Genomic DNA, 57,671 nt, shown 5'->3' on the forward strand with positions numbered 1-57,671 from the left:
CCGATTATTTCTTATCAGGCAAAGAAGACCAGTTTACGGAAGGTAAAAACAGACGCTATCGATGCGTACCAGTTGTGTGTGCTGTATTACAAAGAAGATTTTGAACCTCATAAAATTAGAGGAATTCAGCTATTAGACCTTCGGAATTTGTCAAGACAACAGGAAATCGTTACGAATATGTATGTGGAAGCTAAACTTCAGTTTCACACCATTTTAGATCAAGTGTTTCCTGAATACCGGAAGGTTTTTGGGGATCTATATTCGAAGGTTTCTTTATTGATGTTAAAGGAATATCCCACTTCAGAGGCGGTATTAACAGCCGGAGAAAGTAGACTAGCAGAGAGTGTTATAGAGTTCTGTTCTAGCCGATCAGGTGAATGGGCATGGGGAAAAGCCAAAAAAATAATGGATTCCGCATCTCGAAATCCATTTCAAAAAAACGTGTATGAAAGTCACGTAATCAATCTTCGTATGTATATTGAGTTGCTTTTTCATTACCAGGGACACCTTTCTGATTTGGAAGATCGTATAGTGGCCCTGGCAAATGAAATGGAAGAATATAAGATCATCCAATCGATACCCGGTATAGGAGAAAAAATCGCAGCCACGATTATCTCTGAAATTGGTGAAATCGAACGGTTTAATCATCCGAAAAAACTGGTTGCCTTCGCTGGAGTAGATCCAAGTGTTCACTCTTCGGGTAAGTTTACGGCAACCATTAATCATATTACTAAAAGAGGTTCGAGCATAGTACGTCATTCTCTGTATCTTGCCGTACTATGCGGCATAAGAAGTTCAAGGAACAAAAAGCTTAAAGAATTCTATGATAAGAAAAAATCAGAAGGAAAACCTGCCAAAGTGTCAATCGTTGCCTGTATAAATAAGTTGCTTCACTGGATTTACGCTTTATTAAAGAGAAAAGAAACGTTCCTAGATTTAGCCTAATTAACGGTTTTATGAAACAGAGAAAAATCCTTCCAAAGGGTTTTGGAGGGTAATTTGGCATGGCCAAAAATAGTATATCATAAGGGAAATGAAAATTTTAGAGAAAGATATTGACATCCTATTAGCTGGTTTAGCTTAAGATAGGAACTGTCTTAAAGGCAGTTTTTTCTTTATGCAACTAAAGGGGCAGGATAGTTGAATAAGGGGTATTTTCAAATAGTTAAAAATATTACTTTATAGATAATTAAGTTGTTTAGTTTTGTTTTAGAAATGCAGTATCCTCTTGTGATGGGAGGTTATTAAAGTTGTCTACTTTAAACAATATTTTAGGAATAATAAAGCTAATTATTTTAGGAATAATAAAGCTAATTATTTTAGGAAAAAGAATCATATATCTTAGTCCCATTTCATTTAATTCATCTAAGTGTATGTGTATACATCTAATATCACTCATACGTAGTATAAGTATAGGGAGGACAATAGATGAAAAAAGAAAATGTATTAACCTCCTACCTTATCAATTTAGGAGAGGAAGTATTCAAGCTATTACTAGCGAGAGGAGCCAAAAAAGAAGATGCAGAAGATATAATTCAAAACACCTACTACAAAATTTACACGCTATTGGATAAATTAACAGATAGCAATATACGTCCTTGGTTTTTTAGAGTATCACTTAATCAATATATTGATTTGAAAAGGAAAAAGGAGCAGCAGAAGCATCGAAGCACTTAAATTGTAAGCATTTGGATACAGGGATAGCTGTTTTTTTTCCTTTATCAAGAACGTTTGTTCGTATATAATAAATATAAAGGAGCGATCTTTCTAATGGGCAAAATTCGTGATAGAGGAATCATTAAATGGCAAACAGCATTGATATTACCAGAACATAAAGCATTAAATAAAAAGGAGAATATGAACGATTATTTCTTAAATAAAAAACCTGTCCTAGATGAATACCAGGTTGAAGAATTTGAAAACAACATTCATTACGCGATGGAATATCATTTACCAATAAGTTTTAGATTGCATAACGAGGGGAATCCAATTGAAGTGTATGGATACTGTGTGTATATTGATCCTGTCACGAAGGAGTTAAGTATTCAGAGGAAAGATAGTACATTTAAGAAAATTAAATTTAATGAAATTATTAATGTAATCGTTGAGGATTAAAAAAGCCCTTCTTAAAATTCAAGAGGGCTTTATACTGTTTGAAGAATTAACAAAAAGGCACAGATATATAGGAGTATACAAATGGAGATTCAGATTGAGGTTCAATTGTTTGCGAACGATGCTAAGTTCTTACAGTCCGGTAGTTGTTCAGTAATAGCAACTGACTTTAGAAAAGAACCGGAATGGACTGCTGCTGTATCAGCTTATGAGTGGATAGAAAAGATAAAAAGCTCTGTTCGCTATCCAGACGACTTTCAAATTATCAGTGTTGTTTACAACGGAGAAAATGACATAACAGATTTAGTAAGAAAGGTACGCCCTAAAATAAAAGATGATTTACCTTTTTAATATTAATCAACTAAAAATATAATTTAGGGATCTCTTTAGAGGTTCTTTTTTTGTATCTTATCTAAAGACAGTTACTATTTCTAATAACCTAGGTTGTAAATTATAGTTTTACAAGGTGGGGCAACAACCAATAAAATAAGCCCTGAGGAATAAAAATATGAAACAATTGGAGACTCTATACTTTTTCTGTGGGAAAATGGGAGCAGGAAAAATCAACTAAATCAAAACAATTGGCTATGGAAAAACATGCGGTACTGTTATCTGAGGATGAATGGCTTTCATCTCTTTATCCCAATCAGATCACATTATTTGAGGACTATCTTAAATTTTCAGCGCAGCTCAAGCCGATGGTGAAAAAGCATGTACAAAACATATTAAGTGTTGGTACAGATGTAGTGATGGATTTTCCAGGTAACACTCAAAAACAGCGAAAGTGGTTTTTGGATATAGCGTCACAGGTCAATGCAAACCATCAACTAATTTTCCTTAATTTAAATAACAAGCAATGCTTACGTCAAATTGCACAAAGGCGTAACGAACAACCCGAAAGAGCAGCTTTTGACACGGAAGCGACGTTTATTCATGTTACTCAATTTTTTGAAGCACCAGAAGCATCCGAGGGTTTAAATATTTTAGAGTTTAGTGGAAAAGAATAACAAGGAGTTCAACACAGCGTTATAGTACCAGAAAAATAATTAGATGAACTAAACCGCCCATAGAAACCCCTTTGGAATTCCACAAATCAGCTAATAGAAAACCGTTATTTAGTAATCGGGCGCAATTATTGAATAAGAAAAATGGCATTACATATAAGTCATATAAAATATTTAATGCTATTTTAATTTATCTATTTTTTTTAAAATTAGGTCTTGATAAGTATGTTTTCCACATGCTTTTTTTGATTTATAAATTATTTCGGAGCTGATTTAAAAATTTATTTGCTGCTCTTGAGAATGGTTGATGTTTTTTCCATATGATATTTAGTCCGGCCTCTAGCTTAGGTGATAACGGCCGAAAACAAAGTTCACTATCTTTTGAAGTGTCAATAAGTTTATCAATACACATAGCGAATCCGATATTTTCCTTTACCATAAGAGAAGCATTGTAAAGTAAGTTATAGGTACCAACAATAGGAAGGTCTTCAATATCTTTACCAAACCATCCCGCTATTTCATTACTACCCGCTGTTTGGCGTGAAATAATAAGCGGTTTATCGATTAGATCTTTTGGCTCAAGAATAGGCTTATCTGCCAAAGGACTATCCTTTCGCATAAGTACACCCCATGTGTCTATTGCTGGCAATTGTATAAAATTATATTTTTGCTTGTCTGCTGGTTCGATGACGATACCAAAATCTAATAAACCACTATCTAATTTGGCAGTAATGTCATCTGCATTGCCACTATAAGTGTGAAATTTAATTTCTGGACAAACAGTAAGCACTTCTTTAAGTGTTTTAGCGATTATGGTCATCGCTTCCGTTTCACCGCCACCAATATATATTTCTCCGCTTATAATTTCTTCGGGTTGGTTAAAATTTGATGCTGTTTTATCTACTAAATCAACAATTTCTTTTGCCTTTTCTAACAAGTACATACCTTCTTCTGTTAAGCTAATTCTCCGGTTTCCTCTTATAAATAAGGTAGTCCCCAGCTCTTTTTCAAGATCGCTTATTTGTCTTGATAAAGTTGGTTGAGACAAATGTAAGTAGTCTGCTGCCCCCGAAATACTTTCTTGATTTGCCACTGCAATAAAATAGCGTAGTACGCGTATATCCATAATATCCCTCACTCTTATGCTTTTTATGTATATTAAAATATTTGATATAGGTATTTGTTATCAAAAACATATCATCTTATACTCTTATTAACAAACATAAATATGAAAGTTGCCAAGGAGGGAGAAGATAATATTGGAATTGAACTGTATTATGAAGAAAAGCGGTAAATCTAAATTCCTATTGATCTTAATATTATTATTAACTGCTTGTAGTAGTGAAAGTATTGTAGAAGATAGAAACAACGAAGGAAATTTAGCAAACCTTCAAAGCAATAATGCAGTTGACAGCAAAAACAAAATTAATGAACCAGAAAGTAAAGAGCCAACCATTGAAAGTGAAATGGAAAAAAAGAATGGTAAGGAGAATAAGATGAGTGATCTAAAAGTGAAATTAAAATTTGCAAATGAAGAAGTAACTGTTCGTATGGATAATACCCAAACTAGTCAAGATTTTTTATCATTACTGCCACTTACATTAACATTTGAGGATTATGCAGGGACAGAAAAAATTAGTTACCTACCTAGAAAATTAGTTACGGAAGGAGCTCCTGATGGGGTTGAAGCTTCTAGTGGTGATTTGACTTATTACGCTCCATGGGGGAACTTAGCTATATTTTATCAAGATTTTAGATATTCAAATGGGCTGATTAAATTAGGAAAGATTGAATCTGGTATAGAAAAACTAGCAAATCTTAGCGGCGATTTTGAAATAGTGATTGAAAAAATGGATTAAGGTAGTGTAGCTATTTCAATTATAGAGTAATCGATCAGCCAGAAGATACCATGTAAATGAATTTACTATTGGGGCAACAAATTAACCTTGGTAATACAGGGGGAATTTTGGATTGATTTCAATGAAAGGAAGGAGAAATGCAAAATGGATACGCTTCAATTAAATAATAACGTAACAATGCCACTCCTGGGATTTGGTGTATTTCAAATATCAGATTTAAATTTATGTGAGCAAAGCGTTTTACATGCTTTAAATACAGGTTATCGAATGATTGATACAGCTGCTAGTTATGGAAATGAAAATGCTGTTGGAAATGCAATTAAGAAAAGTGGAATTGCAAGAGAAGAGATTTTTATTACTTCAAAAGTTTGGATTCAAGATGCAGGTTATTCAAAAACGATGAAATCTTTTGAAAAAACACTGCAAAATTTGAATACAGACTATCTGGATCTTTATTTAATTCACATGCCGTATGGTGATTACCATGGCAGTTGGAAAGCGATGGAAGAATTATATCGTTCCGGAAAGATTAAAGCGATTGGCGTGTGTAATTTTCTTGAAGATCGTTTAGTCGATCTAATATTGAGCCATGAAATTGTTCCAGCTATCAATCAAATTGAAATGCATCCGTTTTGTCAGCAAAAGAAACTTCGAACTGTTATGCAACATTATGATATTAAAACAATGGCGTGGGCACCTTTTGCAGAAGGGAATAACGGTATTTTTACGAATTCAACTTTATCCGAAATCGGTGCAAAGTATGGTAAGAGTCCAGCCCAAGTAATTTTGAGATGGTTAAGACAAAATGCGATTATTACTATTCCCAAATCAGTTCACCTCGAGCGAATTCAAGAGAACTTTATGGTAGAGAATTTTGAGTTAAGTGAAGCAGATATTTCTCAAATTGAAAGTATGAATTTAGCAGAGAGCTTGATATTAGAAATTCAAAGTTTAGATGAAGTTTATCGTCTCCATGAAATTAAATTTGAACAATAGTTTTATTCAATATGACTTGGTGAAGTGTGTTAGTACTGGAATTTATTCAGTCGTATGAAATTTACGTCCGGATAGAGTGAATTTTACAGCAAATCATCTGTGTTGAACAATTAAGGGAAGTGGAAAGTTTTTTATGAAGGATTCTAAAGGATTATTAATATTTATATTAGCGGTAGGTGTTTTCGGAATTCTTAATACCGAAATGGGGGTTATTGGTATACTCCCTGTTTTGGCAGATCACTTTAATGTGAGTGTTTCTACAGCTGGTTTATTGGTAAGCCTTTTCGCATTAGCCATTGCCGTTGCTGGGCCGACACTTCCGTTAGTTTTTTCAGGTATCAATCGAAAAAAAGTCATGTTACTCGTCTTAGTTATCTTTATTATTGGAAATATTATTTCTGTTTTTACAACAAACTTTACAGTTGCTTTAATAGCTAGGGTGATTCCGGCTTTCTTTCATCCAGTTTATGTGTCAATGGCTCTTTCAGTGGCAGCAGCTTCTGTCAGTCCGAATGAAGCACCAAAAGCAGTTTCTAAGGTATTTATAGGGGTTTCGGCGGGAATGGTATTAGGCGTGCCGGTAGCAAGTTTTTTAGCAAATGCGGTTTCACTTGAAGTGGCGATGTCCTTCTTTGCTATTGTTAATATCTTTACTTTAATTGCGACTATTCTGTATGTCCCTTCCATGCCAGTGAAGGAAAGACTTTCTTATGGATCACAGCTCAAAATTTTAACAAAAGGGATTACTTGGCTTTCCATACTTGCCGTAATTTTTTTGAACGGTTCAGTGTTTGGAATCTATAGTTACTTAGCTGAGTATTTAGGTGTGGTAACGCATATGTCACCCAATTTAATTAGTATCATGTTATTTGTTTATGGAGGAGCGAATATCATTGGGAATATTATTGCAGGTAACTTACTGACACAATCTCCTATTCGTACCGTTTTATTTTATCCAGTTGTACTAACTGCACTTTACCTAGTCTTCTTCTTTGTAGCTGAACTTACGATCCCTACAGTAATTATTATTTTGATTTGGGGAATTTTTGGGGGGATTGGAGGGAATGTAAATCAATATTGGATTATGACTTCAGCACCAAAAGCCCCAGATTTCGCTAATGGATTATTTTTAACTGCTACTAATTTAGGTACCACCATTGGAACAGCAATAGCAGGAATTATTATTGCACAAATTGGAACAAAATATATTTTATTCGTAGGAGTAATTGCATTAGTGTTAGGTTTTATATGCGTGTTACTAAGAAAATCTCTGTATAAATCTACTGAGTCCTAAAAGTGATAAAAGGGGGTATGAAAAATGAAATATACAGTTATCACTGGTGCTAGTTCAGGAATTGGATATGCAGCTGCTTTGGCTTTTGCAGAACGTGGAAAAAGTCTTATATTGGCGGCTCGCAGAGAAGAAAAATTAGAAGAATTAAAGGATAAGATTAAAAAGATAGATACAAAAATAGATGTTATTGTAAAGCCTGTTGATTTATCAGTAGCGAAAAACGTTCATGTCTTTTATGAATCTTTAAAAACATATGAGTTAGAAACATGGATTAACTGTGCAGGGTTTGGGAATTTTGCTCCTGTAAAAGAACAAAAATTAGATAAAGTTGAATCCATGCTACATGTAAATATTGAAGCAGTGACCATTCTTTCTTCCCTGTTTGTGAGTGATTATGAAAGTGTGGAAGGTACACAACTGATCAATGTCTCCTCAGCAGGTGGCTACATTATGATTTCTGATTTTGTAACTTATTCCGCAACAAAATTCTACGTAAGTGCGTTCACAGAAGGTCTAGCTCAGGAGTTAAAAAGTAAAGGTTCAAAAATGCAGGCGAAGGTTCTAGCCCCTGCTGTTACAGAATCAGAATTTGAACTGAGTTCTTTGGATGTAGATGAGTTTCAATATGAAGGACGATTTTCTAAGTATCATACATCCAAAGAAATGGCTGGTTTTATGTTAGATCTTTATGATAGCAACAAGACAGTAGGTATTGTTGACGAATCAACTTATGAGTTTCATCTGAAAGATCCAATTTTTCCTTTTAGGGTGTTTGACAACAAGAAGTAAAGAAGCGTTAATCATACACAAATTCGGATTTTCCCCAACATAGATGATGACGTATCTAATTTACGCGTATTTTTATATTCAACAATCGGGCGAGATTCTTTAATAAGAAACGCTTTTCTTAATGAACAAGATACATTCGTATATAAGGTTGACCAGTAAAAATTACTGGTTGACTTTTTTAAATAGAATCTATTATATCAGTAGCCAGGATAGGACGTACGGGTGCGTGGGACTTGATCGCTACGGGAATCGGGGCAGGTCCTCGAGATGGTTTCATGCTTTCCGTTTCGGAAAAAACTGGGTTATCGGTCAGCCGGGTAAGAATCGTTGTCGAGAGCCTCATCTTGATATTCGGGTTCATCCTTGGGGGTCCAGTTTTTATTAAGACGTTTGCCTATACCTTTATTCAAAGCCCAATCTTTCAGTTTTCCATGAAGCTAATGCGTTCCTATATCGCTAGTTTGGAGCGGAAGCAAAAGGGACAATTTGAGCTTCCATTATAAATTGGAAGGTGGATTCAAAATGATACAGATATTGATGTACGAATATTTGCTGAGATGATTATCGAAATACTCAACTATTCATATGAAGATTTTAAAAGGGATTTGGGTTTTGAAAAAAGAGTGACTAAATGATGAAAAAAGAAAAAAAATAAAGGCAAAGAAGTTTTTTTCAAAGGGCATAGTGAATGAAATTTGTGATTCAATCTTATCTGAGCTAATTTTTAACATCTTAGCTCTTACCTCAAGAATAATAGTTCGTTTGGCAAAGAGTTTATTTTAACTGATTGAATAAGAAGTACTTCTTATAGAACTAACAGGTGCGTTCGTATTATAAGGTTAGCCAGTTTTTACTGGTGGACCTTTTTTAATTGAATGTATTATACCGGTAGCCCAGGATAGGTAGTACGGATGCGTGGGCGTTGATCCCGTGAAATTACGGGGCTGACAAAAATGTAAGCCCGTATCTGTCAATCCACTACAGAGTACTTAGCTTTTACTTTCTTTATCGTTATCTAGTTCTTTTACACCGGCTCTGACTTTGTTGATCATACGACTTCACCCCAATCATTCGAATGGCTTGTATACTAGCGTTTCAACTTGTTCAGCTATAAAAACTATGTTATTATCACAGTATAATTTATGATCGCGATCATATAAAAATTTAATAACTTAAAAACTAAAGATACATGACCCGTGTTATGTTAAATATGTAAATATAATTTGGATTTATCTTTTACTATTGGACACACAGTCCATTAATGATTATATGGTGCGAAAAGGGAGGGGAACTTAATGGCCAGAAGTGATATACAAATTGAGCGAATGTTAAATTATTTTATTGATGCAACAGCCAAACTAATAAAAGAAGAAGGAATCAAAAATATCAGTATAAGAAAAATTGCAAAGGAAGCAGGATACACAAGTTCTACTATCTATAATTATTTTTCGGAGGTTTCTCACCTCATATTTTTTGCTGGAATGCGCTTCCTAGATAACTATAATGAGGATTTACCAAAATATACTGCAAGAGGTAAAGATCCATTAGAAAAATATTTATTAGGATGGGAATGTTTTTGTGATCATTCTTTTAGGGAACCTGAATTATATCATGCAATATTTATTGCCGATCTAGGAGAACATCCGGAGGAACTCTTAAAATATTACTCATCCATATATAAGTCAGATACGATTCAACTTCCGGAAGAATTAGAGGGAATTCTTACTGAGCAAAATTTAAGTAAAAGAAGTAGATCAGTTTTAGAAAAATATGCAGAAAAAGGGGTATTTAAGAAAGAAGACGTTGAAAAACTTAGTGAAATAACCATCTTGATATGGCAAGGTATGATTACATCACTCCTTAATAATCGGGTAACTTATACATCTGAAGAAGCTTCAAGAAAGACAATGGAATATATCCATGATGTAACATTAAATACGGCAAATATGTTAGAAAGTAAGTAAATAATCTTATTATTAAGAGGCAGAAAAACAGTTTTGTTTTTCTGCCTCTTTTATGTATCAAACTTGAGGGGAGTTAAAAAATAGAAAATTTTATCTTTTCAGATATTTACAAAAACTTCAAAACGAATTATACTTTGGTTAAGAAATCGCGATCATTAAAATATCGAGATTTATAAAGAGCTTTCAAAATAGCGTGTGCAGAATATAATTTAGTGATCATGAAAGCTAACAAACGTTGATTAAGAGAGGAGTTTTTAAAATGATTAATGCAATTGACGAAAAGAGTGTTACAGGTTCGACAAAAACAAAACAGCTGGTTATTGATTCCGATGTGCATTCGTATTTAAGTTCACTTGATGACCTTGTACCATATTGTAATGAGTCTCTTCAAAAGCGTTTGAATATTGGTAAATTTAAAAAGCAAGCATTTGAGGGGAAGCTAATCTCTGCAGCAGAATTTCGCTTCCCGGAATGCAGGTATATCAACCCCGTTTCGGTTGTACGTGGAGATGCTTTTTCACCAGAAGGGGCCATCCCGGGGTCTGATCCTGAATTTGTAGCTAAAGATTTGTTTGATCGTTCAAACACACAGTATGGAATTTTAAATTCATGTAATGCAACAATGGGTGCTTTTCATAATATAGATGTCGCTAATGGATTTAATGCAGCTTTTAATGATTGGCAATATGAGAATTGGATTGAAAAAGACAGCCGGTATACGATGTCTATGCTTGTCTCACCTCTTGATCCCGTGGCAGCGGTAAAGGAAATTGAAAGAATCGGGAAAAAACCAGGCGTTGTAGCAGTCAATTTACAAACGACTAGTATTCCATTCGGCAATAGACACTTTTATCCTATTTATGAAGCAGCGGAGCACTATGGACTGCAAATGCTGATACACCCAGATTCCGAGGCCTCAGGGGAGAACGGCCCAGCACAAGCAGTAGGACCAGCATCAACTTACATGGAATGGCATACTTGCTTAGGGCTGAATGCGCAAAGAAATATTGTGAGTTTAGTTTGTGAAGGGATTTTTGAAAAGTTTCCTAAACTAAAATTTGTATTTGTAGAATATGGTGTCGCTGGAATTGTACCGCTTTTGTGGAGAATAGATAAAAATTGGAAGACTCTTCGTGAGGAAGTGCCGTGGTTAAAAGAATTACCTAGCGAATATATTAAACGAAATGTCCGCTTAGGAACACAGCCAATTGAAGAACCATATCGTCCAAAGGATTTATTGGAAATCATCCAAATGGCTGGGATTGAGGATATGCTTCTTTACTGCAGTGATTATCCACACTGGGATGGAGATGAAGCAGAACGAGTATTTAATACTTTTCCAAAGGAATTAAGAAATAAAATCTTTTATGAAAACGCTTTAAATACTTATAATTTCAATCGACAGTAGAAAGGAAAATGAAAAATGGGTGAATTAAAAAGCGTTACAGTTTGTTCATCAGAGGATTTAAAACCTGGCCAACGACAATTAGTAAAAGTTGATGGATCAGAAATTGCCATCTTTAATAATAATGGTCGTTTATATGCTGTTCGAAATAAATGTCCGCATCAAGGAGTATCAATGGTATATGGTTCGATAGATGGCACTATGTTACCAAGTGATCCTCATACGTATCAATATGGAAAACACAATGAGATTTTACGCTGTCCTTTACATGGATGGGGATTTGATATTAAAACGGGGGAATCCTTGTTTGATGCGAAAAATTGTAAATTAAAGACTTATGATGTAGGTCAAGAAGGGGATTCTATTGTTTTGTATCTTACTAAAGAGCCGAATACTTTTTCATTAATTGAAACCCACGCTTGCAGTGTTTCGTAAAAATTAACATAAAAGTTTTTTACTGCCATAAAAAGATCGTGATCTTTTTATGCATCATGATCTTTTTATGAAAATATTATATTTTTACTGGATCTTTGCAAAAAAAACTGGCATGTTTCATCGCGTATGAAAATTAGTGTTGAGAAATTAATTTTTCAAGGTTAATGGTGCATGAAAGGAGTGGAGAATTTGCTGTGGAGTGAATTGAAAACAAAGATGGAAGAACGGCCAATGTTTGGTTGTTTTGTCACTTTTCCATCTCCTGGTTTAACAGAGTTCATAGCTCAAATGGGTTTTGACTTTACATGTATTGATAATGAACATGGAGCAATGGATTACATAGTTCTAGAAAATATGATCCGTGGGTCTCAATGTGCGGGGGTACCTTCAATAATAAGAACGCCTGCTAATCGATCAGAATATATTCAAAAGGCATTGGACAGCGGTGCAAATGGTATTCAAATCCCGATGGTTAATACACTTACAGAAGTAAAAGAAGCGGTAGATGCAGCATACTATCCTCCTTTTGGTAAAAGAGGATTCGATTTTTTACCAAGAGCCTGTGACTACAGTTTATATCCTAATAAAATGGATTATATGCGAAAAGCTAATGAACAATCGCTGGTTATTCTGCAAATTGAAACGGTAGAAGCTACGGAAAACCTTGAACAGCTTTTAACGCTAGAAGGTGTCGATGTCTTTTTTATAGGTCCTTTTGATTTAGCTGTATCAATGGGATATGCACATGACCCAAGACATCCTAAAGTCATACAAATCATTGAGCGATGTATCACCCTGATTCAGAAAAAAGGAAAAATAGCTGGTATGTATGTTAGTGATGCAGAACAAACAAGGCAAGCTGTTCAATGGGGAGCCAGCTACATTTTAACAGACTTAACTCAAGCCATGACACAATGGTCAGAACGGTATTTACAAAGTGTAAAAAAAATTGAGACCACTAAATAGCGATATAGAAGACATTTTAATTTATTTGACAATCGAATGTAAGGATACGTTCATGGGTATTTAACTGAACAGACGGCCTTATATCATGAGGAGTGAAATTGGTGAAACATCAACTTTCATGGAAAGTCGGGGGTCAGCAGGGAGAAGGCATTGAGAGTACGGGAGAAATTTTTTCCAAGGCTTTAAATCGACTAGGCTATTTTTTATATGCATACCGCCACTTTTCATCTCGAATTAAAGGCGGCCATACAAACAACAAGATTCGAGTGAGTACCAGCAGATTTAGTACAATTGCTGATGATCTAGATATATTAGTAGCTTTTGATCAGGAAACAATTGATTTGAATTATGACGAGCTTCATAGTGAGGGCATTATTATTGCTGATTCAAAATTTAAACCCGTCAAACCTGAGGATACGGAAGCAAAATTTTTCGCTGTACCATTCACCGAAATGGCTGCAGAACTCGGTACTCCGCTTATGAAAAATATGGTCGCCATTGGAGCGACTTGTGCCATCATTAACCTCAATCCAGCCGTTTTTGCGGATGTCGTTAAAGAAATCTTCAGTAAAAAAGGCAGCAGTGTCGTTCAGAAAAACATGGAAGCAATCTATCAAGGTTATACATCCATGCGGGGAAGTTTAGGGGATGTGCCGCCTCCACTAGCTCTAGCTCAGGCAGATGGGCAGCAGCGCCTATTCATGATCGGCAATGACGCAATTGCACTCGGAGCACTCGCGGCAGGAGTCCGTATTATGGCGGCGTATCCAATCACGCCTGCTTCTGAGATCATGGAATATCTCATTGATAAACTGCCTGAAGTGGGTGGGGCAGTCATCCAGACAGAGGATGAAATTGCTGCGGCCACGATGGCAATCGGCTCTAACTACGCCGGTACCCGTTCGTTTACCGCCTCCGCTGGTCCGGGGCTTTCTCTGATGATGGAAGCTATCGGATTGTCAGGAATGACTGAAACGCCTCTTGTGGTTGTCGATACACAACGAGGGGGGCCTTCCACTGGCTTGCCCACGAAACAAGAGCAATCAGATTTAATGGCGATGATTTATGGCACCCATGGTGAGATTCCGAAAGTAGTGATAGCACCGAGCACCGTTGAAGAGGCTTTCTACGATGCAATTGAAGCATTTAATATCGCTGAAGTCTATCAATGCCCCGTTATATTACTGACTGATTTGCAGCTTTCATTAGGAAAGCAAACTGTTGAACCATTCGATTTCAATAATATAGAAATTCGCCGTGGAAAACTGAAAACAGATGAAATCGAAGTGGAGGATGAAAAAGCGTATTTTAAACGATATGAATTGACGGAGGATGGTGTGTCTCCACGAGTGATACCGGGGACAAAAAATGGCATCCATCATGTGACAGGTGTAGAGCATGATGAAACAGGAAGGCCTTCTGAAGTGTCAGCTAATCGGAAGCTACAAATGGATAAGCGCATGCGTAAGCTAGACCATTTACCAGAACGTTTTCCAAATCCTATTAGGGTGCATGCGCCTCATGAAAAGCCTGAGCTTTTGCTAGTTGGGTTCAATTCTACAAGCGGAGCAATCGAAGAAACAATGAGTCGTTTTGAAAAAGAAGGGATAAAAGTCAACCATATGCACATTAGGCTAATCCATCCGTTTCCTACCGCGGCTGTATTGCCCTTTATCGAAGCTGCTGAAAGTGTGCTTGTGGTAGAGAATAATGCCACCGGTCAGTTAGCGAATTTAATAAAGATGAATGTTGGATATATAGATAAAATGAAGAGTGTATTGAAATATGACGGAAATCCATTTCAGCCAATTCACCTTTACAATGCAAGCAAGGAGCTGTTTGAACATGTCCACAACTACGTTTAAAGATTTTAGAAACGATGTAAAGCCAAATTGGTGTCCTGGCTGTGGTGATTTTTCTGTTCAGGCAGCGATCCAGCGGGCTGCAGCCAGTGCAGGACTCACACCGGAAAATATGGCTGTTATTTCGGGAATTGGCTGCTCAGGTAGGATTTCTGGTTACATTAAATCGTATGGTCTTCATGGCATTCACGGGCGTTCACTGCCAATTGCCCAAGGTGTCAAAATGGCAAATCGAGATTTGACAGTCATTGCTTCTGGCGGCGACGGTGATGGCTACGCAATTGGGTTGGGCCACACAATCCATGCGATGCGCCGTAATATCGATCTCACTTATATTGTAATGGATAATCAGATATATGGACTGACAAAAGGACAGACTTCTCCACGTTCTGCTGCTGGATTTGTAACAAAGTCGACACCGCAAGGCGCAATTGAAAAAACCCTGTCGCCCATGGAATTGGCTGTTTCAAGCGGAGCAACATTTGTAGCTCAAAGCTTTTCTACCGATTTAAAGGATTTGACTGCCATTATTGAAGCCGGTATAAAGCATAAAGGGTTCTCGTTGATAAATGTGTTCAGCCCTTGCGTCACCTATAATAAAGTAAACACATATGACTGGTTTAAAGAACACTTGGTCAACCTGAATGAAGTTGACGGGTACGATCCTACTAGCCGGGAAATGGCTATGGAAACTTTAATCAAATATGAAAGTCTTGTGAAAGGCATTATTTATCAAGACAAAGATCGTCCATCCTATCAAGATCTCGCAAATGGTTATGCAGATCAATCACTGGCTCATTCCAACATTGAACTTGATCCGAAGTATTTTGAGAAACTGATGAGTGAGTTTATTTAAAGAATGGATTGCAGGCGGCGATTTTAGGATACTCACCTTAGCTTTCTAAATCCTTTTTGGAAAGGGCCGAGATAAAACAGAAGTTAGAGAGGGGAAAGACGAGCAAGGATGGCTAACTATACGATTGTAGATAAGGAAACTTGTATTGCCTGTGGAGCTTGTGGTGCTGCAGCTCCTGATATTTATGATTACGATGAAGAAGGTATTGCGTTTGTCATATTAGATAATAATGAGGGAACGGCTAGCGTACCTGATGAATTCGAGGAAGATATGATAGATGCTTTTGAAGGATGTCCAACCGACTCTATTAAATTAGCACCTGTGCCTTTTGATGGTAATCCTTACTGTGAAGCGTAACATCCAGAGATACTTTATCAGTAAGGAAAAAGATCTTAATGGAATCACTAGCGATAGGGATAATATAGTAAGTCTTATACAATTAGCAGCAAAAATGATAGGGGAGTGAAAATTGGGGACAAATAGTTTGTTACAATCGATTCCATCCAAAATGAAAGCTGTAGTTGTTACAGAATATGGGGGAGTAGAAAAGCTTGAGGAACGGAAAGTACCTGTACCCATTCCTAAGGAAAATGAGGTACTCGTAAAAATCCATGCTTGTGCTGTAAATAATTCAGATATTTTAATGCGTGAAGGTGGCTACGGAACTGATGCGAAATCCACCGAAAAAGCGGGTTGGAAACGGGAGGCTATTTCTTTTCCGCGTATTCCTGGAACAGATGTTGCGGGGCAAATCGTAGCGGTCGGTGCCAATATCAATCCAACATGCCTGGGAGAAAAAGTAGTGTTATTTCCATTTTTCTCTTCAGCCCCTGATGGTTTGGAACATATGGCAGATGATATAACGTTAATGAGTTCCGAGTGTGACGGTGGATATGCCGAGTATATTACATGGCCTAAGGAATTGTGCAGACCCATGCCGCTGTCTAGTTATGTTGAAAGTTCTTCTTTTATTGTTAGCTGTTTTACTGCATGGCATATGCTTGAAAAAAGTAAAGTTGTTCCTGGAGAAAAGGTTCTTATTACTGGGGCTACCGGAGGGGTTGGTTCCTATGCAGTTCAAATCGCCTCAAAAGTATTTGGTGCAAATGTCATTGCACTGGTAAGAGATCTATCCTTAAAAGAAAAAATGATGGAACTGGGAGCAAGTGAAGTTTTATCGTACAAATCAACAACTTTAGCAGATGATGTTATAAAGGCTGCAGGTTGCAAGGTGGATGTTGTACTGGATGTGGTGGGGGATCCTTTATTTTCAACTTGTTTGAAGGTACTAAGAAATGGGGGACGGTTAGCAATATCTGGTGCTGTTAGTGGGGCGATTACACAGCTTGATATCCGTACAGTTTATTTAAACCACCTTTCAATAATAGGGTGCACGTTAGGTACTCGGAAAGAATTCAATCGAATGCTGGATGCGATCCGGGAAGAGAAAATTAAACCCCTTATCGATAAGGTTTTTCCATTAGAAAAAGCGCGAGACGCTCAGGAATACTTTAAGAGGTCAGAAAAATTCGGGAAAGTAATATTGCAAAATAAGCTAGGGAATTAATTCAAATACGAGGAGGGCTCTCTATATGAATAGAGTAGTGTCTAATAAAATTAAAGATCTTGCAAATTATTTAATTGAAGCCGAGAAGAGTCAAAAACCGAATAACCCATTAACTGAAGTGGAGCCAGATTTAACATTAGACGAAGCTTATGAAGTTCAGCTTCAAGTGGTTCAGGATAAACTATCACAAGGACTAAAAATTGTTGGTAAAAAAATTGGTCTAACTTCTCGTGACATGCAAATCATGTATGGCATTGATACGCCGGATTGCGGTCATTTATTTGAAAATATGCTGGTTGAAAATAACCATGAGGTATCCTTTAAAGATGTCATCCAGCCGAAGATCGAATGTGAAATCGCCTTTGTGTTAAAGAAAGATTTAAAGGGTCCGAATGTTACCGTTGAAGATGTTCTTCAAGCAACCGATTATGTTCTCCCTTCTATTGAAATAATCGATAGTAGAATTAAAGATTGGAAGGTGAAATTGCAAGATACGGTAGCGGATAATGCCTCTTCTGGTCTTTATGTCCTTGGGGATAAACCTGTTTCAGTGGATGAATTTAATCTTCCTGATATCACCATGAAAGTGTATCAAAATGGTCAATTGATGAAAGAAGGCGTAGGAAAAAACGCTATGGAGCACCCTGCAGCTTGTGTTGCATGGCTTGCCAATAAATTGGCAGAGTTCGATGTGGTATTAAAAGCTGGAGAAGTGATTCTTTCTGGAGCCCTTGCTACTACTATTGATGTTGTACCAGGTGATGAATTTACAGCTGTATTTGAACATTTAGGAGAGGTGAAAGTTACATTCACAAAATGATAGGAGCTATCTAATTAAATAGGACTCTAAACAAACTGTGAACTTTTGCTTTTAAGAGGGGAGCTTTACTTGGTATTTCTATCGATCTTAGGTCCAATGTTTATTATGGCGGTTATTTCTGTAATTGGATATTTTATTGCAAAAACCAATGAAATTACAGGTGAATCAAAGCAGCTGCTTATAAGTATTATGATGAATGTAGCGGTTCCATGCATTATTTTGGATGGTGCTTTTAAAACCAAGGTAGGGAAAGAGTTAATGTCTCAGATGATTATTATTTTTATTTTTTCAATAATCATCAGTTTATTATCGTTACTATTAGGATGGATTTTTGCAAGGATTTTTAACTATTCTCCTATTAATGCAAGGAAAATGGCTTTTATTGCTGGATTGGGGAATACGGGTTTTATTGGGATTCCTTTATGTGCGGCAATATTTGGTCCAAAAGGGGCTCTACTTGCAGCAGCATTTGATACAGGTGTAGGCATTGTTTTATTTACAGTAGCTATTGCGTTTTTGCAAGAAAATTATCAGTTTTCATTTGCATCTTTAAAACAATTGATTAATCCCCCAATTATTTCAATAGTTATAGCCTTATTTGTTATCATTGCTGAAATTCAACCGCCAGAAATTATTCAACAATTAAATGGGATGTTAGCAAATTTAGCTACTCCTCTTGGAATGCTTTACATTGGAATTCTTATAAGGATGATGCTTAAACAAAAGGGAACCATGTCAATTAGTAGATTGACAGGACCTATATTATTGAAGTTAATTATCTTCCCAGTTCTAACAATAGTAGTTGTGGTGTTTACTAACTTTTCCATGTTGATGAAGCAAGTAATTATTATTCAAGTGGCAATGCCTACAATGACAATCGCACCCGTATTATTAGCACGTTATACACAAGATGAAGAAATGGGGGTAAAGGCAGCGGTTTATTCAACAATTTGTGCGATCTTGACAGTTCCCTTTATTGTTTTCTTAGGAAGTAAAATATTTTGAAAATTTATATTTATTAAAAAATAGAGCTGGATTACAGAGAGGATTGATTTGATGACCGTGAAAGCGGAAAGTAAAACATATGTTAATTATATAAATGGTGAATGGAAATCTTCATCTACTAATGAAGTTCAGGCTAGCATTAATCCGGGTAATAAAAACGAAATCGTTGGGTATGCTTCAAAATCAACAAAAAAAGATTTGGATCAAGCAGTTACATCGGCTAAAAAGGCACAAATTGCTTGGAGAAAATTATCGGCCCCTGCAAGAGGAGAGTATCTTTATAAAGTTGCAAATGTATTAGAGGCACGATTAGAAGAAGTGGCAGAAACAATGACAAGGGAAATGGGAAAAACATTACAAGAGGCGAAAGGTGAAACGGCACGTGGTGTAGCCATTCTTCGCTATTATGCCGGAGAGGGAATGCGTAAAGTAGGAGATGTAATTCCTTCTACAGATAGTGAAGCATTTATGTTCACAAGTAGAGTGCCGCTGGGGGTTGTGGGAGTAATTACACCGTGGAATTTTCCCGTCGCGATTCCAATCTGGAAGGTGGCACCGGCTCTTGTTTACGGAAATACAGTTGTATTAAAGCCAGCAACCGAAACAGCTGTAACAGCAGCAAAAGTAATCGAATGTTTCCATGAAGCGGGAATGCCAGCTGGTGTTATTAATATGGTTACAGGTTCAGGTGCCATTATTGGACAAGGCATCATTGATCACCCTGATATTAATGGTATCACATTTACTGGTTCAGATAGTGTAGGAAAACGGGTTGGTCAAGGAGCGCTTGCACGCGGAGCTAAATACCAGTTGGAAATGGGCGGGAAAAACCCAGTGATTGTCGCTGAGGATGCTGATCTTGATCTTGCTGTTGAAGCAACAATAAATGGCGGCCTTCGTTCAACAGGCCAGAAATGTACGGCTACTAGCCGCGTTATCATTCAAAGCTCTGTTTATAATGTATTTAAAGAAAAGCTGCTAGCTAAAGTAAAAGAAATAAAAGTAGGCGAAGGATTGAAAAGTGACACTTGGATGGGGCCGTGTTCGAGTGAAAGCCAATTAATTACGGTATTGGATTACATTGAAAAAGGAAAAGCGGAAGGTGCAGTGCTTTTATATGGTGGAAGTAAATGTGAAGCTATTGGCTTGGAGAATGGCTTTTATGTACAACCGACTGTATTTGAAAATGTAACCTCTAACATGACAATTGCTCAAGAAGAAATTTTTGGACCTGTATTGGCATTGATGGAAGTGGAAACGATGGAAGAAGCATTAACAGTGGCAAATGATGTAGAGTTTGGACTTAGTGCGTCCATCTTCACAACAAATATTCAGAAAATGCTTTCGTTCATCAATGAAATGGAAGCGGGCCTCGTACGCATCAATGCTGAGAGTGCCGGAGTAGAACTCCAGGCACCATTTGGCGGGATGAAAAAATCCAGTTCTCTTTCACGTGAACAAGGTCAAGCGGCGATCGAATTTTTCACAAATATTAAAACAGTATTTGTAAAAGGGTAATATCCTTTAGTCTGTCAAAGTAGGCCATGCAAAATGGAGTAGAGAAGGAGTTGCAAGTACACTATGCAGTCCTGGCAACTCCTTCTCCAATCACACGCAAAATTGCAGCAGACATTTTGCGTGTGATTGGAGAAGCTCTTGATAAGAGTAATGGTGTTCCACGTTAAAGCTGCTTTTTTAAACTAATTAAACGGACCTTAGGTTCGGAAAAATGTAAACGCTTTAGCCATGCCTGGGAGATTTTTCGATGCTATCGCCGTAGCTCCAAACTTATCCGTTCATAGGATTGGCCTATGTGTTCCCAGTTCGCGCGGCACAAAATATTAATAGCTTACTAGGAACCTCGCCCCTTCAATGTCAAAGAAAGAAGTTCACGACTGTGGTTTCTCATCAGTCATGGTGAATTTATAGAGCGACTCACTTAAACTCATTTAAAAACTATATCAAGACTTATTAAATTACAGCCATTTTAATAAGTCACAGGAGGGAATTTATGAGTAAGGTCCGCACAATGGAAGAAATGCCGTTAAGTCGATTTCATTATAAAATGTTTGCATATGCCAGTGGGAGTACTTTCCTCGATGGGTATATTATCGGAATTGTTGCGGTAGCACTTTCTGTCATGCAGACTCAACTTGATATGTCTGTAACCATGATAGGTCTGATTGGAGCGGCAACTCTTGCGGGTATGTTATTTGGTGGAATATTAGGAGGCTATCTTACGGACCTTATTGGCCGGAAAAAGATGTTTCTCATTGATATGCTTGTCATGGCCATTGTGTCAATCCTTCAGTTTTATGTCAATGATCCCATGCAGTTGGTCATTTTACGATTTATTTTAGGAATTGCGGTAGGGGCAGATTATCCCATTGCAGGAGCCTTAATGACGGAGTTTTCACCGGCAAAAAACCGTGGTGCCTTACTTGGAGGTCTTAATGGACTCTGGTATGTCGGTTACGCGAGTTCCTTTGTGGTCGGTTATCTTATGTTGTCCATCGGTGAGGACGGTTGGAGATGGATGCTTGCAAGCAGTGCGGTCCCAGTAATCATCATGCTTATTTCACGCTTAAATATGCCAGAATCCCCTCGTTGGCTGGCCAGTAAAGGAAGGGAAAAGGAAGCAAACGCTATTGTGCAGAAAATATTCGGGGAACATGTCATCATGTCGGCCGAACCAGAGACTAAGGAGAAAACCACCTATCTCGATATATTTCGAAATGGCTATGGGAAAATGGTCATTTTCGTGACAGCTTTCTATTCGCTTCAAGTCCTCCCCCTCTATGGAATAAATACCTATATTCCTGAGATCCTTGCACAATTTGGTTTTGCTAATGGAACGAGGGAATACCTGGGAGCGGCGGTCATTAATATCATCTATCTTATCGGCTTGCTTCCTGCCCTTTACCTTGTTGAAAGATATGGAAGAAGACCTACACTCATTTGGGCATTTTTCGTATGTTCCATCTCTTTATTCGTACTGGGAGCAACCTCTGGATTGAATATGCCATTTATTTTCACCTTAGCTCTCTTTGTAATCTATGGAACGTTTAATACCGGGATGGGAGCCCATTGTTGGATCTATCCGAATGAGCTTTTCCCAACCCATATACGGGGAACGGCAGGGGGCTTTACCACAGGAGTGGCCCGAGTTGCCTCTTCCATTGGTACGTTTTTCTCTCCGGCCATTATGGCGAGTTATGGGTTGTCAACTACGTTGTATATTTGTGGGGCGGTACTTTTCATTGGATTCTTAGTCTCTCTATTCATGGCTCCGGAAACCAAGAATATGAGTTTAACGGAAGCTAGTTCCCTCAACAAATCCAAGGATATAGAGCAGGACAGCTTCGCATCGGAAAAAACTGCTAATTAAAAGGGAGAACCATTGTGGAACAGCAGAAACAAGTTCTGGATTCACCGTACAATAATGGTGAAGAGGCTGAGATCCTGAAAACCGGACTTGTTTCTGTTTTCCTTTCGATTGAGTCAAAGCAGAGGCGATGCATCATGAAGCGAATGGCTTCCCTTGGCATTCCGACATGAAACGGGTCGATGATAAAGGTTCGGGTGAGCTTCGTAGAACCTCAATATGCATTTGTATTATTAGATAAAAACAGTTAGTTTTTAATAAATTTAGGGAGAGGTAGCTTTGAAAATACTTCAATTTCTAAAAGAGAACGAGCTCCGATTAGGTGTAAAAACATCACATGGTATTTTAGATGTCAAAGATGCGGCAGATAAGCTAGATAAATCTACATCCGTATCACTTCAGGAATTGATTCTCGAGGGTGAAGAGGGACTGGGAAAAATCAACAGCTTAGTTCACCTTGCTCTTGAAGGCAATCGAATCGAATTATTTGTGTCTGAGGGTACACTTACATATGCACCTGCTGTAAGCAATCCCGAAAAGATAATCTGTGTAGGTTTAAACTATATGGACCATGCAAAAGAGTCAAATATGGATACGCCGAAGTCTCCTGTTTTATTTAGTAAATTTAACAATGCTCTATCTGCCCATTTTGAGACTATTTCAATCCCGGAAGAAGCAAAAAATATGGATTATGAAGCAGAGCTTGTCGTAGTAATGGGGAAAACGGCTAAAAATGTCTCTGAAGAAGATGCTTTATCTTATGTTTTTGGCTACAGTGTTGGAAATGATGTTTCAGCCCGTGATTTGCAATTTAAATCTGGTCAGTGGTTATTAGGAAAAACACCGGATGGATTTGCGCCGGTCGGTCCATATATTGTGACAACTGAAGAAGTTGATCCAAATAACCTTGCAATCGAATGCCGGGTGAATGGCGAAGTTCATCAAAAGGCTAATACTCGGGACATGATTTTTAGCTGTGCCTTCTTGATTAGTTACATTTCCCAATATATAACACTGAAGCCGGGTGATCTTATTTATACAGGAACTCCCGAGGGGGTAACTTTGGGCTATCCTGAAGGGGAGAGGGCTTGGTTAAAGTCCGGGGACGAAATGGTTGTTGCAATTGAATCGTTGGGCGAATTAAAAAATGTCTTAAAATAAGAGAAAGAACACTGGATTTGAAAGTTTTCGGCGCTTGCATGTGAAAAGGAAAAACCCTCTGGATTAATAATTCAGAGGGTTCTTGCTTTCCAATTATATAGTTTCACGCTTTTATTCTATAAAGCCTGGGTTGCCTTACTGGCAACCTTTTATGGTTAGTAATGAACTTAAAATAAATCGATTGTACTTCTTTTACTCTTTTGTTTAGGTCATTTTAAGTAAGAGACGCTACTTTGCTCTTTTCCTTTTCTCCCATAATGCTTGTACTGTGCAACGGTTGAATACGTGCATTTGGATCAATGTAGGATTTTGCATTATTTACGGCTGTTGGGGCCTCTCCAAAACCAGCTGCAATTAACTTCACTTTTCCAGGATATGTAGCAATATCACCAGCTGCATAAATGCCTTTAATATTTGTTTCCATTTTTGAATTGACTATAACTGTATTTTTCTCAAGTTCTAAACCCCACTCTTTAATCGCACCAACTGAAGAAACAAATCCATAATTTACGATTAGATGGTCAAGCTCGAGTGTTTATTCTGCTTCACCATTAAGAGCAATGGATTCGATTTTTTCACCATTTCCAATGACTTCTTTAATATTGTATGGTGTTTTTACTTTTACAGTTGAATTCATCAATTTTTGAATACTATGTTCATGAGCTCTAAATTTGTTGCGGCGATGAACAACCGTTACTTCTCGGGAACAAACCATTCGCAGAAACCAAATCGTAAATCGATATTTTGCAGACTATACATGTTTAGGTGTTGAAACAAGCATCTTTCGCTGGTTGCTATTACCAGTTAAGATTACAGGTGCTGAATTTGAAACGTTAGCTGCACAACAGGGAACAGGGAGTACAAGTGTATGCGGCTGAATGTTTTGTAGTTGGAAATAGTTGTCCAGAAAGGGCTGTAAGGGTTTCTGTCTGTGCACCAAAAACGCTCGAAGAGCTTGGGCAAGGATTGATTATCCTTAAACGTTTGCTAAACGATCTTAGATAATATTGTTTGCCATACAATTATCATATTGTATGGTTTTTTTGTGCGTGCTATGATGATTCAAATTTAGTTGGAGGTTTATAAGAAACAGAATTAGGTTTCTAGAAAGGGAGGTTAGATAATGTTACATAAAGAAAGTGTAAAAGCGTTAGACGTTCAAACAGCTTCGTTACACAGTTACATTTGTTCTTCAGAAAAACAAAAATCGTTATACAAGCGTACATTATTTGTTGTAAGTATTTCACAAATTTTTGGTGGTGCAGGGTTAGCCGCAGGAGTAACTGTGGGGGCACTACTTGCACAGCAAATGCTCGGTACAGATGCGTTTGCTGGACTTCCTTCAGCTATACTTACATTAGGGTCAGCAGGAGCATCTTTATTAGTTGGGAGACTTTCTCAACGTTATGGGCGCCGTACAGGTCTGACAGCGGGTTTTATCGTCGGTGGACTTGGAGCAATAGGAGTCATAATTGCAGCAATAATAAATAGTGTTTACCTTTTATTTCTTTCACTACTTGTTTATGGTGCAGGGACAGCGACAAATTTACAAGCTCGTTATGCAGGTACGGACTTAGCGAATAGTAAACAGCGAGCGACTGCTATTAGTATTACTATGGTTTTTACAACATTTGGTGCAGTTGCAGGTCCAAATTTAGTCAATGTGATGGGGAATTTCGCTATTTCTATTGGTGTTCCATCTCTTGCTGGTCCTTTTATTTTAGCAGCAGCAGCATATATCTTAGCAGGTGTTGTCCTTTTCATAATGCTTCGTCCAGATCCACTTGTTATAGCAAGAATGATAGAAGCGACCAACCAAGAATCTAGTGTTAAAGGACATTTGGCAACAACTGAGCAGACAGAAAACAAAAAGGGCATAATGGTTGGTGCAACGATTATGGTTCTTACTCAAATCGTAATGGTGGCTATTATGACAATGACACCAGTTCATATGAGACATCATGGACATAGCTTGGGTGCTGTAGGTCTTGTTATTGGTTTTCATATAGGTGCCATGTATCTCCCTTCACTGGTTACAGGTTTCCTTGTTGATAAGTTGGGGCGTACTGCGATGGCTATTGCTTCAGGAACTACGTTGCTACTGGCAGGTTTAATATCAGCATTTGCACCAGGAGATTCTATGGTTCTTCTAGTAATTGCTCTTTCTTTACTTGGATTAGGATGGAATTTTGGTTTGATAAGTGGGACTGCACTTATTGTTGATTCAACTAAAACTTCCACAAGGGCTAAAACACAAGGTACAGTGGATGTTTTGATTGCGTTGTCAGGAGCTGCTGGCGGAGCATTGTCTGGAATGATAGTGGCAGGTTCAAGTTATCTAACATTATCATTTATTGGAGGAATTTTATCCTTATTACTAATTCCAGTGGTGATATGGTCTCGTGGAAGTGAAAAATAAAAAACCAATTGTTTACGAAATCATTATTTCCTTGTTGAACTAATGGGTGCAAGAGTTGAAGAAGAAAAAGGGTTGCTGAGGCAACCCTTTTTCTTTACCGTTATTCAACTAAAGGGGCAGGTTTATCCAAGAAGGATTGATGTTTAATATTTAGGATAATCTAATTTTAATTAGGAAGTTGAGCAGCGTGCATTGGCCGGAGTGCTGGTATCAATGATACACCTAAACAACTTGCGCTGGATGAATGAAAGGGGTGAGAGGGCGTTCTAGAATCTAGATAAGCATTTAAGTGTCTTGTAAGTATATAAATCGAAGAGTAATGTATCATGCTTTATTTTAAATAAACCCTATATTAAGCTACCTTACTTATAGAGTCGAGGGTAGGTTTAGTATTGGATAATATCTACTATAAAAAAATTATTCTTTTTAGGTAAATAAATATAATTGACGAGTTGGAATTCTGATGTCAGAATTCAATTATTCAATTGAATAGTTTTGATGTGAATCACATAAATTTACTCAAGATGAATAGTAGTCCTGTCAAATCACGAGTTGGAAATAAATTTTTAAAATTAAATCTACCTGTTAGTAGGCAATTAATATAGTTACCTATTGTAAATGAATTAGTAATAGGTAACTAACAACAGTAAATAATATGTTTTTGGGTGGAATTGAACTTGAAAAGGACTTCCAATTCGTGATTAATAGACCACTGAACTAAATAATAAAAAATGGAGATGAATGATAATGAGATTTGAAAACAAAACTGTAATCGTAACTGGTGGAGGTACTGGGATTGGGAAAGCCACTGCAAAAAAGTTTTTTGAAGAAGGAGCAAATGTAATTATTAATGGACGTAGAGAAAATGTGTTAAAGGAAACGGTTTTAGAAATTGACCCAACTGGCAAAAAAGTTTTATATGTAGCCGGTGACATCAGTAAAAAGGAAACTTCGGAGAGTTTGGTTAAAAAAGCAGTAGAAGTGTTTGGTGGTGTAGATGTTTTAGTTAATAATACAGGGAAGTTTAATCCAACACCGTTCCTTGACCATACAGAGGATGAAGTACAATCTTATTTAGATACAATCGTTAAAGGAACATTCTATCCTTCTCAAGCAGTTATCCCAGAAATGAAAAAACGTGGAGGAGGAGCAATTGTAAATACTGGTTCAATGTGGGCAATTCAAGCAGTGGAAGCAACTCCTTCATCTGCATACTCTGCTGCAATGGCAGGAAGACATGCTTTAACAAGAAATTTAGCCGTAGAATTCGCTAGCGATCACATTCGAGTAAATGCAGTAGCACCTGCAGTTGTTGAAACACCAATTTACAATACTTTTATGTCAGAAGAACAAGTAGCAGAAGTATTACCAACCTTTAATGCGTTTCATCCTATTGGACGCAATGGTACTCCAGACGATGTAGCAAATGCAGTTTTATTCCTTGCGGATGATTCATCATCATGGATTACAGGTATTATTATGCCACTTGATGGTGGAGTTACAGCTCGATTAAGATAAAATAAAAAAGGAACGAGCATAAAAATGATGGTTCCTTTTAATACAAATCATTTCTTTAACACATAGCTTTCTCTTGCAGATGAGGTAAGAGCAAATAAAATCATTATTTGTTATTTTTACTTCAACTATAGTATCATCAACAATGTAATCAATTGAATAATAAAGGATGATTAGTATGGATGAGCTCATTTCTTCTGCAAAAGATTATAAAGATGAATTGTATAAACAACTATCAAGAATTGGAAAATGTTTATCGAGTGACAAACGCCTTGAGATATTAAATTTGCTAGCCCAGGGCCCAAAAACTGTCGAAAAGTTGACGCAGGATACAGGTATGAATGTGGCAAATGTTTCTCGTCATCTTCAAATTCTAAATGATTCAAGGTTAGTTAAGTTTACTAAAAAGGGAACATATGCTATTTATTCACTAGCTGATCCATATGTTGTGGAGTTTTTATTTTCCTTATGGCATATTGCCGAAAATCAACTTTCAGATATCACTCGAATTAAAGAGGATTTCTTAGGTGGTATGGAAGGTTTATATACACTTACGATGGATCAAGTGTACGAAAAGTTAAATAGAGAAGATGTTGTCCTCCTAGACTTGCGTCCAACAGATGAATATAACGCTGGGCATATAGAAGGCGCGGTCTCTGTTCCTATGGAAAAGTTGGATGTATATCTTCAACAATTACCGAGAGATAAAGAAGTTGTAGCTTATTGTAGAGGGCAGTTCTGTGCTTTTTCAGCTATTGCTGCGCAAAAAATGAAAAATCAAGGGTTTATGGCTTACCGTATGGCAGAAAGTTTTCATGAATGGCAGAAGTATCTGGAACTAAAACATTAATATATATTTCATTTCTATAGTTCATGAACTTCCGATGCTTTCAATTTGTATTTTATAAAACCCAAGTGCAAAGTTAATTTAACACCCTAAGTAATGATGAGTCTCGATATATTATTAAACCAAGGGTTATTTTTTCTTATAGCTAAAAAATATTGCTTTATAATGTCAGTAAGAATGGAAAAAGTGAATAAATAATGCTTTTATTGTTGTTCATATTGGGAAAGACCAATTTTATAATACATTCTTTCATCGATGTGATTCATAAAACGTGCTACCTTTCTTACTGACATGCATTTTTCACTAATAAATTTAAAAAAGTTTATTTTAAAAGCTTATTTTAAAAGCTTATTTTAAAGGCATAGGTACCACTGGTAGGTACAGGGATTTCTGAATATTCAGACAGATAGAGAGGGAATAATAATGAATAAAGATAGTCTATATAAAAAATCTAATATAAATCGTTTAGGTGAATTTAGTAAATTGTCTCCTGAGGTATTTAATGCATTTGTGACTTTTGACAAGAAGGCACTGGGGGCGGGGAAATTAAGCTCGAAATTAAAAGAGCTAATTGCAATAGCTGTAGCACATACAACAGGCTGTCCTTATTGTATAGAACTCCATGTCAAGCAGGCAAAAAACAAGGAGACATCAAAAGAGGAAATGGCTGAAGCGGTAATGGTTGCCACTGCCCTAAAGGCAGGTTCGGCTCTTGCTCATGGAGTTAACGCTCTTAATGCTTATGATAAAGTTGAAGATGATGAATTGTATAGAGCAGCTTATTTTAATCGATTAAAAGAATTTTCTCAATTAAACGGAGATACTTTTAAAGCATTTATTGCATTTGATCAACAAGCAATGAAAGCAGGAGAACTTAGTGTTAAGGAAAAAGAGCTAATTGCAATAGCCGTAGCACATACAACAGGCTGTCCTTATTGCATTGATATTCACACTAGAGGAGCAAAAAAAGCAAAAGCGACGAAGGAAGAAGTAGCTGAATCTATTATGGTAGCCACAGCACTAAAAGCAGGTTCGGCTCTTGCTCATGGAGTAAATGCATTAATTGCATTCGATGAGTCCAATTAACTTAACTTTCTAGTTTATCTTAAGAGATAAAGGGTAGCTTGCAGCTACCTTTTCTTTTTTTAACACGAAATGATATTGGCTCTCCTAAGATGATAGGAATTGACCACTGGGTATTATGAAAAAGATATCGACACGGGAAGAATAAACATATTATCCTCTTACTAATCCATACTGTAGGGGAAGTATCAGAATGGTTTAAGGCCTCGTATAATTTGTCTCTTATACAGGATTGTAAAACAGAGAAAAAGGTGGATCATGTGCCAAGCACACCTAGTCCTATGGAAGGTGGGGATTGTAATATATATGGATGTTTTCTATACAATGGGCAATAACCTTGGGGTTTCTACTGAACAATATCGTGCTAATAAAATTGGAGGGTATATAACGAAGATTGAAGTTGGTTGGAATATAGAAATCCCATTTTGTTACATGGGGAAAGCATATTTAGAAGAGGTAAATACTAAAAGGAAAGTATTTTTCAGAAGCGTATTTAGAAATCTTAAGTACAATCGAAATGAGGAAAGAATATGAACAATCCTATAGTTATCGTTGGCGCTGGTTTAAGTGGCCTACGTGCCGCGTCTCTACTTACTGAACAGGGCATCAAATGTAGGGTTCTAGAGGCTAGAGATAGGATTGGAGGTAGAGTGTTAAGCACTCAAAATCCAACCAGACCTGACTTAGGTAAATTTGATCTCGGGCCGACATGGTTCTGGCCTCAGCACGAGAGGACTATTGCTAATCTTGTCAAAGAACTGAATTTAGAAACATTTGACCAGTACACCAAAGGAGTAATGCTTTCAGAGCGATACCACAACGAACAACCAGAGCATTATGTACTGCCAGAAAATGCTGTTGAAAGATCGGTGCGATTCATAGGAGGAGTGCAATCCCTTATTGAAGCTGTTGAAAATACTCTTCCGCCAGGCATAGTCGAGTTAGAAACGCGAGTAACAGCAATTCGATTAGATAAAGCCGGTGCTATCACACTTGAAGTAAACCTTGCTAATGGAAAGAGAGAAGAAGTTTCTGCAAGTGCTGTTATCTTAGCATTACCGCCTCGAATAGTGGCGCGTCATATTGAATTCTCTCCTTCTCTCCCTACAGATCTTATGACTGATCTTGTAAACAAACCTACGTGGATGGCAGGACAGGCTAAGGTAGTTGCAATCTATGATCGTCCTTTTTGGAGGGAATTAGGGCTCTCGGGCTTTGCATCGAGCTGGGTTGGACCTTTGCAAGAAATCCATGATGCTTCTCCTAATACAGGCTCTGGTGCATTATTTGGTTTTTTCGGTATGCCCGCAAAAATGCGACGAGAACTGGGTGAGGATAAAATTTTAGAAATGGTAATTGACCAATTGGTTAGGCTCTTTGGACCCTCAGCCAAAAACGTAAGTGCTATCCTTTACAAGGATTGGGCCAGAGATTCCGAAACGGCTGTTGAGGAAGACTTGAATCCGCTTAGAGATTTTCCGAGCTATGGGCAACCGCCAAAATCAGGGGTATGGGAAAAGAAAATTATTTTTGCTGGTACAGAGACTAATTCACAATATGGGGGACATCTTGAAGGTGCACTCCTGGCAGCTAATCAGGCAGTTTTTGAAATCACTAATCTAAAAAACAGATCTTTATAAAGGTAACTTAACATTGAATTAAATAATTAACTATTTTATTTTTTATCTTATGTTCAAAAATTCCATTACTAAACTGTAGGAGCTAATATTATGATGAAAATGATGAAAGCTATACAAATTCCATCTAAAGGCGAAAAGATGAAACTGGTAGAGATTCCAATTCCCCAGGCTGGAAAAGGACAAGTACTTCTCCGTGTAGAGGCATGCGGAGTATGTAATGGAGACTCCATGGCTATTAAAGGGGCTTCTCCAGAGTATCCCCGCATTCCTGGTCATGAAGTAATTGGCGTAGTTGAAGAACTTGGCGCAGGTTCTACGAAGTGGAAGATAGGTGAACGTGCAGGCATTGGATGGCATGGAGAGAACAACCATGTAACGGGTCTGACAATGGACGGTGGTTACGCTGAATACATGGTTGCCTATGAGGATAGTTTGTCAAGCATTCCAAATGAATTATCTGTATTAGAAGCAGCACCACTTATGTGTGCTGGTGAAACAACGTTTAGTGCATTAAGAAACAGCAAAGCTCGACCTGGCGATCTTGTAGCCATTCAGGGTATTGGTGGGCTTGGGCATCTAGCAGTTCAGTATGCAAAGAAAGCAGGATTTCGAACTGTTGCCATTTCGCGTGGTAGTGAAAAAGAAAAACTGGTACGTCAACTGGGAGCACACCATTACATTGATTCTGAAAAAGAAAAACCAGCACAAGCATTACAGGCATTAGGTGGTGCCAAGGTAATCCTTGCTACTGCACCGAACGCTAAAGCTATTACTTCTCTAATCAATGGACTTGGTTCAGACAGCGAGCTAATTATCGTAGCTGGTTCAGGTGAGCAATTGGAATTGTCAGCAATGGACTTTTTAAAAGGACCAAATACGGTTAGAGGTTCATTCACTGGACAAGCAAAGGAAATCCAAGAAGCCATTAACTTCAGTGTTCTCACTGATGTACGGCCAATGATTGAAACTTTTCCTTTAGAACGTGCTAACGAAGCATACGATAAAATGATGGCTGCATCCACGCGATTCCGGGCTGTTTTAAGTATTTCTCAGTAATTTTTAGACAAAAAGTGGTCTTTAAGAAACACTTTCATTAAATTAAAAGGCAGCAACGCCTTTTTTATATTTACTACAAATTTCTCCACTACTAGATTGTGAAATATTGTACTTAAACTAACAGGTGCGTTAGCTGAAGATCGGAGCTGTCTTTAAGGCAGCTTTTTCTTATGGAACTAACGGGGCAGGTTAGTATAACAAGTATAATCACTAAGAATATAATGGATTTATATGTAAAAAGTCGAAAGGAGTATGGTTATGGTTTATATAGCCCTTCTTCGAGGGATTAATGTAGGTGGAAAAAATAAAATAGACATGAAGTTGCTTAAACAAACGTTTGAACAAGTCGGGATGAATGATGTGGTGATATACATCAATACAGGTAATATTATTTTTTCATACAAAGGCATAACAAAAACTGAACTATCACGTGTTTTGGAAGAAGCGATACATAATGATTTCGGATTACAAATTAAAGTAGTAGTTCGTAGTGTCGATGATGTCAGAGGAATTATTAATGCTATTCCTGACACATGGAAAAATGACAAGGACATGACAAGTGATGTCATGTTTTTATGGGATGAAATTGATGATGAATCTGTACTTGAGAATCTGGTCATTAAACCAAATATTGACACGGTTAAATATGTACCCGGTGCGATCCTATGGTCGGTTGACAAGAAAAATGTAACCAAAAGTGGAAAGTCAAGGATCGTTGGATCAAAGATATACAAACAAGTTACGGTAAGAAATGTCAACACTGCTCGTAAGATATATGAACTGATGCAAGCTCAAAACAGTTAATTCTCCCGATGATAATTTTACAATTGATTTTTTTTATCGTTTTGATCAAAGAAGTAAATGGATCACTTCGGTTTAAAAAACGAATTTATTATCAACCGAGAGTAGAAAAAGATAAAGTGGAATGGAAAAAATAACAGCACGGTCTCAATTAATAATCACACCTAATATTGCAGAAGAAATAGTAACCAACATATTGCTTCCTGAGAGAAAGACACCCAACAAAAATGTTATTGACCCTGTAACCTTTATAAAAGACAACACAGGTTATATGCACTTTAAAAAGTCTGATGGGACAAATGTAAATTATAAAGTACAAACGAAGGATGGTAATTGGATAGTAACAGATAAAAATAGTAAACAAGGTAAGAAAATGGATTACAAAATACCATGGTATGTATGGAAAAAAATTAAGCCCACTGATTAATTCAATTAGGCTTTTTTAATAATATAAAATGTGTGTATGGTCTATTTGTATTGATTGGGTTATTTCCTTCAAACATTTACATCTTCTCCATTCTGTATAAGTTATTGCCTTAACGTTGACAGTTGTCAAAGTTGTATATACTATAATAACTGCATATACACTTGAACGCTTATATGCAGTGCTTAGTAGTGTAACTTAAGAAAAGTTAGTCGTAAAAAATTAAATATAAAGGAATAGAGTTATATTGAGTAAAAAGGAGGAAATTGACATGCAAAAAAACCAAACATTTTTTCAAACCAACAAGGAAGTGAGAGTAAGAACATGCCCCGGAATGCAGTGGTGACAGGTGGAAACAGCGGTGTCGGTTTGGCTGTCGCTGAAGCTCTCGGCAAGAAGGGCTACAAGGTTTGGATTGCGGGTCGGAACGCCGAAAAGGGTGCGGCCGTAGTGGAACGGCTTTGCGCTCATTGCCCTGCAGGTATCACATTTTTGCAGATGGACGTAATGCTGTTCAGCGGCATCGAGCAGTTTGTCCGTGTCCTCAGACCGCAGCTGGACGGACGGCTGGATGCGTTGGTTCACTCGATGGGCGTAGTCAACACTGAAAGGAAGGTGAGCGCCGATGGCCTGGAAGAAGGCTGGGCGACGCAGTTCCTGGGCCGCTATCTCATCACCGAGGCATTTACACCGGAACTCTCAAATTCCGAGGATGGCCGCGTGGTCTTCGTTAGCGCGAATGCACCGAAGAAACCGCAGTTATTCGAGGACGATCCCTCTCTCGAAAAAAACTACAGCAACATGCGCGCGATTGCGCAGAATCAGTCAGCGGCTGTGCTCTATGAACAGATGTACGCAGCTGAACATCCAAGTGGACCAGCCATTAATGGTGTTGTCGCCGGTGTGGTTCGCGATACAGGCATCACTCGCGCGCAGTCCGGTTTTGCCAAGGCGGTGGGTCGTTTGATGTATAGCCTCATCGGAATCACGCCTGCGCAGTCTGCGACGAATATCTTGGCACTCGCCAGCGATCCAGCACTCAAGGATATCTCTGGTTACTTCTTTTCAAAGCCGCAGGACCTCGAGAAGCGTCAGAAGTTAGCATATGACAAGACGCATGTGGAGTCTTTACGCCGCTTACTCGAAAGGTACGAAGGTGTTAGAAACACCTTGTTGTCGGTCTGATTCCAACCATAAAACCCTAGATACCGCAAATAGCTAGGGTTTTATTCGGTTACCCCTACATGTAAAAAGAATTTACTTCCATAACTGCCACCACTTTTTCTCTTGTGTAGCAACCATCGCTTTTTGTCTCCTGCATATCACGAATTAATGACATAACTGCTGCGCCTTGTTATTTTTAAGTTAGGTCTAGATTATAGTAATTTCCGGAAAAAATTTCTAGTAGTAACTTTGATAATTCTTCTGAGGAAATTCGTTGGGGTTCTTGAAGCCAACAAAATAGTACTCGTGTTAAAGCGCCTGTAAAAAAAGCAATCCCATAAGTGCATGCATGAGTTTCCGTGTCGGGTGTGGACTTGGCAGCACATGCAGATATAGAAGTAGATAGCTCATCAGTTATGATATTTTCAAGGTGATGGTCTAGCATAAGTTGTAGTAAAACTGCATTTTCCACTGAAAATACAGAAAAGCTATCAGTAATATCCTTCATTTTGAGGTTTTTTTTAGTAGCCAGTTCTTGAAACATGGCTTTACAACCTTGTTTCAGGCAGAATCGAAGAATATCATCTTTTCCTTTGAAACAATTATAAAAGGTCTGACGAGATAAGTCGGCTTTATCACAGATGTCCCTAATTGAAATTTTTTTATAGGGTTTCTCTTTCATTAGGGAAAGAAGTGCGTCTATCAACCAGTTTTGTGATTGTATAGCAATAGGGTTATTTCCTTCATACATATACATCTTCTCCATTCTGCACAGCTCTAACATTGACAGTTGTCAAAGTAGGTATATTATAATAAAAGCTTTTACAGTTGTAAAGGTGTTTGTTTTCGTCAGCGCAGATGTATTCAAGTGAGATATGTGATAAGTGTAGCTTTGGATTTTCCATAATTCTCACAATAAGTTATTCAAGAAAATGGCTCGATTGCTAAATAAGAAAAAATCCTGCACATCAACATAGGATTTTGATAAAACTTTTTTTCATATTATCAATCTTTATTTTAAACGATAAGACTTTTTTTATAAATTATCAAACTTTGTTTTAAAGCCACACGAATACAAGAAGAAAGCCAAAAACAATGCCAAACGTTTGAATTAAATATATATTTTCGAAAGGGGTGTTTCTTTCAGAGAAGGGAACGCTTCTTTTTTTGAGTTATTTCAGTAAATCAAAGTGATAATAAGTTTGTGAAAGAATGTACTTAAACTAACGGGTGCGTTAGCTGAAGATCGGAGCTGTCTTTAAGGTGCCCATTTGAATTTTCAAACAATTTATGTGCAGCAAATTTAGATGAAGAGTAACACATAAAAGAAAAGATTATTACGTTAAAATGCGAATCTTCAGTACTCTAACAACTGAAATAACATAAGGGACAAGAGCAAAAGAACGGACAGGGAAACGATGAGGGACCCTATATTGTTATGTGTTTGTTTCATATTTTCCTCCCTTTACTCTTGAGATAATGAGAAGGAGTAGTGGGAGTATGCCAAATAAAAAAAACGCGACATTACCAATCATATCTCCAAGTTTAAATAGGTCATTGGTATTTTTCGGAATCATGGCAATAAGGTAAATAATCGGAAGCAAGCCATACATAAATGGATGAATGCTCTTTTTGAAAAGTTGGGACAGACCTAAAGAAGCTGCATAGTAGCCAACGGTAAAGCAAGTAAACATTTTCATAATCCATATCACAAGTAACAAAGATTCAAACCGTTCAAAAATCAAACCAGAGACTTCATAACTGCGTATAAGATCAAGCGTCGGCCATGTTCTCGTGACCACTCCATCGACGGATAACGCGCCGATGACCATCACGACGGTTATCACGTAAAAAATCAAGGGAATAAAAACTCCAACCAGGACGACTTTTACAGCTTTATTTGGTTGTTTCATAAAAGGTAAAAGAAGCAACATGATTTCAGGACCTGTAAATGCGAGAGCCGTTGCTTTTACCCCTTTTAGTACTGGAATGGTTCCCAACCCTAATACCGGGCGTAAATTATCGATCTCAAATATTTTGAAGCTCATAAAGGCAACTAGTAAAAAAAGAATAACCGCAATTGGTAAGATAATTTCAAACAGACGGGCAATCGGATTTATGCCACCCCGGATTAGATAGAGACTTATCCACATAAATGGCATCATGATGGCCCAGGATGGGGTACCTTCTAACAAAAAGTAACTTGTTACTTCTGTTAAGGAACGGGCATGAAACCCACCAATTGTTAAAAAGTAACATATGATAAGTAGACTAAGTAATTTGCCCACCCATTTTCCTACAATATCTTGGATGTATTGATAAAAGGTTTTTTCAGGAAACTGTTGGCTTAATTTGACCATGATCACCCCAGCTATCATCGCAATCAGGCCACCTAAAATAACGGCTATCCAGATATCTGGTGTTTTCACCTTCTCCGCAGATGCTCTGGGCAAGGTGAGAATTCCTGTTCCAAGTATAAAATTGATAAGTATTACCGTAGCTTGTGAAGTCGTAATTCGGTCTTTTGGAGGAATTATCATCGCTGGTTCACTTCCTTTCATAAGGAGCTATCCTTTACGTGTGGGATCTTTCGTATGCATCATCTTCGGAAGATGTTTCATCATAAGGGGCATGCGAAACATAAAGTCTTTCCAATCACTTAAACGATAAGGAACCGCTGGATTCACATAAGGTACGCCAAAGCTCTTTAAATTCACCAAATGACTGGTAATGAAAAGAAAGAATAGAATGACCCCGTATAATCCTAATATGGCAGCGCAAAGCATGGCGGCGAAACGAAGAATACGTATCGCAATCCCTGCATTATATTGTGGAATGGCAAATGATGAAATAGCAGTTAAAGCTACTACAGTCACCAAAATAGGGCTAACAATCCCTGCTTGTACAAGCAAGCTTCACCAATGATTAATCCACCGACAATGCCCATTGCTGGACCAATTGGCTTAGTCAACCGTAGCCCAGCTTCCCTCAAAACCTCGATGGATATTTCCATAAATAATGCTTCGATAAGTGCTGGAAACGGAACACCAGACTTCGTTCCTATAATGGAAATGGCTAACTAAGTGGGAATCAATCCTGGATGAAACGAGATAAAAGCAATATATAAAGCTGGGTAAAAAGAGCCATAAAGGCTGCTATATAACGAAGTAAACGGATGAATGTGCCAGGAATCCACCTTTCATAATAGTCTTCCGGTGATTAAAACCTTTTATACAGTCAGACCGGTAATAATGATGGTTAAAAAAGAAGACAAAACCAACGTTATGCGCATCCTTGACAGGAGAAGATTGCGTATAACTACTATTCATACGACAGTGTAAACATTAGCAAATTCTCGCGCAGGACCTTACGGTGTTTAAGACACTCTACTGTCGGAAGAATCTCTGTAAAGGTTTTGTTTATTTTAAAATAAACCTCGATAGAATATATATTTTATATAGAATCCCAAAATAGCTAAATACTCACTATTCTAATTTAGTAAGAGTAGAAACGCACACTGGTATTGACATTTACTATAATTTTTATTTTACAAATGCATATTCAATTGTCTTAGATTGACTCTCAGTCAAAAATTTAATTTATTTTCCAAACCCATTTCCCAGTTATTTTATTACAGAGCTTCCTAAAAACACTGATTTATTTCAATAACAAACAGACTTTGACGAGTTTTTCTATTATATAAGGCAAAAGAAAGAGTCTTTTACCTTATATATTCTTCAAGATGTTACTAGCGTTATTTTTATATCGTGTCCCAGCCTGAACATACCAATCTACCATCTCCCTCATTTTTTGTTCCGTCTGTTTCATGATAGCAATATCGGTCATTCCCATCATTGCTGTACTCGTAGATAGCCCATTCCGTAGGCTATGGACAGCGGATTTATTTTCGTTCATTCTTAATGCGCCAATATATTCAATGAGCGCAATCGATTAAATCTTGACCATTTTTCATATCTTCAAACTTTAAACCATTGTATTAATGGATTTTTTAACCCAAAAATTCAGCAAAAACGTCTCTAATTATGACGAGTTTCTTCTATTATATATACTCCCCAAACACATCTGATTTCCACAAATGAATCGCATGGCGTTCTTTTTCAAAAACCTTCTCCAAATAAATTTCTGTAGTGGAGAGCTGCTCATGGCCCAGACTCTTCATTATCTGATAGACATCCACTCCATTTAAGTGAGAAATGATGGCAAAAGCATGCCTGAAGGTATGAGGACCAATGGAAGAAGAACGAAACTTCAAAAAAGGCAATCCACTCTCCTTAATGGCTTTTGTAATGTATTGAGACAAATAAGAGGGAGAGTAGGCACGGCCGGTATTGGTGGTAAAGAGCGGATCGTTCCCTTCTGCTGTATTTATATCGTCGATTCCCCTGGCTGAACGGAACATGCGAATACTATTCATTCCTTTTTCTTTCAATGGGATTTGCCTTCTTTTATTTCCTTTACCTAAGACCTCTAAAAAATACGTGCTGGTAATGGAATCGTATTGAAGATCCTTGACTCGGAGTCGTGAAAACTCTTCATTACGCATGCCTGTCATCGTCAGGATATGAATGATCGAAAAAACGATGGGGTGGTTGATTTCCCTGAAGTAATCAAGTAGCTGAATGACTTCCTTCGGTCCCAAATCACGGTTCGGCCGATCATCCTTTCGGATATTGACCTTAAAGAACCCTTCATGAATGGGCTCCGTGATATAGCCTGATTCGAACAGGAATGTCAAAAAAGTCTTAATGATGGTTGTCTTTCTGGATAAGGTGGCAACGGAATACGCTCCTTTTGCTAAGACATAGGGACTTTTTTCTGATAACCATTCTTGGTATCTTCGAATGTGCCGGCTAGATAAAGATTTAAAGAGTGAACCCTCCACAACTTGTCCCAAGTCGACATTGATTTCCACTGAATAGGTGAGCAATTGTTCAATAAATTGAAGAAGTTCACGCTCATAGGCTTGAACGGTGCGGGTGGACTTTTCATGTTGTTGGTTTAAATGCTCTCGCCGATGAAGAAACCACTGCAGCATATCTACATCGCTAAAATCGGAAAAAGGTTTCTGTCCATTCTTTTCTGTCGCATCTAATCGTTCTTGTAACGTGTGGATAGAAATGTCTGAAAGACTTTTTTTCCATGCACTGCTCTGAATCTCTTTCGATTTATCTATCAGTTCATGCATACCTGTATCCCTCACTTTTATCATTCACTTATTAATAAGGTAATGTTTATATCTATTTACTCTCTATGTATTGAATCCTACTTACATTATAACAAATAACAAGAGGTAATTAATTATGGAGAACCTAAATAAATCCTCCATTTATTTAGGTCAGGTATAATTAGTGTAAAATTAGATTTTAAAATTATAATAATATTATAGGATTCAAATATTGAATCTATAATGATTATATAAGAGGAATTTAGAATTATACTTATTTAAGTCAATACTATATATTATAATAGATATATGAATGAATAGTTAATCCTGATATATATATACATATAGCAATAAAATAAAAAAGGGTGAATAGACAAATTATGAATAAACTAAACCATGTTAAAAACATTCAGACTGCTTATGAAATGGGGGAAACGGTTTATGTTCTCCAAACATGTACGGAAGAAGAAGATCCAGAGAGTTTTTACTACTTTAAACAATTTGAAAAAAAAGAAGGCATGATTTTGGAAGTGATCGAACACCCACGTCTCCAATATCGTGTGAAATTCGGCCAGGCGGAAGCGGTCTTGTATCATGAGGAATTGACGAATGGGAACCAACGGGATGTTCCAATTACAGGAACGAATAATCAAGAAGGATGGGAGGGGGATAAAGTGGAATGGTATACACAAAAAGAAGTAGCGGATTTATTGGGCGTATCCAAGGCAACGGTCTACCATTACGGAAAACAGAAGAAAATCATGAAGATTCTGGACCCACATCGATTACATAAAGAGGCCCGTTATGAAAAAGCGGAAGTGGATCGATTAGTATCTGAAAAACAATCTTTGCCTACTGGCATGAGTCCCAATGAGGTTGCAAAGAAATTGGGAGTATCTGTACAGAGTGTTTATAAGTATATACAAGATGGATCCATAAAAGCTGAGGCCGTCCCATATGGGGATGAAAGAATCACTTATGTAATATCGGAAACAGCCTATCAGGAAGCGGAAAAATCACTCAAACCATCTGAAACACAGCGACCAAAAAAATATGAATATTACAATTCAAATAATGACATTGTTTTGTATCAAAGATTTCATTCGAATAAAATACCAGAGGCACGTGTGGTTAGTAATGAAGAAAATGTATTTGGTTTCTACCTACCCAATATTCAAAAGTGGTTGACGTATGAAGAAGGAATGAAAACTTATACTTTAAAGCCATCATACTCGATCCACCAACCTACTTTGGATTATAAGGGCTATGTTGAGCTTCAGGTACCCAAAAACGAAGTTGTATTTTATCCCTTCATTGATTATTTATATGAAATTTGGGGAGTAGAAAACATTCGACTTAGAGAACAAAGTGAAACAGTTTTACTCTACGTCAGGGTAGGGGAAAAGCCGTTAAAATCTGAGGTGTTTGGTATTGCTGATATCTTACCGTATTTAACCAATGGAGAAATGCATCATGAAGATGATACTTTGATATTGCGTAGTTCCAATAGAAAAACTAGTTTTGAGTTACCTATCGAATTGTTAGAAACAATTTCAGATTTAGCTGAAAAAGAAGAAATTAGTATCAGTAAATGGCTTGAGCAAAAATTATCGTCGATAATAAAATAGCTATATAAGATTTTGGGTTCCGATGCAAAAACTTTAATAATGGCAATTAATCTCTAAATCTTGGGCATACCGTTCTATGCTAGGATTAAAAATGTTTCTAACAGCCAAACAAATAATCTGTGGAGTAGAGGTGATGCATATGCTGAAAAAAGGACAAGTTCAATGAGGGTGAAGTCTGTCCAAAGCAGATTGAATTCATACTTAAATTATTTGGAGTAGCCTCATAATTCATAGATGAAATGGGTATTGAGATTTTATGTTTCAAAAAGGCCATATTTGCAACCCTTTGGATGGTAGCTACAAGTTTAAAGGACCATCTTAGATGATGGTCCTTTAAACTTTAATAATCAAGTTCATGATTTAGACTAAAATTATATTTACAAATAAATTTTGGCTATAGTTTCATTCCGCATTTATTACTTTTGATTGAACTGCAAAGAGCTTAAACAATAATAAGAAATGTATCACCAGTGATAGTGAGATTAATAAAAAATTCATACTGTAGCTGTTTGTTAATTCCATTATCTTACTTGCTATGGCTGGACCAAAAGCCATACCTACAAAGTTTAACAAGTTATATAACCCAAGACCAACCCCAATTTTGGATGCATTTAATGTTTTGGGAATAAGAGTGTTCAATGATACTTGAATAGCAGAATAGCTCATAAATGTTAAGATTTCTGCAATTAGAATAACAAATACGTTAGCATTTGAAAATAAGCCAAGAACTAAGAAACCAAAAATCATAATAATAGTGGATACATTAATCATTTTTATATTACCAAATGTTGGAATAATTTTTCCTGTCAGGATACTGGACACAATACCAAATAATGATGCAATAAACAACAGTATACCGATAAAGAATGGTGATATTCCATTTCTTTCAACTAACAACAATGGGATAAGCAACAGATTTGCACACAATGCAACGTTCATGATGAAACCAATCGTTATTAAACGAAGAAAAGGTTTATTATTAAATAATTCGATATCAATGAATGGATATTTAGCTTTTGTCATTCTAACCTTAAATAAAAACAATAGGACTAATGATAAAACAAACATCAAACTGTTAATGTTTATACCTAATAAAATTGTAGCAATCAATGCAAATAATATGATAGCTCCAGTAAAGTCAAAATGAAACGGTTCAGACGAATGACTCTCCTCATATTTAGGCATGAATTTCATGAGTAATCCAATGCCAACAACTGATATGACCATGATTAAGAATAAATAAGGCCAACCAAGAGTATTTGTAATCGCACCTCCAACTAATGGACCAATACCAACAGCTAATGCGATTGATGAACTAATCATGGCTAATGCTCCCGGACGTTTTTCTGGCTCAAACATTTTTGCCACTGACACCATTCCAAGGGCAATAAAGGCAGCTCCACCACTTGCTTGTAAAAGTCGAGCAAAAATGACAATTCCATATGATTGATTGCTAAAACCAAGTACTGAGCCCAATATAAACAAAACAATGGATATAATTAATAGTTTTTTAACACTAAATCGATCGGCTAATTTCCCATAAACCATTGAACCTATTCCAACAACAAGGGAATAACCAACTACAATCCAACTTGCTTTTGAAGGACTAATCGATAGATCTTTAGAAATATCTGCCAATGCTACATTAAATAGGACAGCATTCATAGGACCTAACAAAACAATAAAACACAATGTAAAAAGCAACCACTTTGAATTATTATTACTTATTATTTTATTCTTCAATTTATAACACCTCATCATTTTTCGTTTGATAGTTTTAAAACTTTAAAACTGATGATGAAAACGAAAGGCTTTTCGGCTTCTATAGAGTTGCCAAAAAACCGGGTAAAAATTCTTGAAATGTATCCTCCCTTATTTTTATATATTTAAATTGCCCATCTCGCCCTACATCTATTAGGTCCGCTTCAACCATAATTTTAATGTGGTATGAAACGTTTGACTTATTCATTCCAATTGATTCACCGATTTCTCCACATGAATTTTTGATCTTTATTTTTATCATGATACAGATAACGGATGATTTCAATTCGCTTTACTTCTGATAAGGCTTTGAATATCTTGCTACGTCTTTCATCTGAGGTAACTTGTTTGATAATCATAGAACTATCTTATTTTTATTTTTTCAATTTGTCAATCAAGAATAAATTGGGGAAGTTTATAGTAGTTGTTTTTGCTAATGATCTTTGTTTTTAGAAAAAAAAAACAATAGCGATATATATCGTAGTATCGATACGCTTAAATATCAATTAAATCTAAAGGCTGAAATACGTTATTATTTATTTGAAATTTCAATTTGGGTGTGACGATAACACTATCTGTAGGATCAATTAAAAAAAAGAGGCAATTTTACCTCTTCTTTTGCTATGGTCATGATATGGTTTGTATGATTTGAACAATCTGTTTTTCAATTACAGAATCATCTACAGTATCAATAAATTCTGGTTTAAACAACTGAAGCTTTTTCAATTGATAAAAATCGATGAGTGCCTGTTTTAAGGTAAGATCGAATTGAATGCAAAAAGATTGCTTCATAATACTTCTCAGAACTGCATCATCTTGTACCATAAAAAGTGCAGTGTTTACCCGATTAAAAATTCCCATATCCATACCTGAATCAAAAAATGTTTGTAAGTTTTTATAGCGTTTTTGTCGTGCAACTGAAAGGTTGTCATACAAGTCTGGATAAGATTCTTTGAGATCATATAAAAACACATCAGATATATAAATAACACATTTAACTGACTGTTCATAGATTTTTTGGAAACGTTCGACATAAGATATCGACTCGTCCTGAATACTAGAATCTGCTTCATTTAAATAGTTAATAGTATGTTCTACTGCTACCTGGATAATTTCATCTCTAGATGAGAAATACTTATAGAGAGTTGCCTTACTTATATCCATATGCTTAGATATTTCATCTATAGTAAGTTGACTGAATCTTGTCTTACTAATAATGGGTTTTAATTTAGTAATGTATTTTTCTACGTTATCAACCCGTGCTTCTTTTTTCATCAAAAGGAGCCTCCTTTTCAACCATAAAAATAGTATAACAAATGAGATAAAGAATATAAACAAGCTATACCAAGTGAACTATTTTAGTGTTTTTAGTTTACTTTATTTATTTTGTGTTATATACTTTCTCTCAAGAAAGGGTGTGAAGAAGAATGATTGTATACTGCGTTAATATGTTAAAAAGCAAATGATTAATCAAAATGCTTTCAATCTACCGTGCAAAAATGTTAAAAAATGAAGCATGCTTTTGTTTGTGGGTATTACTAATCTTTGAAATAAACTCATAACTAGGAGGAGTATTAAATGGCAAAATTATTAGCAGTATTATCAAGCGGATATAAAGATGAGGTAAACAACTATGAAACAGGCTGGTGGGCTGAAGAATTATTTGCACCTTTGCAAATTTTAGAGAAAGCGGGTCATCAAATTGATTTAGCTTCGCCTCTCGGTGGCAAACCAGTACTGGATAAAAATAGCATCATTAAAGAGTATGATCCAAATGGTACCTATAAAGTACTTTATGAAACAGGAAGAGCAGATCAAACGATGAAACTTTCTGATGTAAATCCAAATGAATATGACGGAGTTTTTATTGTTGGTGGACATGGAGCAATGTATGATCTTGCTAAAAATGAAGACCTGCATACTATATTAAATACAGTTTATGATAATGGTAATATCGTTTCAGCAGTATGTCATGGACCTGCACCCTTCATTTATACAAAACGACCCAATGGTCAAAGTATTATTGCTGGTTTGGAAGTTACTGGTTACCCAAATGCGGGTGAACCTGAAGGTCTGGAAAACATTTTGCCCTATAGTTTAGAAGATGAAATGAGTAAGATTGCGAAGTATAGTTCAGAAGTGGAAGTAGTATGGGGCAATGATCAGGTTTTAACAGGTCGAGATCCGTTTGCATCTGAACGCTTTGGTGAAGAATTGGCAAAAGCACTAGAAAAAAGAAACAAGTAAGGAAGGCTGAGGGAGATGAGTATACAAAATCAACAAATCCTTTTAGCTAAACGGCCAGAAGGTGTACCTAGTGAGGATACATTTGAATTTCGTAACATTTCTGTTGATACTCCCGCTGAGGACCAAGTTCTTGTAAAAACAATCTATTTATCAGTAGATCCCTACATGAGATGGCGTATGAATGCAGGTAAGTCCTATGTTGAACCGTATAAAGTAAACGAGCCCATTTCTGGAGCTGCTATAGGAGAAGTTGTAAAATCCAATTCGAAAAAATTTAAAGTTGGGGATTTAGTCCAAGGTGGGCTAAATTGGCAGTTATACAATGTCGTTGATGACTTATCTCTTCGAAAGATAGCCCAACTTGATGTCCCAATATCCGCTTATTTAAGCGTCCTAGGCATGACTGGATTAACCGCCTATTTTGGACTACTTGATATAGGGCAACCGAAGGAAGGGGAAACTGTAGTCGTCTCAGGTGCAGCAGGTGCTGTAGGTTCAATTGTTGGGCAGATTGCAAAAATAAAAGGTGCCAGAGTAGTTGGCATTGCTGGAACGGATGAAAAAGTTGACTACTTAGAAAATGAACTAGGCTTTGACAAAGCTATTAATTATAAAACAACCGGAGATATTTTAAGTGCTCTTGAACAAGCGTGCCCAAATGGTGTCGATGTCTATTTCGATAACGTCGGTGGTATCATTTCTGATGCAGTAATGAGTTTGTTAAACGATTTTGCTCGAGTGCCTTTATGCGGCATAATTTCATCCTATAATAAAAATCCAAATGAAGATGTTGGACCTCGTATACAGCCTTTGCTGTTAAAGACTCATTCTTTAATTAAAGGCTTTCTCGTTGGTGATTACAGGGAGCGTTTTGAAGAAGGTTATAGAGACCTTACAAAGTGGTTATCTCAGGGTAAACTTAAATCCGAAGAAACAATTATTGAAGGCTTTGAAAATGTTCCGAAGGCATTTCTTGATTTATTTGAAGGTAAGAATCTCGGGAAGCAGCTTGTAAAGGTTAGTGAGTCATCTAAATAATACTTCTCCGCCATCATCTTTGATGGCGGTGCTTGATAACATAGACATTATAAAAAAAGGAAGGTTGGAAATTATGCCATTTATAAGTGTAAAGGTATTAGAAGGTAAGACGAAAGAACAAAAGAGAAAATTTGTCAAGAGAATGACTAAAGTTGTTATGGAAACTTTTGAAGTTGACGAGGACCGTGTATTTATTTTTATTGAAGATATAAAAAAGGATAATTACGGGAAAAAGGGTAAATTATTATCTGATTTTGATCTGAATTAAAATAATATTTTGGGTTCCACCTATTACCGTGAGTAATTTTAGGTTTATCAAATTAACCACTAGCCTATATAGCTAGTGGTTTTAAAGTAATTAATGATTTTTAAAAATATTATTATGTTGGTGAATAATCTTATTGGAAAGGGACCTGTTTATCTCATTAATCCCTTTATTACCACTTCAAATAAGTTCTCTTGTTCATCTTTTAATGAATAATTGCCTTTATTTATGCTCCAATCATATAATATCCCCCTTATCACCCGGATAAGGATTGTACTCATCTGTTCAGGTGTTAAATCTTCACGAAATTCCCTCTTCTTCTGTCCCTCTTCACATAAATTGTACATAATCTGATTAAGTGGCCTGCCCGGAATTAAGAAAAAGCTTTCCCTCTCCGTATTCAATTCCTGTTCATAAATTGTTCGCATAACATCCCATCCCAAATTTATCTGCATGTACTCCATTTGCATGGAAAAGAACAATTTCAATTTTTGTTCCACTGATTCTAGATGATCCAGTTTAGGCAATAGCTCTTCAAAGTAAAAACCATCTATTTCTTTGAATTTCTCTAAAAAAATGTCGTGTTTGCTTTTAAAGTGATTGTAAAAAGCACCTTTAGAAGTCGATGTCCTTTTAATGATTTCATCAACTGTTACATTATTGAACCCTCTTTCATTGAACAACTCCAGAGCTGTCTTTAATATTTTCCTTTTTGTCTGTAATGCTTTTTGCTGTCTTAAATTCATAGACCATCAACCTTTCTAAAAATTTTAAATTAACTTGACAATAAGACCGTGGTCTGCGAAATTGTATTTTATAGACTATGGTCTGTTTTTTCGATAATCATATTTGAGTCAAAAAGCACCAATAAATAAAATCACTTATATAAATGAGAGATTTGTACTAAGTTAAAAGTGTTTTGGAAATTCTTAACTCGTAGTCGCCAACCATTTTTCCTTTTGGAAGTATTTAAGTTCTTGTTGTCATTAGAGATACTGAGTCACTCGAAAACAAGACCTTGGCACAACAGTAACCGTTGTCTATTTGTGACTATAGCAACTATAACTGTAATTATACTAAAAGTTCTGTACTTGAGATACGCTTTGGAATAGTAAAACGGTTACTCCATAGAGAAATGGGGAAATACGATGAACTTCAGTTAACAGAAGAGCATAAAATGATCTGTTAGATGGTGCGAGATTTAGCACGAAAAGAAGTACTTCCAGCATCATAGGCCAAATGGGGAAGGGGGAACACTAAATTTTGGTGGAGTCTTTATCTTTTTTGCAGCAGAAACTGCCCTAGTAGCTTTATGTACAATGATTCTTAAAGAGAATCAGATAAAGACTGTTGCTAAATATAATTTTTTTTATTCAACATATTGCAAAGACTCGGTGGGGAGTGTTTTTTTATGAAAGCTGTGAATCAGGAGCTAGAAGATATAGAATTACTACGTAAGAGCATGTATGATTTAGCTGAAAAGTACGGATTGACACACCCAAAGGTAGTAAGAGTCAGTCAAAAACTTGACCTTGCACATAATAAATTTATTCAACAAAGAGTTTGTACTTCAAATAATAAAAACGATAACTAATAACAAACTTGAATCACTCAAAAATGATGTTTTAGTAAAAACGGAATATATATAAGAAGTTGGTCACTTTGCATTTGATAAACAGTTTTTTTAGTAAGTCTAATATTTATATAATTGATTGTTAATACTAAGAATAAGACTAGTTTATTGAAGGTAGAAAAGGTGATGCCCGTGAAATATTTGTCCGGAAAAAAAACTGAATTTTCTCAAGAGTATTCAAGTTTAAAAGAACTTCTAGAGCAGGCTTCAAAATCGAGTGATTTTTATCAATTTACGTTCACGAATAAGTCTATACACATTAACTTCTATTACTATAACTCTCTTGTGGACGAAAAAAAAATTCATGAACATATATTACCTAGTATCCAATCTGAAAAAGCTAAAATAAAAAATTTACAGGATCTAATTAATCATATACCGATTGAAGGGATTGAAATATGTTCTGATCTTAAAGAAATCATACTTCATTTGACACAGGGCTATATTTATATCCAACTTGCTGGCAGGGAACATGAAGGCATTATTGTTAGCCTTGTGGATTTGAAGCGAGGATATAGAGATCAAAATGATTCAGAAAATGAGTACAGCGTGGTCGGGCCAAAGGTTGGATTCGTTGAAGATCTTAGTACGAATATTAATTTACTTCGGAAAAATATTGTATCTGAAAAACTTATTTTTGAGGAACATACAATAGGATCCATTTCAAAAACAAGGGTTGTTATTGCCTATTTAGAGGGTGTAACCAATCCTGAACATGTTAATACGGTTAGGCAAAGGTTAGTTGATTTGGATTTCGATATAGTTTATGACAGTTCAAATCTTGACCAAATTATTTCTGATAACTCAAAAACCCCCTTTCCTTTGTTATTTTCTACAGAACGAGTGGATCGGGCAACCTATATGTTATCAGCCGGGCAAGTAGCTATTTTAAGTAGCGGTTCTCCTTATCTGATTTCTGGTCCAACTACTGTATTTGATTTTTTTGTATCGCCTGAAGATTATTACCTCCCTTGGATATTGGGATCGTTTTTTCGTCTGGTTAGATACATTGCAGTATTATTATCAATTTTAGGAACTCCAATATATGTGGCGATTGTAACATTTCATTACGAGATGGTTCCGAAAGATTTATTAGGTCCTATTATTGAGTCAAGAGCAGATGTTCCGTTTCCCCCTTTGATTGAAGCAATCTTTCTAGAAATAACGATTGAGCTTTTACGAGAAGCAGGTGCAAGATTACCAACAAAAGTCGGACAAACATTAGGAATTGTGGGTGGTATTGTAATTGGGCAAGCTGCCGTACAAGCTGCACTAACGAGTAACATTCTTTTAATCATTGTTTCTCTTTCTGCATTATCATCTTTTACCACACCGATTTTTAAGATGTCAAATACGATACGGTTTTTAAGGTTTCCACTTATCGTGTTAGCTTCAATATGGGGTGGGTTTGGTATAATTGTTGGAATTACAGTTTTGCTGGGACATTTACTAAGGTTAAAATCATTAGGTACTCCATATCTTGTTCCATTATATCCTTTTCGCCCGACAGATTTAGGAGATACCTTTTACAGGTCATCTTTTAGTCTTACTTCAAAAAGACCTAGTTTTCTCCGACCCCTGCATCTACATAAATATAAGGTGAAAAAGAATAAAGATGTAATGGATGATTATAATAATGAATAAAACCCATTATTACTATATTGGAGAAAAATTATAGATGAGAAACTGGATAATTCTAATAGTTTTTTGCTTTATAACAGCAGGGTGTGATAGAGATAAGACAATTGATGAAATAAAAATTATACAAAGTTTAGGGTATGACATTGAAGGAGATAAAATTATAGGTAGTGCATCCTATCCAGTATATGTTAAATCCACACAGAATCCACCTGAATTTAAATTATTAACAGCAAAATCAGACACAAGTCACGGCATATTTACTTCTTTTACATATCAATCACCTTATCCAATTGAGATTGGACAAACTCGTTCAATATTACTTGGTGAAGAGTTTGCAAAAAGAGGTATTTCTGAGGTAATTGGTACTCTTGTAAGAGATCCGATTATGGGAAGCAATGCGAAGATTGTGATATCAAAACAATCAGCAAGAACTATACTAAGTGAAATGATGAAATATCCACCCTTTTACATGTCTAATATTATAGAGCAGAACATGGTTACCGGAAATATGCCACAGTCCAATGTTCATTCTGTATTATTTCAATATTATGGTGATGGTCAAGATATATCTCTTCCTTTTATTAGACTAAACGAATCGGGTTCTCTTGAAATGGACGGACTTGGCGTTTTTAAAAAAGATAAGCTAAAGTTACATTTAAATAATACGGAAACATTTTTATTCAAACTAATAACAAATAAAAAAATTCATGGTTATATGGAGTTCGTAACTGAGGAAAAGGAAAAGATTTTTTTAAAAGTCATGTACGGTCAAAATCAACTCTCAGTAGTAAACTCAGGAGACAAACCTAGAGTCAAACTTAATTTAACTCTTAACATTCTATTGAAAGACTTTCCTTCCGAATTGGACTTATCCAATAAAAAGGATGCACTACTTATAACGAATAAAACCGAAGAGCATTTATCTAAGAAAGTGAAAGAGTTAATAGAGACTTTCCGAGATAATCAGTTGGACCCTATAGGTATTGGTGATGCTTTCAGGGGAAAGGAAAGGGACTGGAACCAAAAAAACTTTGATGAAAAAATTTATCCAAACCTTAGTTTTGAAGTTTATGTAAAATGTAATTTATTACAGTCAGGAGTGGGAGACTAGTGAAACAAGTGGTTGAAGAAAAATACCTAGTCTCATCCTTTCTGATCTTTTTTTTAATTCATTCTTCTCAAACTGGTATTGGACTTTTAACTTTTCAAAGGATCATAATTGAGGATGCAGGATATGATGCCTGGATATCAGTCATTATTACAGGATTAAGCGTCCATCTGTTAATGTGGATGATTTTTAAGATGTTTAAAAGCCCAACAAATGATGTAATTTCTGTTCATCAATTTTGTTTTGGGAATTTTATTGGGAATATATTATCTATCCTTTTAGCCGCCTATTTTTTATTATTAGCAATTACTGTCTTTCGTACTTATATAGATATCATTCAGGTTTGGGTCTTTCCATTATTACCAACATGGGAACTTGGCTTGGTATTAGGTTTTATTATCTACTATTTAGTTTCTGGTGGATTTAGAGTATTAACAGGGATTAGTTTTTTGGGTGTTATACTTCCTTCTATTTTAATTTTCACTTTATTTTTCCCATTACAATACGCAAAATTTTCTAACTTGCTACCAGTAATGAATCATTCAGTCATTGATTTATTATATTCTTCAAAATCATCAACAATTATTTTTTTAGGATTTGAAACCTTACTCATTTATTTTCCATTTATTAAAAATCCTCGTAAATCAGAAAAGTGGGCTCATCTGGCATTAGTGTATACAACATTGTTGTATACACTAGTTACTTTGGTTTCTTTTGTGTATTTTAGTGAAGGACAATTGAAGCATACTCTATGGCCTACATTAGTTATGACTAAAATAATTGAATTGCCTTTTCTCGAGAGATTCGAGTACATCTTTATTTTTACTTGGTTATTAGTCATTATACCAACTGTATGTATACCAATTTGGTGTTCCACACGAATTCTAAAAAAGATTTCCAAAGTTAAACCAAAAATCTCGTTAATAGTTATAATGGTTCTAATTTTAGTTTGTTCAATATTTACAAATGAACGATTAAAAGTAGATGTATTAAATACACTTGTTTCTACAGTAGGATTTTATTTTGTTTATTGTTATATTCCGTTTCTATTCATTATTTCAAGTATTATCAAGAAGGTTCATAGAACTTAGAAAGGGAATGGAAATAAAGTACTGACAATTTCTACTGGGGTGATGGTGTTATGATTATTCCAACCCCGAGCGTCGTTTTAATACTTTTATAAAGAAGAAAATTGGATCATAGTGAATCTATTGTAGTACCTTTCCCTGTTTCTGTAAGTTAGCATCAACATAAAGAGAAGGAACGCCAACACGCATGCCTTCTGAAGAAGAAGTGCTTCAATCTCCCAAATGGTTGGATAAAAAAGGTGATGTTGAAAATTGAGCATTTTTACTTGGGTTTTACATGAAGATTCCTTGTGTAATCCCCAGTGGGCTGTAGTAGCTAACTAATGAAAATTAATTGCTAGTGTATTTCAGCCATTTTGGTAAGCCTTATATCAAGACTGTAGGCCAGATTAAACGCGGATGAGATGGCATCGGTATAATCAAAAAGGACAGCTTCATAGTAGAAGTCTGTCCTAAAATTAAATGAAGTTAATTCACTATTGTTTGATTAAATAGCACAAAGTAGCATTCCGTTAAAATCTAGTTAGTTTCTTATATTCACATTAGGTTTGCATTGAGCTCTAATTAAGATGTTCCTCTTTGTTCATCAATGGATTAGCAACAGTCGTTACCTGATTCTCTTTAAGAAATATTGCACAAATAGCAGCCAGTGCCGATACTGCGGCAAAAAAGATAAAGACTCCACCAAAATCTTGTGTTCCATTTGTTCCTACTTTTACTAAATAACCTGCGACAAGAGGAGAAACAAAAGCACCCATTTGGCCAATTCCATTAGCTAACCCCGTAGCGCTTCCAACTACATTCTTTGGATATCGTTTTGGTAAGTAAGCATAGATGGAGCCGCAGTTTAAGTTAACAAAGAAACCCACAAGCAAAAGTAGAAAAAGTAAAGAACTTGTATTCCCATTTTCGACCGATCCAAGCATCCATAACACAGGAATACTTCCTATATACCCGATTAAAGCAATAGGTTTCATACGATAAAGAACTTTATCCATCAGCCATCCTCCTAGCATCATAGCGAAGAAAGCAACGATGTAAGGCGCAGAAACTAAAAAGCCCATTTCTTTAATATTAAACCCATGCTGGGTAACCAAAAAAGTCGTTAACCAAGTTGTAGTTCCCCAATAAACGGCTAATTGGCAAAAAAGAAGCAGAGTATAGATATAAAAATGAAAATCTTTTAGGAAAAGACCATAGCTTTTTCTTTTCTCTTCCCTCGAGTAATTTTCATTAGGAGATTCGTTTTTGTCATCGATATCTTGATCCTTACTTAACCTTCCTTTATCGATCATTTCTTTTGGTGAATCTTTCACAAAATACCAAAGTAATATAATGCCAATAATACCTGGGATAGCAAGAACATAGAATACAGGTCTCCAATGCCCAGCGAAAAAGTAGAAAGAGATATTAGTAACTATGACGGGTACAACTGCGGGTGCTACTGCCCAGGATGTTGCGAAAAACGAAATTGCTCTTCCTCTTTCTTTTCGGGGAAACCAGTTGTTTATTGCTCGGATTGCTGGAGCAAAATGATGTCCCTCCCCTAATCCAAGACCAATTCTCAGAAATAAAAATTGTGTAAAGTTTTTAACTGCCCCTGTTAATGCCGTGACAAAAGTAAATACTGTAATTGCAATGTACATTACCTTTTTAGGACCAATTTTATCTGCAAGAAACCCTGCGCTTATTTGAGCGGCAGCATAAGCAAAGAAAAACACAGATGCAAGTTGCCCTACTTCAACAGGAGTTAAGTTTAAATCTTTCTGAATGAATGGCAGAAATGTTAAGACAGCCATCCTATCAAAATAATTAATAATATAGATCAACCAGAGAATGACAAGAACGACATACCGATATCCCCATGCTTTATTAATAACTTTAGCCAATTTTATCTCTCCTTTTTTATGAATTATCAATCAAATGCTCTTCTTTATTTCTTCCAGTTATCTTTAGAAGGGGTCTGAAAAGCTTTTGAGTCAGTCCCATCTAACTTGCATTCACTTTTGACGAAACACACGAGCCATCACCAGTAATGATCGTTTGATCAGATAAATCGAATAATTCTTGCGTTTTGTTTTATCTCCCCTAAGTTATTTTGATATTGTCTTTCCATTTTTCTAATTCAGGTCGCGCTATGTGGCGAACCTTCATTAGTTTAATCAGCAAGTTTTAGCTTTCTTGCATTTGCTGATTGTGCTCTAAGAGAAATATTTTTGCTCATGCCTGCTACTCTAAATTCCTGAATCGGACGGTCATTGTAATATAAGTTCCATATTTGGAGCGTTTACTTAATCATCGAAATGAAGGTCGTTAAACCACACCTTTGTTTTACAAGTCTTACCAAGACACTCTAAGATTTGAATGCGCTTACATGTATTCTCTAGTTAAATTCCGCAACGCCAATTAACCTATGCAATGATAAACTCTTCCGTGACCTAACCTACCCCTTTAGCGGTAGGAAATCCCTTTTCAAGAGATATTTGTTCAGAGGACGCTAAATTAGGCTCAGTTTATTGAAAAGAGGATCGTACTTTACCAAATAAAAGCGGTTTTAATAAATCCATAAAAACCACTTATTTGGATTAAAAATTTTTATTTTTGTTGTGTGCTGATTTAAAAATGATAATCAAGAAAGACTGCAGTCTATAAATAATTTTACAGACCGCAGTCTTCCTGTCAAGATAATTTTAAATATTCTGAAATGCCACCAATTCCCTAAATATCTTATTATTGCATGCAGCAAAAGATATTAAGAGGGGCTTTTTACAATCACTTTTAAAAGCAAGCACGATATTTTCTTCGAGAAAAAGAAAGAGATCAATGATTTTTACGTGGAAGAGCAACTGCCTACTCAATTAGTTAAAATCTGTAGAACATAGACTGACATTGTTCATTTCCATGCTGATGGATTACAGCAGAAAAATTTTGGGATGTTAAACGAGCAATTTATGAGCAAGAATAGATTACGGAGAGGGAAGCCCCTTTCTTAATTACGGTCAGCCACTTAATCAGATTATCAATTTATGTGAAGAGGTACAGAAAAAGAGGGGATTCCGTAAGGCTAACTGAGTGAGCAAAGTAATGTATAAGGAAAAAGTGTAAGCAATCTTATTCTTCCAATGGAGTTGAACAAGGTTGCTATTGTTGTTATAAGCTTTTCAATTTAATAATTTTCCGAAGATTTAAAATAAACTTGACAAATAGACCGTAGTCTGTGAAAATTATTTCGTAGACTACGGTCTATTTGGCGGATTAATTGTAAGCGTGTTCAATTGATGAAGGTATTTTCAAATACTCTTTTTATGACAAAACACAGCAGGTCTCCAACTATTAAATTATTAGAAGGGATGATTACAATGAGAAATAATAAGATTCATATTGGTGCATTTTTAAGTGGAACAGGATGGAATGTCGCTTCCTGGAAACATTCTGAGGCTATTACGGACGCTTCAGTTAATTTACCCTATTTAAAGTCTCTAACAAAAAAAGCTGAAGAAGGTAAAATGGACTTTGTGTTTTTTGGAGATGGGCTTTATATTAGTGAAAAATCTCACCCGAATTTTTTAGTGCGCTTTGAACCGCTAACCCTAATTGCTGCGCTTGCAATGGAAACTGAAAATATTGGATTAGCAGCTACTTTGTCAGCTTCTTTTAGTGAACCTTATAACGCTGCAAGACAATTTGCCTCTATAGATCGACTTAGTAATGGACGTGCAGGATGGAATGTTGTTACCTCTGCTTTAGATGGAACTCAAAGAAACTATGGTGGAAAACAACTTTTAGAGCATGATCTTCGCTATAAAATTGCTGATGAGTTTGTTGAAGTAGTAAAAGGACTTTGGGACTCTTGGGAAGATGATGCATTTATTCGTAATAAAGAATCAGGAAATTTCTTTGATAAAGAAAAATTGCATCGACTAAATTATGAAGGAGAATTTTTCTCAGTTCAGGGGCCCTTAAATATCGATCGTTCAAATCAGGGGCATCCAGTTGTTTTTCAAGCTGGTGGTTCAAAAACTGGTCGTGAATTTGCTGCCCGTCATGCTGATGCAGTTTTTACTTGGAGATCCACATTTGAAGAAGCCCAGGAGGTATATGCAAATATTAAAAAACTAGCTGAGGGATATGGGAGATCACCAGATGAAATTCTGATCCTACCTGAGATTGGTCCAATTATAGGAAATACAGCTGAAGAAGCAGAAGCAAAATATCAAGAAATTGCTAATTTAGTAGATGTAAAAGATGCATTGAACTTTATGAGTCGCTATTTTAGTGATATTGATTTGACAAAATATCCACTTGATGGCGAATTTCCTGACATTTGGGGATATGCAAAAAATGGGTGGGATACTCATATTACTCAAATAAAGCTGATGGTGATGGAAAGAAAGCTGTCTCTTCGTCAGGTAGCTATAGAGTTAAATACACCAAGGCATGAATTTATCGGAACACCAGAGCATGTAGCTAATCAATTACAGAAATGGTTTGAAGGCGGAGCTGCGGATGGATTTATGTTTTTAGTTCCAGTTTTACCAACTGGTTTAAATGATTTTGTAGATGGTGTAGTACCTATTCTGCAAGAACGCGGATTGTATAGAACAGAGTATGAAGATACAACACTACGGGGGAATCTAGGGTTGAGGGTACCTGAAAACAGAAACAGCCTAGTACATTTCAAGAGCACTAATGAAGTAAAGGGATAATATCTTAGATTTACTATGAAGAAAAAGCTTTTAACTCCACTATAACAATTGTTTTGCATTTGAGATTACAGAACAAGGTAGTAAGGAGGGAGGGATTTGCTAGTAGATATGGAAGAGACCTTACACTTGACTGATCATTCCTTTATTAATGTTTGTAACGAAAAATTTGGGATTAATAGAGGGGTATATAATACTATTGATGCTTGGTTTTACAAGCAAGGAATTAATAACATTCTAGAAAGACGTAATAGTATATTATCTTTTCTTGAATTTATTAAGAGGACATCTGAATTTAAAAATAACCGTTGTAAATTTGGTCCTGGTGGATTAGTAATAAAATTAGAAGAGTATCACTCTCAATATCTTCCTTTAGTTTCAGATAATGCATTTACAAAGTACGAAAGGTGGCTGAGAACATGACACTTAAAGATAAAGTATCAAAAAAACATTTACTTATTAATGGGGAATGGGTGGAAGCCAAAGAGTATAGTCCACTTCGATCTCCTTATTCAGGAGAAGTCATTGCTGAAATCCCTTTGGCTACAGAAGAAGAAACCGACCAAGCTATTGAAGCGGCGCAAAAAGCTACTAAGTTGATGGCAAAAATGCCAGCCCATCAACGTGCGAAAATCCTGGAAACATTGGCCCATCTTCTTGAAGAGCGTGCTGATGAAGCGGCTCAAATCATATCTATTGAGTCAGCCAAGCCGGTTACAACTGCTAAGGGAGAGGTGGCGCGAACAATTGAAACTTACAAGTTTGCGGCTGAAGAAGCGAAACGCATTCATGGAGAAACGCTTTCGCTAGATGCCGCTCGGGACGGTGAAAACCGACTTGGCTACACTGTACGTGAACCGATTGGAGTAATTGGGGCCATTACACCTTTCAATTTCCCTATGAATCTAGTTGCTCACAAAGTTGGTCCGGCAATTGCCGCTGGAA

General features: G+C 36.4%; 51 protein-coding genes and 7 pseudogenes (1 of these 58 running past the window's edge). 46 read left to right on the forward strand and 12 right to left on the reverse strand.

Going from position 1 to position 57,671, the window contains the following annotated elements; translation table 11 throughout:
• The 5 genes and pseudogenes from BW986_RS24945 to BW986_RS24965 all read left to right on the forward strand — a co-directional run.
• On the forward strand, positions 1 to 945 hold a 945-nt coding region (locus BW986_RS24945; protein WP_081395790.1), incomplete at its 5' end, for an IS110 family RNA-guided transposase.
• Positions 946 to 1,428: 483 nt separating this feature from the next.
• Positions 1,429 to 1,659: pseudogene (locus tag BW986_RS24950) on the forward strand (sigma factor); the annotation flags it as partial.
• A gap of 111 nt (positions 1,660 to 1,770) precedes the next feature.
• Positions 1,771 to 2,115 (forward strand): YolD-like family protein, encoded by a 345-nt coding sequence (locus BW986_RS24955; RefSeq protein WP_076371878.1) that lies wholly within the window; start codon positions 1,771 to 1,773, stop codon positions 2,113 to 2,115.
• Positions 2,116 to 2,196: 81 nt separating this feature from the next.
• A complete protein-coding gene (locus tag BW986_RS24960; protein WP_076371880.1) occupies positions 2,197 to 2,463 on the forward strand; it encodes a hypothetical protein in 267 nt (88 codons plus the stop codon).
• 157 nt (positions 2,464 to 2,620) lie between these two features.
• Positions 2,621 to 3,119 (forward strand): annotated as a pseudogene (locus BW986_RS24965) (P-loop nucleotide/nucleoside kinase family protein).
• A gap of 247 nt (positions 3,120 to 3,366) precedes the next feature.
• Here BW986_RS24965 and BW986_RS24970 read toward each other — a convergent pair.
• Positions 3,367 to 4,242, reverse strand: coding sequence for a LysR family transcriptional regulator (locus BW986_RS24970; protein ID WP_076371882.1), 876 nt, complete (start codon positions 4,240 to 4,242; stop codon positions 3,367 to 3,369).
• Positions 4,243 to 4,375: 133 nt separating this feature from the next.
• On the opposite strand from BW986_RS24970, the gene BW986_RS24975 reads away from it, so the two are divergent.
• From BW986_RS24975 to BW986_RS25060, 19 genes and pseudogenes are all read left to right on the forward strand, one after another.
• Positions 4,376 to 4,975 carry a cyclophilin-like fold protein gene (locus BW986_RS24975; RefSeq protein ID WP_260320974.1) on the forward strand — a complete coding sequence of 200 codons (600 nt, stop codon included), beginning with the start codon at positions 4,376 to 4,378 and terminating at the stop codon, positions 4,973 to 4,975.
• Positions 4,976 to 5,119: 144 nt separating this feature from the next.
• Positions 5,120 to 5,971, forward strand: a complete 852-nt coding sequence (locus BW986_RS24980) for an aldo/keto reductase (protein ID WP_076371884.1) — start codon at positions 5,120 to 5,122, stop codon at positions 5,969 to 5,971.
• Between the two features lie 133 nt (positions 5,972 to 6,104).
• On the forward strand, positions 6,105 to 7,265 hold the full coding sequence (locus BW986_RS24985) for an MFS transporter (RefSeq protein ID WP_076371886.1): 1,161 nt from the start codon (positions 6,105 to 6,107) through the stop codon (positions 7,263 to 7,265).
• Between the two features lie 24 nt (positions 7,266 to 7,289).
• Positions 7,290 to 8,054: an SDR family NAD(P)-dependent oxidoreductase gene (locus tag BW986_RS24990; RefSeq protein WP_076371888.1), complete on the forward strand. Its 765-nt coding sequence runs from the start codon at positions 7,290 to 7,292 to the stop codon at positions 8,052 to 8,054.
• Between the two features lie 236 nt (positions 8,055 to 8,290).
• Positions 8,291 to 8,557 (forward strand): annotated as a pseudogene (locus tag BW986_RS24995) (hypothetical protein); the annotation flags it as partial.
• A 792-nt stretch (positions 8,558 to 9,349) separates the two neighbouring features.
• Positions 9,350 to 10,018, forward strand: coding sequence for a TetR/AcrR family transcriptional regulator (locus tag BW986_RS25000; protein WP_076371892.1), 669 nt, complete (start codon positions 9,350 to 9,352; stop codon positions 10,016 to 10,018).
• 259 nt (positions 10,019 to 10,277) lie between these two features.
• The gene (locus BW986_RS25005) at positions 10,278 to 11,426 is read left to right on the forward strand and encodes an amidohydrolase family protein (RefSeq protein WP_076371894.1); all 1,149 of its coding nucleotides are present in this window, start codon (positions 10,278 to 10,280) and stop codon (positions 11,424 to 11,426) included.
• Positions 11,427 to 11,441: 15 nt separating this feature from the next.
• Positions 11,442 to 11,858, forward strand: a complete 417-nt coding sequence (locus BW986_RS25010; protein ID WP_076371896.1) for a Rieske (2Fe-2S) protein — start codon at positions 11,442 to 11,444, stop codon at positions 11,856 to 11,858.
• 171 nt (positions 11,859 to 12,029) lie between these two features.
• Positions 12,030 to 12,824 (forward strand): HpcH/HpaI aldolase family protein, encoded by a 795-nt coding sequence (locus BW986_RS25015; RefSeq protein WP_076371898.1) that lies wholly within the window; start codon positions 12,030 to 12,032, stop codon positions 12,822 to 12,824.
• Positions 12,825 to 12,925: 101 nt separating this feature from the next.
• The gene (locus tag BW986_RS25020) at positions 12,926 to 14,689 is read left to right on the forward strand and encodes a 2-oxoacid:acceptor oxidoreductase subunit alpha (protein ID WP_076371900.1); all 1,764 of its coding nucleotides are present in this window, start codon (positions 12,926 to 12,928) and stop codon (positions 14,687 to 14,689) included.
• On the forward strand, positions 14,670 to 15,542 hold the full coding sequence (locus tag BW986_RS25025; RefSeq protein ID WP_076371902.1) for a 2-oxoacid:ferredoxin oxidoreductase subunit beta: 873 nt from the start codon (positions 14,670 to 14,672) through the stop codon (positions 15,540 to 15,542). The genes BW986_RS25020 and BW986_RS25025 overlap by 20 nt, the downstream gene beginning before the upstream one ends.
• A gap of 108 nt (positions 15,543 to 15,650) precedes the next feature.
• The gene (locus BW986_RS25030) at positions 15,651 to 15,899 is read left to right on the forward strand and encodes a ferredoxin (RefSeq protein ID WP_076371904.1); all 249 of its coding nucleotides are present in this window, start codon (positions 15,651 to 15,653) and stop codon (positions 15,897 to 15,899) included.
• A 112-nt stretch (positions 15,900 to 16,011) separates the two neighbouring features.
• A complete protein-coding gene (locus tag BW986_RS25035; RefSeq protein ID WP_311316575.1) occupies positions 16,012 to 17,109 on the forward strand; it encodes a zinc-binding dehydrogenase in 1,098 nt (365 codons plus the stop codon).
• 25 nt (positions 17,110 to 17,134) lie between these two features.
• A complete protein-coding gene (locus tag BW986_RS25040; RefSeq protein ID WP_076371906.1) occupies positions 17,135 to 17,929 on the forward strand; it encodes a 2-keto-4-pentenoate hydratase in 795 nt (264 codons plus the stop codon).
• Between the two features lie 69 nt (positions 17,930 to 17,998).
• Positions 17,999 to 18,934 carry an AEC family transporter gene (locus BW986_RS25045; RefSeq protein WP_081395792.1) on the forward strand — a complete coding sequence of 312 codons (936 nt, stop codon included), beginning with the start codon at positions 17,999 to 18,001 and terminating at the stop codon, positions 18,932 to 18,934.
• A gap of 51 nt (positions 18,935 to 18,985) precedes the next feature.
• Entirely contained in the window at positions 18,986 to 20,452 is a 1,467-nt protein-coding gene (gene gucD / locus BW986_RS25050) for an alpha-ketoglutaric semialdehyde dehydrogenase GucD (RefSeq protein WP_076371908.1), read from the forward strand.
• Positions 20,453 to 20,945: 493 nt separating this feature from the next.
• Positions 20,946 to 22,322 (forward strand): MFS transporter, encoded by a 1,377-nt coding sequence (locus BW986_RS25055; protein WP_076371910.1) that lies wholly within the window; start codon positions 20,946 to 20,948, stop codon positions 22,320 to 22,322.
• A 14-nt stretch (positions 22,323 to 22,336) separates the two neighbouring features.
• Entirely contained in the window at positions 22,337 to 22,492 is a 156-nt protein-coding gene (locus BW986_RS30440) for a hypothetical protein (protein WP_179086167.1), read from the forward strand.
• A gap of 106 nt (positions 22,493 to 22,598) precedes the next feature.
• Positions 22,599 to 23,480 carry a fumarylacetoacetate hydrolase family protein gene (locus BW986_RS25060; protein WP_076371912.1) on the forward strand — a complete coding sequence of 294 codons (882 nt, stop codon included), beginning with the start codon at positions 22,599 to 22,601 and terminating at the stop codon, positions 23,478 to 23,480.
• A gap of 214 nt (positions 23,481 to 23,694) precedes the next feature.
• On the opposite strand, the pseudogene BW986_RS29405 reads toward BW986_RS25060, so the two are convergent.
• Positions 23,695 to 24,186, reverse strand: a pseudogene (locus BW986_RS29405) (NAD(P)/FAD-dependent oxidoreductase); the annotation flags it as partial.
• Between BW986_RS29405 and BW986_RS25075 the strand changes: the two are divergent.
• The 11 genes and pseudogenes from BW986_RS25075 to BW986_RS25125 all read left to right on the forward strand — a co-directional run.
• A pseudogene (locus BW986_RS25075) lies at positions 24,182 to 24,485 on the forward strand (PLP-dependent aminotransferase family protein); the annotation flags it as partial. The pseudogenes BW986_RS29405 and BW986_RS25075 sit on opposite strands and share 5 nt — an antisense overlap.
• A 115-nt stretch (positions 24,486 to 24,600) precedes the next feature.
• Positions 24,601 to 25,899, forward strand: coding sequence for an MFS transporter (locus tag BW986_RS25080; RefSeq protein WP_142244733.1), 1,299 nt, complete (start codon positions 24,601 to 24,603; stop codon positions 25,897 to 25,899).
• Positions 25,900 to 26,646: 747 nt separating this feature from the next.
• Positions 26,647 to 27,417 (forward strand): SDR family NAD(P)-dependent oxidoreductase, encoded by a 771-nt coding sequence (locus tag BW986_RS25085; protein ID WP_076371920.1) that lies wholly within the window; start codon positions 26,647 to 26,649, stop codon positions 27,415 to 27,417.
• Between the two features lie 175 nt (positions 27,418 to 27,592).
• On the forward strand, positions 27,593 to 28,264 hold the full coding sequence (locus BW986_RS25090) for an ArsR/SmtB family transcription factor (RefSeq protein WP_076371922.1): 672 nt from the start codon (positions 27,593 to 27,595) through the stop codon (positions 28,262 to 28,264).
• 420 nt (positions 28,265 to 28,684) lie between these two features.
• Positions 28,685 to 29,347 (forward strand): carboxymuconolactone decarboxylase family protein, encoded by a 663-nt coding sequence (locus BW986_RS25095; RefSeq protein WP_076371924.1) that lies wholly within the window; start codon positions 28,685 to 28,687, stop codon positions 29,345 to 29,347.
• A gap of 303 nt (positions 29,348 to 29,650) precedes the next feature.
• The gene (locus BW986_RS25100; protein ID WP_142244734.1) at positions 29,651 to 29,878 is read left to right on the forward strand and encodes a hypothetical protein; all 228 of its coding nucleotides are present in this window, start codon (positions 29,651 to 29,653) and stop codon (positions 29,876 to 29,878) included.
• Complete coding sequence (locus tag BW986_RS25105) at positions 29,875 to 30,984, forward strand: flavin monoamine oxidase family protein (protein WP_076371928.1); 1,110 nt, start codon at positions 29,875 to 29,877, stop codon at positions 30,982 to 30,984. Before BW986_RS25100 ends, BW986_RS25105 begins: the two co-directional genes overlap by 4 nt.
• A gap of 93 nt (positions 30,985 to 31,077) precedes the next feature.
• Positions 31,078 to 32,040, forward strand: a complete 963-nt coding sequence (locus BW986_RS25110; protein ID WP_076372100.1) for a zinc-binding dehydrogenase — start codon at positions 31,078 to 31,080, stop codon at positions 32,038 to 32,040.
• A gap of 258 nt (positions 32,041 to 32,298) precedes the next feature.
• On the forward strand, positions 32,299 to 32,844 hold the full coding sequence (locus BW986_RS25115) for a DUF1697 domain-containing protein (protein ID WP_076371930.1): 546 nt from the start codon (positions 32,299 to 32,301) through the stop codon (positions 32,842 to 32,844).
• Positions 32,845 to 32,965: 121 nt separating this feature from the next.
• Positions 32,966 to 33,268 (forward strand): hypothetical protein, encoded by a 303-nt coding sequence (locus BW986_RS25120; RefSeq protein ID WP_260320976.1) that lies wholly within the window; start codon positions 32,966 to 32,968, stop codon positions 33,266 to 33,268.
• A gap of 321 nt (positions 33,269 to 33,589) precedes the next feature.
• A complete protein-coding gene (locus BW986_RS25125) occupies positions 33,590 to 34,450 on the forward strand; it encodes an SDR family NAD(P)-dependent oxidoreductase (protein ID WP_076371932.1) in 861 nt (286 codons plus the stop codon).
• Positions 34,451 to 34,625: 175 nt separating this feature from the next.
• Here the strand turns inward: BW986_RS25125 and BW986_RS25130 are convergent, their stop codons facing one another.
• From BW986_RS25130 to BW986_RS25155, 5 genes and pseudogenes are all read right to left on the reverse strand, one after another.
• Positions 34,626 to 35,180 (reverse strand): TetR/AcrR family transcriptional regulator, encoded by a 555-nt coding sequence (locus BW986_RS25130; RefSeq protein WP_076371933.1) that lies wholly within the window; start codon positions 35,178 to 35,180, stop codon positions 34,626 to 34,628.
• 685 nt (positions 35,181 to 35,865) lie between these two features.
• Positions 35,866 to 36,969, reverse strand: coding sequence for a spore germination protein (locus BW986_RS25135; protein WP_076372102.1), 1,104 nt, complete (start codon positions 36,967 to 36,969; stop codon positions 35,866 to 35,868).
• Between the two features lie 27 nt (positions 36,970 to 36,996).
• Positions 36,997 to 37,648 (reverse strand): annotated as a pseudogene (locus tag BW986_RS25140) (spore germination protein); the annotation flags it as partial.
• A gap of 507 nt (positions 37,649 to 38,155) precedes the next feature.
• Complete coding sequence (locus BW986_RS25150; protein ID WP_076371934.1) at positions 38,156 to 38,344, reverse strand: site-specific integrase; 189 nt, start codon at positions 38,342 to 38,344, stop codon at positions 38,156 to 38,158.
• A 145-nt stretch (positions 38,345 to 38,489) separates the two neighbouring features.
• A complete protein-coding gene (locus tag BW986_RS25155; RefSeq protein WP_076371935.1) occupies positions 38,490 to 39,635 on the reverse strand; it encodes a tyrosine-type recombinase/integrase in 1,146 nt (381 codons plus the stop codon).
• A 359-nt stretch (positions 39,636 to 39,994) separates the two neighbouring features.
• Between BW986_RS25155 and BW986_RS25160 the strand changes: the two genes are divergently transcribed.
• Positions 39,995 to 41,242, forward strand: coding sequence for a helix-turn-helix domain-containing protein (locus BW986_RS25160; protein ID WP_260320977.1), 1,248 nt, complete (start codon positions 39,995 to 39,997; stop codon positions 41,240 to 41,242).
• Positions 41,243 to 41,644: 402 nt separating this feature from the next.
• Here the strand turns inward: BW986_RS25160 and BW986_RS25170 are convergent, their stop codons facing one another.
• The 3 genes and pseudogenes from BW986_RS25170 to BW986_RS25180 form a co-directional block, all read right to left on the reverse strand.
• A complete protein-coding gene (locus tag BW986_RS25170) occupies positions 41,645 to 42,985 on the reverse strand; it encodes an MFS transporter (protein WP_260320978.1) in 1,341 nt (446 codons plus the stop codon).
• A 79-nt stretch (positions 42,986 to 43,064) separates the two neighbouring features.
• Positions 43,065 to 43,362, reverse strand: a pseudogene (locus BW986_RS31365) (ArsR/SmtB family transcription factor).
• 268 nt (positions 43,363 to 43,630) lie between these two features.
• Positions 43,631 to 44,278 (reverse strand): TetR/AcrR family transcriptional regulator, encoded by a 648-nt coding sequence (locus BW986_RS25180; protein WP_076371938.1) that lies wholly within the window; start codon positions 44,276 to 44,278, stop codon positions 43,631 to 43,633.
• Between the two features lie 303 nt (positions 44,279 to 44,581).
• Between BW986_RS25180 and BW986_RS25185 the strand changes: the two genes are divergently transcribed.
• The 3 genes from BW986_RS25185 to BW986_RS25195 all read left to right on the forward strand — a co-directional run bounded on the left by BW986_RS25185 (position 44,582) and on the right by BW986_RS25195 (position 46,556).
• A complete protein-coding gene (locus BW986_RS25185) occupies positions 44,582 to 45,250 on the forward strand; it encodes a type 1 glutamine amidotransferase domain-containing protein (RefSeq protein WP_076371940.1) in 669 nt (222 codons plus the stop codon).
• A gap of 15 nt (positions 45,251 to 45,265) precedes the next feature.
• Positions 45,266 to 46,288: an NADP-dependent oxidoreductase gene (locus BW986_RS25190; RefSeq protein WP_076371942.1), complete on the forward strand. Its 1,023-nt coding sequence runs from the start codon at positions 45,266 to 45,268 to the stop codon at positions 46,286 to 46,288.
• Positions 46,289 to 46,361: 73 nt separating this feature from the next.
• The gene (locus BW986_RS25195) at positions 46,362 to 46,556 is read left to right on the forward strand and encodes a 2-hydroxymuconate tautomerase (protein ID WP_081395794.1); all 195 of its coding nucleotides are present in this window, start codon (positions 46,362 to 46,364) and stop codon (positions 46,554 to 46,556) included.
• 149 nt (positions 46,557 to 46,705) lie between these two features.
• Here BW986_RS25195 and BW986_RS25200 read toward each other — a convergent pair whose 3' ends face one another.
• Positions 46,706 to 47,299, reverse strand: a complete 594-nt coding sequence (locus tag BW986_RS25200) for a TetR/AcrR family transcriptional regulator (protein ID WP_076371944.1) — start codon at positions 47,297 to 47,299, stop codon at positions 46,706 to 46,708.
• 665 nt (positions 47,300 to 47,964) lie between these two features.
• Between BW986_RS25200 and BW986_RS25205 the strand changes: the two genes are divergently transcribed.
• The 4 genes from BW986_RS25205 to BW986_RS25220 all read left to right on the forward strand — a co-directional run bounded on the left by BW986_RS25205 (position 47,965) and on the right by BW986_RS25220 (position 52,026).
• A complete protein-coding gene (locus tag BW986_RS25205) occupies positions 47,965 to 48,147 on the forward strand; it encodes an aspartyl-phosphate phosphatase Spo0E family protein (RefSeq protein WP_076371946.1) in 183 nt (60 codons plus the stop codon).
• 165 nt (positions 48,148 to 48,312) lie between these two features.
• A complete protein-coding gene (locus BW986_RS25210) occupies positions 48,313 to 49,830 on the forward strand; it encodes a spore germination protein (protein ID WP_076371948.1) in 1,518 nt (505 codons plus the stop codon).
• A gap of 34 nt (positions 49,831 to 49,864) precedes the next feature.
• Complete coding sequence (locus BW986_RS25215) at positions 49,865 to 50,938, forward strand: Ger(x)C family spore germination protein (RefSeq protein WP_076371950.1); 1,074 nt, start codon at positions 49,865 to 49,867, stop codon at positions 50,936 to 50,938.
• Positions 50,938 to 52,026, forward strand: a complete 1,089-nt coding sequence (locus tag BW986_RS25220) for a GerAB/ArcD/ProY family transporter (protein WP_076371952.1) — start codon at positions 50,938 to 50,940, stop codon at positions 52,024 to 52,026. The genes BW986_RS25215 and BW986_RS25220 overlap by 1 nt, the downstream gene beginning before the upstream one ends.
• Before the next feature lie 557 nt (positions 52,027 to 52,583).
• Here the strand turns inward: BW986_RS25220 and BW986_RS25225 are convergent.
• Positions 52,584 to 53,912, reverse strand: coding sequence for an MFS transporter (locus BW986_RS25225; RefSeq protein WP_076371955.1), 1,329 nt, complete (start codon positions 53,910 to 53,912; stop codon positions 52,584 to 52,586).
• 1,470 nt (positions 53,913 to 55,382) lie between these two features.
• On the opposite strand from BW986_RS25225, the gene BW986_RS25230 reads away from it, so the two are divergent.
• From BW986_RS25230 to BW986_RS25240, 3 genes are all read left to right on the forward strand, one after another.
• On the forward strand, positions 55,383 to 56,729 hold the full coding sequence (locus tag BW986_RS25230) for an LLM class flavin-dependent oxidoreductase (protein ID WP_076371957.1): 1,347 nt from the start codon (positions 55,383 to 55,385) through the stop codon (positions 56,727 to 56,729).
• 96 nt (positions 56,730 to 56,825) lie between these two features.
• A complete protein-coding gene (locus BW986_RS25235) occupies positions 56,826 to 57,149 on the forward strand; it encodes a hypothetical protein (RefSeq protein WP_076371960.1) in 324 nt (107 codons plus the stop codon).
• Positions 57,146 to 57,671, forward strand: partial view of an aldehyde dehydrogenase family protein gene (locus tag BW986_RS25240; protein ID WP_076371961.1) — the beginning only. 917 nt of this gene lie beyond the right edge of the window; 526 of the gene's 1,443 nt are visible here — the first part of the coding sequence; the start codon lies at positions 57,146 to 57,148; the stop codon falls past the right edge of the window. The genes BW986_RS25235 and BW986_RS25240 overlap by 4 nt, the downstream gene beginning before the upstream one ends.

The sequence above is a fragment of the Peribacillus simplex genome (assembly GCF_900156045.1).
GTDB lineage: Bacteria > Bacillota > Bacilli > Bacillales > DSM-1321 > Peribacillus > Peribacillus simplex_D.

Coding starts and splice junctions, on each gene's coding strand:
- BW986_RS25015 (WP_076371898.1), top strand. CDS start 12,030: ATGAAAGGAGTGGAGAATTTGCTGTGGAGTGAATTGAAAACAAAGATG.
- gucD (WP_076371908.1), top strand. CDS start 18,986: ATGACCGTGAAAGCGGAAAGTAAAACATATGTTAATTATATAAATGGT.
- BW986_RS24970 (WP_076371882.1), bottom strand. CDS start 4,242: ATGGATATACGCGTACTACGCTATTTTATTGCAGTGGCAAATCAAGAA.
- BW986_RS24980 (WP_076371884.1), top strand. CDS start 5,120: ATGGATACGCTTCAATTAAATAATAACGTAACAATGCCACTCCTGGGA.
- BW986_RS25030 (WP_076371904.1), top strand. CDS start 15,651: ATGGCTAACTATACGATTGTAGATAAGGAAACTTGTATTGCCTGTGGA.
- BW986_RS25010 (WP_076371896.1), top strand. CDS start 11,442: ATGGGTGAATTAAAAAGCGTTACAGTTTGTTCATCAGAGGATTTAAAA.
- BW986_RS25000 (WP_076371892.1), top strand. CDS start 9,350: ATGGCCAGAAGTGATATACAAATTGAGCGAATGTTAAATTATTTTATT.
- BW986_RS25185 (WP_076371940.1), top strand. CDS start 44,582: ATGGCAAAATTATTAGCAGTATTATCAAGCGGATATAAAGATGAGGTA.
- BW986_RS25135 (WP_076372102.1), bottom strand. CDS start 36,969: ATGATAATTCCTCCAAAAGACCGAATTACGACTTCACAAGCTACGGTA.
- BW986_RS25195 (WP_081395794.1), top strand. CDS start 46,362: ATGCCATTTATAAGTGTAAAGGTATTAGAAGGTAAGACGAAAGAACAA.
- BW986_RS25110 (WP_076372100.1), top strand. CDS start 31,078: ATGAAAATGATGAAAGCTATACAAATTCCATCTAAAGGCGAAAAGATG.
- BW986_RS24990 (WP_076371888.1), top strand. CDS start 7,290: ATGAAATATACAGTTATCACTGGTGCTAGTTCAGGAATTGGATATGCA.
- BW986_RS25230 (WP_076371957.1), top strand. CDS start 55,383: ATGAGAAATAATAAGATTCATATTGGTGCATTTTTAAGTGGAACAGGA.
- BW986_RS25055 (WP_076371910.1), top strand. CDS start 20,946: ATGAGTAAGGTCCGCACAATGGAAGAAATGCCGTTAAGTCGATTTCAT.
- BW986_RS25005 (WP_076371894.1), top strand. CDS start 10,278: ATGATTAATGCAATTGACGAAAAGAGTGTTACAGGTTCGACAAAAACA.
- BW986_RS25130 (WP_076371933.1), bottom strand. CDS start 35,180: ATGTATGAAGGAAATAACCCTATTGCTATACAATCACAAAACTGGTTG.
- BW986_RS24985 (WP_076371886.1), top strand. CDS start 6,105: ATGAAGGATTCTAAAGGATTATTAATATTTATATTAGCGGTAGGTGTT.
- BW986_RS25105 (WP_076371928.1), top strand. CDS start 29,875: ATGAACAATCCTATAGTTATCGTTGGCGCTGGTTTAAGTGGCCTACGT.
- BW986_RS25085 (WP_076371920.1), top strand. CDS start 26,647: ATGAGATTTGAAAACAAAACTGTAATCGTAACTGGTGGAGGTACTGGG.
- BW986_RS25160 (WP_260320977.1), top strand. CDS start 39,995: ATGAATAAACTAAACCATGTTAAAAACATTCAGACTGCTTATGAAATG.
- BW986_RS24955 (WP_076371878.1), top strand. CDS start 1,771: ATGGGCAAAATTCGTGATAGAGGAATCATTAAATGGCAAACAGCATTG.
- BW986_RS25180 (WP_076371938.1), bottom strand. CDS start 44,278: ATGAAAAAAGAAGCACGGGTTGATAACGTAGAAAAATACATTACTAAA.
- BW986_RS25125 (WP_076371932.1), top strand. CDS start 33,590: ATGCCCCGGAATGCAGTGGTGACAGGTGGAAACAGCGGTGTCGGTTTG.
- BW986_RS25100 (WP_142244734.1), top strand. CDS start 29,651: ATGGATGTTTTCTATACAATGGGCAATAACCTTGGGGTTTCTACTGAA.
- BW986_RS25200 (WP_076371944.1), bottom strand. CDS start 47,299: ATGAATTTAAGACAGCAAAAAGCATTACAGACAAAAAGGAAAATATTA.
- BW986_RS25150 (WP_076371934.1), bottom strand. CDS start 38,344: ATGAACGAAAATAAATCCGCTGTCCATAGCCTACGGAATGGGCTATCT.
- BW986_RS24960 (WP_076371880.1), top strand. CDS start 2,197: ATGGAGATTCAGATTGAGGTTCAATTGTTTGCGAACGATGCTAAGTTC.
- BW986_RS25190 (WP_076371942.1), top strand. CDS start 45,266: ATGAGTATACAAAATCAACAAATCCTTTTAGCTAAACGGCCAGAAGGT.
- BW986_RS25210 (WP_076371948.1), top strand. CDS start 48,313: ATGCCCGTGAAATATTTGTCCGGAAAAAAAACTGAATTTTCTCAAGAG.
- BW986_RS25090 (WP_076371922.1), top strand. CDS start 27,593: ATGGATGAGCTCATTTCTTCTGCAAAAGATTATAAAGATGAATTGTAT.
- BW986_RS25205 (WP_076371946.1), top strand. CDS start 47,965: ATGAAAGCTGTGAATCAGGAGCTAGAAGATATAGAATTACTACGTAAG.
- BW986_RS25095 (WP_076371924.1), top strand. CDS start 28,685: ATGAATAAAGATAGTCTATATAAAAAATCTAATATAAATCGTTTAGGT.
- BW986_RS25025 (WP_076371902.1), top strand. CDS start 14,670: ATGTCCACAACTACGTTTAAAGATTTTAGAAACGATGTAAAGCCAAAT.
- BW986_RS25040 (WP_076371906.1), top strand. CDS start 17,135: ATGAATAGAGTAGTGTCTAATAAAATTAAAGATCTTGCAAATTATTTA.
- BW986_RS25115 (WP_076371930.1), top strand. CDS start 32,299: ATGGTTTATATAGCCCTTCTTCGAGGGATTAATGTAGGTGGAAAAAAT.
- BW986_RS25215 (WP_076371950.1), top strand. CDS start 49,865: ATGAGAAACTGGATAATTCTAATAGTTTTTTGCTTTATAACAGCAGGG.
- BW986_RS25155 (WP_076371935.1), bottom strand. CDS start 39,635: ATGCATGAACTGATAGATAAATCGAAAGAGATTCAGAGCAGTGCATGG.
- BW986_RS25120 (WP_260320976.1), top strand. CDS start 32,966: ATGGAAAAAATAACAGCACGGTCTCAATTAATAATCACACCTAATATT.